79 protein-coding genes (1 of these 79 only partly in view) are annotated in these 48,942 nt (G+C 67.4%); 24 read left to right on the top strand and 55 right to left on the bottom strand.

What is annotated here, in order from left to right:
* From JWQ81_RS43515 to JWQ81_RS43445, 15 genes are all read right to left on the bottom strand, one after another.
* Nucleotides 1-842 carry the 5' portion of a DUF6745 domain-containing protein gene (locus tag JWQ81_RS43515; RefSeq protein WP_297551493.1) on the bottom strand. Its footprint begins 508 nt before the window's first position, so the window shows 842 of its 1,350 coding nt (coding positions 1-842); it begins with the start codon at nucleotides 840-842; the stop codon falls past the left edge of the window.
* 101 nt (nucleotides 843-943) lie between these two features.
* A complete protein-coding gene (locus tag JWQ81_RS43510; protein WP_297551492.1) occupies nucleotides 944-1,462 on the bottom strand; it encodes a hypothetical protein in 519 nt (172 codons plus the stop codon).
* Entirely contained in the window at nucleotides 1,459-1,674 is a 216-nt protein-coding gene (locus JWQ81_RS43505; RefSeq protein WP_297551491.1) for a sigma factor-like helix-turn-helix DNA-binding protein, read from the bottom strand. Before JWQ81_RS43505 ends, JWQ81_RS43510 begins: the two co-directional genes overlap by 4 nt.
* Nucleotides 1,675-1,843: 169 nt before the next feature.
* Nucleotides 1,844-2,179, bottom strand: a complete 336-nt coding sequence (locus JWQ81_RS43500; protein ID WP_297551490.1) for a hypothetical protein — start codon at nucleotides 2,177-2,179, stop codon at nucleotides 1,844-1,846.
* Nucleotides 2,176-2,331 carry a hypothetical protein gene (locus JWQ81_RS43495; protein WP_297551489.1) on the bottom strand — a complete coding sequence of 52 codons (156 nt, stop codon included), beginning with the start codon at nucleotides 2,329-2,331 and terminating at the stop codon, nucleotides 2,176-2,178. Before JWQ81_RS43495 ends, JWQ81_RS43500 begins: the two co-directional genes overlap by 4 nt.
* On the bottom strand, nucleotides 2,324-2,758 hold the full coding sequence (locus JWQ81_RS43490) for a hypothetical protein (protein WP_297551488.1): 435 nt from the start codon (nucleotides 2,756-2,758) through the stop codon (nucleotides 2,324-2,326). The genes JWQ81_RS43495 and JWQ81_RS43490 overlap by 8 nt, the downstream gene beginning before the upstream one ends.
* On the bottom strand, nucleotides 2,755-3,456 hold the full coding sequence (locus tag JWQ81_RS43485; RefSeq protein ID WP_297551487.1) for a hypothetical protein: 702 nt from the start codon (nucleotides 3,454-3,456) through the stop codon (nucleotides 2,755-2,757). The genes JWQ81_RS43490 and JWQ81_RS43485 overlap by 4 nt, the downstream gene beginning before the upstream one ends.
* Nucleotides 3,453-3,680 carry a hypothetical protein gene (locus JWQ81_RS43480; RefSeq protein WP_297551486.1) on the bottom strand — a complete coding sequence of 76 codons (228 nt, stop codon included), beginning with the start codon at nucleotides 3,678-3,680 and terminating at the stop codon, nucleotides 3,453-3,455. Before JWQ81_RS43480 ends, JWQ81_RS43485 begins: the two co-directional genes overlap by 4 nt.
* Entirely contained in the window at nucleotides 3,677-4,399 is a 723-nt protein-coding gene (locus JWQ81_RS43475; RefSeq protein WP_297551485.1) for an exonuclease domain-containing protein, read from the bottom strand. Before JWQ81_RS43475 ends, JWQ81_RS43480 begins: the two co-directional genes overlap by 4 nt.
* Entirely contained in the window at nucleotides 4,396-5,217 is an 822-nt protein-coding gene (locus JWQ81_RS43470; protein WP_297551484.1) for a hypothetical protein, read from the bottom strand. The genes JWQ81_RS43475 and JWQ81_RS43470 overlap by 4 nt, the downstream gene beginning before the upstream one ends.
* The gene (locus tag JWQ81_RS43465; RefSeq protein WP_297551483.1) at nucleotides 5,218-5,898 is read right to left on the bottom strand and encodes a lambda exonuclease family protein; all 681 of its coding nucleotides are present in this window, start codon (nucleotides 5,896-5,898) and stop codon (nucleotides 5,218-5,220) included.
* The gene (locus tag JWQ81_RS43460; RefSeq protein ID WP_297551482.1) at nucleotides 5,895-6,074 is read right to left on the bottom strand and encodes a hypothetical protein; all 180 of its coding nucleotides are present in this window, start codon (nucleotides 6,072-6,074) and stop codon (nucleotides 5,895-5,897) included. The genes JWQ81_RS43465 and JWQ81_RS43460 overlap by 4 nt, the downstream gene beginning before the upstream one ends.
* Before the next feature lie 109 nt (nucleotides 6,075-6,183).
* A complete protein-coding gene (locus tag JWQ81_RS43455) occupies nucleotides 6,184-6,762 on the bottom strand; it encodes a hypothetical protein (protein WP_297551481.1) in 579 nt (192 codons plus the stop codon).
* A 75-nt stretch (nucleotides 6,763-6,837) separates the two neighbouring features.
* On the bottom strand, nucleotides 6,838-7,089 hold the full coding sequence (locus JWQ81_RS43450; protein ID WP_297551480.1) for a hypothetical protein: 252 nt from the start codon (nucleotides 7,087-7,089) through the stop codon (nucleotides 6,838-6,840).
* Entirely contained in the window at nucleotides 7,086-7,319 is a 234-nt protein-coding gene (locus JWQ81_RS43445) for a helix-turn-helix transcriptional regulator (RefSeq protein WP_297551479.1), read from the bottom strand. The genes JWQ81_RS43450 and JWQ81_RS43445 overlap by 4 nt, the downstream gene beginning before the upstream one ends.
* A 147-nt stretch (nucleotides 7,320-7,466) precedes the next feature.
* On the opposite strand from JWQ81_RS43445, the gene JWQ81_RS43440 reads away from it, so the two are divergent.
* The gene (locus tag JWQ81_RS43440; protein WP_297551478.1) at nucleotides 7,467-7,865 is read left to right on the top strand and encodes a helix-turn-helix domain-containing protein; all 399 of its coding nucleotides are present in this window, start codon (nucleotides 7,467-7,469) and stop codon (nucleotides 7,863-7,865) included.
* Nucleotides 7,866-8,032: 167 nt separating this feature from the next.
* On the top strand, nucleotides 8,033-8,368 hold the full coding sequence (locus JWQ81_RS43435; RefSeq protein ID WP_297551477.1) for a hypothetical protein: 336 nt from the start codon (nucleotides 8,033-8,035) through the stop codon (nucleotides 8,366-8,368).
* A gap of 108 nt (nucleotides 8,369-8,476) precedes the next feature.
* Here the strand turns inward: JWQ81_RS43435 and JWQ81_RS43430 are convergent, their stop codons facing one another.
* Both JWQ81_RS43430 and JWQ81_RS43425 read right to left on the bottom strand, forming a co-directional pair.
* Nucleotides 8,477-9,433 carry a tyrosine-type recombinase/integrase gene (locus tag JWQ81_RS43430; protein WP_297551476.1) on the bottom strand — a complete coding sequence of 319 codons (957 nt, stop codon included), beginning with the start codon at nucleotides 9,431-9,433 and terminating at the stop codon, nucleotides 8,477-8,479.
* On the bottom strand, nucleotides 9,430-9,816 hold the full coding sequence (locus tag JWQ81_RS43425) for a GIY-YIG nuclease family protein (protein ID WP_297551475.1): 387 nt from the start codon (nucleotides 9,814-9,816) through the stop codon (nucleotides 9,430-9,432). Before JWQ81_RS43425 ends, JWQ81_RS43430 begins: the two co-directional genes overlap by 4 nt.
* Before the next feature lie 295 nt (nucleotides 9,817-10,111).
* On the opposite strand from JWQ81_RS43425, the gene JWQ81_RS43420 reads away from it, so the two are divergent.
* From JWQ81_RS43420 to JWQ81_RS43400, 5 genes are all read left to right on the top strand, one after another.
* The gene (locus JWQ81_RS43420; RefSeq protein ID WP_297551474.1) at nucleotides 10,112-10,507 is read left to right on the top strand and encodes a hypothetical protein; all 396 of its coding nucleotides are present in this window, start codon (nucleotides 10,112-10,114) and stop codon (nucleotides 10,505-10,507) included.
* Entirely contained in the window at nucleotides 10,504-10,695 is a 192-nt protein-coding gene (locus JWQ81_RS43415; RefSeq protein ID WP_297551473.1) for a hypothetical protein, read from the top strand. Before JWQ81_RS43420 ends, JWQ81_RS43415 begins: the two co-directional genes overlap by 4 nt.
* A complete protein-coding gene (locus JWQ81_RS43410) occupies nucleotides 10,692-10,940 on the top strand; it encodes a hypothetical protein (protein WP_297551472.1) in 249 nt (82 codons plus the stop codon). Before JWQ81_RS43415 ends, JWQ81_RS43410 begins: the two co-directional genes overlap by 4 nt.
* An 11-nt stretch (nucleotides 10,941-10,951) precedes the next feature.
* Nucleotides 10,952-11,074 (top strand): hypothetical protein, encoded by a 123-nt coding sequence (locus JWQ81_RS43405; RefSeq protein WP_297551471.1) that lies wholly within the window; start codon nucleotides 10,952-10,954, stop codon nucleotides 11,072-11,074.
* 69 nt (nucleotides 11,075-11,143) lie between these two features.
* Nucleotides 11,144-11,455 (top strand): hypothetical protein, encoded by a 312-nt coding sequence (locus JWQ81_RS43400; protein ID WP_297551469.1) that lies wholly within the window; start codon nucleotides 11,144-11,146, stop codon nucleotides 11,453-11,455.
* A 58-nt stretch (nucleotides 11,456-11,513) separates the two neighbouring features.
* Here JWQ81_RS43400 and JWQ81_RS43395 read toward each other — a convergent pair whose 3' ends face one another.
* Complete coding sequence (locus JWQ81_RS43395) at nucleotides 11,514-11,708, bottom strand: DUF397 domain-containing protein (RefSeq protein WP_297551467.1); 195 nt, start codon at nucleotides 11,706-11,708, stop codon at nucleotides 11,514-11,516.
* The gene (locus JWQ81_RS43390) at nucleotides 11,692-12,564 is read right to left on the bottom strand and encodes a helix-turn-helix transcriptional regulator (protein WP_297551465.1); all 873 of its coding nucleotides are present in this window, start codon (nucleotides 12,562-12,564) and stop codon (nucleotides 11,692-11,694) included. Before JWQ81_RS43390 ends, JWQ81_RS43395 begins: the two co-directional genes overlap by 17 nt.
* A 148-nt stretch (nucleotides 12,565-12,712) precedes the next feature.
* Here JWQ81_RS43390 and JWQ81_RS43385 point away from each other — a divergent pair, with 148 nt between their 5' ends.
* From JWQ81_RS43385 to JWQ81_RS43330, 12 genes are all read left to right on the top strand, one after another.
* Nucleotides 12,713-12,955, top strand: coding sequence for a hypothetical protein (locus tag JWQ81_RS43385; protein ID WP_297551463.1), 243 nt, complete (start codon nucleotides 12,713-12,715; stop codon nucleotides 12,953-12,955).
* Nucleotides 12,952-13,182 (top strand): hypothetical protein, encoded by a 231-nt coding sequence (locus JWQ81_RS43380; RefSeq protein WP_297551461.1) that lies wholly within the window; start codon nucleotides 12,952-12,954, stop codon nucleotides 13,180-13,182. The genes JWQ81_RS43385 and JWQ81_RS43380 overlap by 4 nt, the downstream gene beginning before the upstream one ends.
* On the top strand, nucleotides 13,182-13,313 hold the full coding sequence (locus JWQ81_RS43375; protein ID WP_297551459.1) for a hypothetical protein: 132 nt from the start codon (nucleotides 13,182-13,184) through the stop codon (nucleotides 13,311-13,313). Before JWQ81_RS43380 ends, JWQ81_RS43375 begins: the two co-directional genes overlap by 1 nt.
* Nucleotides 13,310-13,609 (top strand): hypothetical protein, encoded by a 300-nt coding sequence (locus JWQ81_RS43370; RefSeq protein WP_297551457.1) that lies wholly within the window; start codon nucleotides 13,310-13,312, stop codon nucleotides 13,607-13,609. The genes JWQ81_RS43375 and JWQ81_RS43370 overlap by 4 nt, the downstream gene beginning before the upstream one ends.
* Entirely contained in the window at nucleotides 13,606-13,821 is a 216-nt protein-coding gene (locus JWQ81_RS43365) for a hypothetical protein (protein WP_297551456.1), read from the top strand. Before JWQ81_RS43370 ends, JWQ81_RS43365 begins: the two co-directional genes overlap by 4 nt.
* A gap of 65 nt (nucleotides 13,822-13,886) precedes the next feature.
* Nucleotides 13,887-14,567 (top strand): DUF2637 domain-containing protein, encoded by a 681-nt coding sequence (locus tag JWQ81_RS43360; RefSeq protein WP_297551454.1) that lies wholly within the window; start codon nucleotides 13,887-13,889, stop codon nucleotides 14,565-14,567.
* Nucleotides 14,567-16,150, top strand: coding sequence for a hypothetical protein (locus JWQ81_RS43355; protein ID WP_297551452.1), 1,584 nt, complete (start codon nucleotides 14,567-14,569; stop codon nucleotides 16,148-16,150). The genes JWQ81_RS43360 and JWQ81_RS43355 overlap by 1 nt, the downstream gene beginning before the upstream one ends.
* 44 nt (nucleotides 16,151-16,194) lie before the next feature.
* Nucleotides 16,195-18,300, top strand: a complete 2,106-nt coding sequence (locus tag JWQ81_RS43350) for a hypothetical protein (protein WP_297551450.1) — start codon at nucleotides 16,195-16,197, stop codon at nucleotides 18,298-18,300.
* A gap of 123 nt (nucleotides 18,301-18,423) precedes the next feature.
* Nucleotides 18,424-18,924, top strand: a complete 501-nt coding sequence (locus tag JWQ81_RS43345) for a hypothetical protein (RefSeq protein WP_297551448.1) — start codon at nucleotides 18,424-18,426, stop codon at nucleotides 18,922-18,924.
* Nucleotides 18,924-19,748, top strand: a complete 825-nt coding sequence (locus JWQ81_RS43340) for a metal-dependent hydrolase (RefSeq protein WP_366942386.1) — start codon at nucleotides 18,924-18,926, stop codon at nucleotides 19,746-19,748. The genes JWQ81_RS43345 and JWQ81_RS43340 overlap by 1 nt, the downstream gene beginning before the upstream one ends.
* A gap of 114 nt (nucleotides 19,749-19,862) precedes the next feature.
* A complete protein-coding gene (locus JWQ81_RS43335; RefSeq protein WP_297551444.1) occupies nucleotides 19,863-20,093 on the top strand; it encodes a hypothetical protein in 231 nt (76 codons plus the stop codon).
* Nucleotides 20,090-20,350, top strand: a complete 261-nt coding sequence (locus JWQ81_RS43330; protein WP_297551442.1) for a hypothetical protein — start codon at nucleotides 20,090-20,092, stop codon at nucleotides 20,348-20,350. Before JWQ81_RS43335 ends, JWQ81_RS43330 begins: the two co-directional genes overlap by 4 nt.
* Before the next feature lie 69 nt (nucleotides 20,351-20,419).
* On the opposite strand, the gene JWQ81_RS43325 is transcribed toward JWQ81_RS43330, so the two are convergent.
* The 27 genes from JWQ81_RS43325 to JWQ81_RS43195 all read right to left on the bottom strand — a co-directional run bounded on the left by JWQ81_RS43325 (nucleotide 20,420) and on the right by JWQ81_RS43195 (nucleotide 42,417).
* Nucleotides 20,420-20,725, bottom strand: a complete 306-nt coding sequence (locus JWQ81_RS43325; RefSeq protein WP_297551440.1) for a hypothetical protein — start codon at nucleotides 20,723-20,725, stop codon at nucleotides 20,420-20,422.
* Nucleotides 20,726-20,765: 40 nt separating this feature from the next.
* Nucleotides 20,766-21,626, bottom strand: coding sequence for a glycoside hydrolase domain-containing protein (locus JWQ81_RS43320; protein ID WP_297551438.1), 861 nt, complete (start codon nucleotides 21,624-21,626; stop codon nucleotides 20,766-20,768).
* 1 nt (nucleotide 21,627) lies between these two features.
* Nucleotides 21,628-21,918 (bottom strand): hypothetical protein, encoded by a 291-nt coding sequence (locus JWQ81_RS43315; protein ID WP_297551436.1) that lies wholly within the window; start codon nucleotides 21,916-21,918, stop codon nucleotides 21,628-21,630.
* The gene (locus tag JWQ81_RS43310) at nucleotides 21,918-22,880 is read right to left on the bottom strand and encodes a hypothetical protein (protein WP_297551434.1); all 963 of its coding nucleotides are present in this window, start codon (nucleotides 22,878-22,880) and stop codon (nucleotides 21,918-21,920) included. Before JWQ81_RS43310 ends, JWQ81_RS43315 begins: the two co-directional genes overlap by 1 nt.
* Nucleotides 22,881-22,887: 7 nt before the next feature.
* Complete coding sequence (locus JWQ81_RS43305; protein ID WP_297551433.1) at nucleotides 22,888-23,691, bottom strand: hypothetical protein; 804 nt, start codon at nucleotides 23,689-23,691, stop codon at nucleotides 22,888-22,890.
* Complete coding sequence (locus tag JWQ81_RS43300) at nucleotides 23,663-23,947, bottom strand: hypothetical protein (RefSeq protein WP_297551431.1); 285 nt, start codon at nucleotides 23,945-23,947, stop codon at nucleotides 23,663-23,665. Before JWQ81_RS43300 ends, JWQ81_RS43305 begins: the two co-directional genes overlap by 29 nt.
* Nucleotides 23,948-23,991: 44 nt before the next feature.
* Nucleotides 23,992-24,285: a hypothetical protein gene (locus tag JWQ81_RS43295; RefSeq protein ID WP_297551429.1), complete on the bottom strand. Its 294-nt coding sequence runs from the start codon at nucleotides 24,283-24,285 to the stop codon at nucleotides 23,992-23,994.
* Nucleotides 24,286-24,304: 19 nt separating this feature from the next.
* Nucleotides 24,305-24,739 carry a hypothetical protein gene (locus tag JWQ81_RS43290; RefSeq protein ID WP_297551427.1) on the bottom strand — a complete coding sequence of 145 codons (435 nt, stop codon included), beginning with the start codon at nucleotides 24,737-24,739 and terminating at the stop codon, nucleotides 24,305-24,307.
* A 13-nt stretch (nucleotides 24,740-24,752) separates the two neighbouring features.
* Complete coding sequence (locus JWQ81_RS43285; RefSeq protein ID WP_297551425.1) at nucleotides 24,753-28,151, bottom strand: hypothetical protein; 3,399 nt, start codon at nucleotides 28,149-28,151, stop codon at nucleotides 24,753-24,755.
* Nucleotides 28,148-31,129 (bottom strand): hypothetical protein, encoded by a 2,982-nt coding sequence (locus JWQ81_RS43280; protein ID WP_297551423.1) that lies wholly within the window; start codon nucleotides 31,127-31,129, stop codon nucleotides 28,148-28,150. Before JWQ81_RS43280 ends, JWQ81_RS43285 begins: the two co-directional genes overlap by 4 nt.
* 143 nt (nucleotides 31,130-31,272) lie before the next feature.
* Complete coding sequence (locus JWQ81_RS43275; protein ID WP_297551421.1) at nucleotides 31,273-31,656, bottom strand: hypothetical protein; 384 nt, start codon at nucleotides 31,654-31,656, stop codon at nucleotides 31,273-31,275.
* A gap of 36 nt (nucleotides 31,657-31,692) precedes the next feature.
* On the bottom strand, nucleotides 31,693-32,100 hold the full coding sequence (locus tag JWQ81_RS43270; RefSeq protein WP_297551419.1) for a hypothetical protein: 408 nt from the start codon (nucleotides 32,098-32,100) through the stop codon (nucleotides 31,693-31,695).
* A gap of 5 nt (nucleotides 32,101-32,105) precedes the next feature.
* Nucleotides 32,106-32,546, bottom strand: a complete 441-nt coding sequence (locus JWQ81_RS43265; RefSeq protein ID WP_297551417.1) for a hypothetical protein — start codon at nucleotides 32,544-32,546, stop codon at nucleotides 32,106-32,108.
* Nucleotides 32,546-33,319: a hypothetical protein gene (locus JWQ81_RS43260; RefSeq protein ID WP_297551415.1), complete on the bottom strand. Its 774-nt coding sequence runs from the start codon at nucleotides 33,317-33,319 to the stop codon at nucleotides 32,546-32,548. Before JWQ81_RS43260 ends, JWQ81_RS43265 begins: the two co-directional genes overlap by 1 nt.
* 24 nt (nucleotides 33,320-33,343) lie before the next feature.
* Nucleotides 33,344-33,802, bottom strand: a complete 459-nt coding sequence (locus JWQ81_RS43255; protein ID WP_297551413.1) for a hypothetical protein — start codon at nucleotides 33,800-33,802, stop codon at nucleotides 33,344-33,346.
* On the bottom strand, nucleotides 33,799-34,185 hold the full coding sequence (locus JWQ81_RS43250) for a hypothetical protein (RefSeq protein ID WP_297551411.1): 387 nt from the start codon (nucleotides 34,183-34,185) through the stop codon (nucleotides 33,799-33,801). Before JWQ81_RS43250 ends, JWQ81_RS43255 begins: the two co-directional genes overlap by 4 nt.
* Before the next feature lie 3 nt (nucleotides 34,186-34,188).
* Complete coding sequence (locus tag JWQ81_RS43245; RefSeq protein WP_297551409.1) at nucleotides 34,189-35,247, bottom strand: hypothetical protein; 1,059 nt, start codon at nucleotides 35,245-35,247, stop codon at nucleotides 34,189-34,191.
* The gene (locus JWQ81_RS43240; protein WP_297551407.1) at nucleotides 35,244-35,630 is read right to left on the bottom strand and encodes a hypothetical protein; all 387 of its coding nucleotides are present in this window, start codon (nucleotides 35,628-35,630) and stop codon (nucleotides 35,244-35,246) included. Before JWQ81_RS43240 ends, JWQ81_RS43245 begins: the two co-directional genes overlap by 4 nt.
* A gap of 58 nt (nucleotides 35,631-35,688) precedes the next feature.
* Nucleotides 35,689-35,883 carry a hypothetical protein gene (locus JWQ81_RS43235; RefSeq protein WP_297551405.1) on the bottom strand — a complete coding sequence of 65 codons (195 nt, stop codon included), beginning with the start codon at nucleotides 35,881-35,883 and terminating at the stop codon, nucleotides 35,689-35,691.
* A 3-nt stretch (nucleotides 35,884-35,886) separates the two neighbouring features.
* Nucleotides 35,887-36,144 carry an SAP domain-containing protein gene (locus JWQ81_RS43230; RefSeq protein WP_297551403.1) on the bottom strand — a complete coding sequence of 86 codons (258 nt, stop codon included), beginning with the start codon at nucleotides 36,142-36,144 and terminating at the stop codon, nucleotides 35,887-35,889.
* 103 nt (nucleotides 36,145-36,247) lie between these two features.
* The gene (locus JWQ81_RS43225) at nucleotides 36,248-36,715 is read right to left on the bottom strand and encodes a hypothetical protein (RefSeq protein WP_297551401.1); all 468 of its coding nucleotides are present in this window, start codon (nucleotides 36,713-36,715) and stop codon (nucleotides 36,248-36,250) included.
* A gap of 3 nt (nucleotides 36,716-36,718) precedes the next feature.
* A complete protein-coding gene (locus JWQ81_RS43220) occupies nucleotides 36,719-37,156 on the bottom strand; it encodes a hypothetical protein (RefSeq protein ID WP_297551399.1) in 438 nt (145 codons plus the stop codon).
* Nucleotides 37,157-37,247: 91 nt separating this feature from the next.
* Entirely contained in the window at nucleotides 37,248-37,475 is a 228-nt protein-coding gene (locus JWQ81_RS43215) for a hypothetical protein (protein ID WP_297551397.1), read from the bottom strand.
* A gap of 17 nt (nucleotides 37,476-37,492) precedes the next feature.
* Nucleotides 37,493-38,953, bottom strand: coding sequence for a phage major capsid protein (locus JWQ81_RS43210; RefSeq protein WP_297551395.1), 1,461 nt, complete (start codon nucleotides 38,951-38,953; stop codon nucleotides 37,493-37,495).
* On the bottom strand, nucleotides 38,950-40,086 hold the full coding sequence (locus JWQ81_RS43205) for a head maturation protease, ClpP-related (protein ID WP_297551393.1): 1,137 nt from the start codon (nucleotides 40,084-40,086) through the stop codon (nucleotides 38,950-38,952). Before JWQ81_RS43205 ends, JWQ81_RS43210 begins: the two co-directional genes overlap by 4 nt.
* Nucleotides 40,083-42,230, bottom strand: coding sequence for a phage portal protein (locus JWQ81_RS43200; protein WP_297551391.1), 2,148 nt, complete (start codon nucleotides 42,228-42,230; stop codon nucleotides 40,083-40,085). Before JWQ81_RS43200 ends, JWQ81_RS43205 begins: the two co-directional genes overlap by 4 nt.
* Nucleotides 42,223-42,417, bottom strand: coding sequence for a hypothetical protein (locus JWQ81_RS43195; protein WP_297551389.1), 195 nt, complete (start codon nucleotides 42,415-42,417; stop codon nucleotides 42,223-42,225). The genes JWQ81_RS43200 and JWQ81_RS43195 overlap by 8 nt, the downstream gene beginning before the upstream one ends.
* Nucleotides 42,418-42,600: 183 nt before the next feature.
* Here JWQ81_RS43195 and JWQ81_RS43190 point away from each other — a divergent pair, with 183 nt between their 5' ends.
* On the top strand, nucleotides 42,601-42,954 hold the full coding sequence (locus tag JWQ81_RS43190) for a hypothetical protein (RefSeq protein WP_297551387.1): 354 nt from the start codon (nucleotides 42,601-42,603) through the stop codon (nucleotides 42,952-42,954).
* Here the strand turns inward: JWQ81_RS43190 and JWQ81_RS43185 are convergent, their stop codons facing one another.
* The 9 genes from JWQ81_RS43185 to JWQ81_RS43145 form a co-directional block, all read right to left on the bottom strand.
* Nucleotides 42,955-44,349 (bottom strand): phage terminase large subunit, encoded by a 1,395-nt coding sequence (locus JWQ81_RS43185; protein ID WP_297551385.1) that lies wholly within the window; start codon nucleotides 44,347-44,349, stop codon nucleotides 42,955-42,957. It lies immediately after the preceding gene.
* Nucleotides 44,346-44,570 carry a hypothetical protein gene (locus tag JWQ81_RS43180; protein WP_297551383.1) on the bottom strand — a complete coding sequence of 75 codons (225 nt, stop codon included), beginning with the start codon at nucleotides 44,568-44,570 and terminating at the stop codon, nucleotides 44,346-44,348. The genes JWQ81_RS43185 and JWQ81_RS43180 overlap by 4 nt, the downstream gene beginning before the upstream one ends.
* Nucleotides 44,567-44,773: a hypothetical protein gene (locus JWQ81_RS43175; protein WP_297551380.1), complete on the bottom strand. Its 207-nt coding sequence runs from the start codon at nucleotides 44,771-44,773 to the stop codon at nucleotides 44,567-44,569. The genes JWQ81_RS43180 and JWQ81_RS43175 overlap by 4 nt, the downstream gene beginning before the upstream one ends.
* Complete coding sequence (locus tag JWQ81_RS43170) at nucleotides 44,770-45,120, bottom strand: hypothetical protein (RefSeq protein WP_297551378.1); 351 nt, start codon at nucleotides 45,118-45,120, stop codon at nucleotides 44,770-44,772. The genes JWQ81_RS43175 and JWQ81_RS43170 overlap by 4 nt, the downstream gene beginning before the upstream one ends.
* Before the next feature lie 85 nt (nucleotides 45,121-45,205).
* Nucleotides 45,206-45,598, bottom strand: a complete 393-nt coding sequence (locus tag JWQ81_RS43165) for a DUF6221 family protein (RefSeq protein WP_297551376.1) — start codon at nucleotides 45,596-45,598, stop codon at nucleotides 45,206-45,208.
* A complete protein-coding gene (locus JWQ81_RS43160) occupies nucleotides 45,591-45,977 on the bottom strand; it encodes a hypothetical protein (protein WP_297551375.1) in 387 nt (128 codons plus the stop codon). The genes JWQ81_RS43165 and JWQ81_RS43160 overlap by 8 nt, the downstream gene beginning before the upstream one ends.
* Complete coding sequence (locus JWQ81_RS43155; RefSeq protein ID WP_297551373.1) at nucleotides 45,970-46,287, bottom strand: hypothetical protein; 318 nt, start codon at nucleotides 46,285-46,287, stop codon at nucleotides 45,970-45,972. The genes JWQ81_RS43160 and JWQ81_RS43155 overlap by 8 nt, the downstream gene beginning before the upstream one ends.
* Entirely contained in the window at nucleotides 46,280-46,573 is a 294-nt protein-coding gene (locus tag JWQ81_RS43150; RefSeq protein WP_297551371.1) for an endonuclease domain-containing protein, read from the bottom strand. Before JWQ81_RS43150 ends, JWQ81_RS43155 begins: the two co-directional genes overlap by 8 nt.
* A 29-nt stretch (nucleotides 46,574-46,602) precedes the next feature.
* On the bottom strand, nucleotides 46,603-46,830 hold the full coding sequence (locus JWQ81_RS43145) for a hypothetical protein (RefSeq protein WP_297551369.1): 228 nt from the start codon (nucleotides 46,828-46,830) through the stop codon (nucleotides 46,603-46,605).
* A 79-nt stretch (nucleotides 46,831-46,909) separates the two neighbouring features.
* On the opposite strand from JWQ81_RS43145, the gene JWQ81_RS43140 reads away from it, so the two are divergent.
* The 4 genes from JWQ81_RS43140 (at nucleotide 46,910) to JWQ81_RS43125 (ending at nucleotide 48,874) form a co-directional block, all read left to right on the top strand.
* On the top strand, nucleotides 46,910-47,239 hold the full coding sequence (locus JWQ81_RS43140; protein WP_297551367.1) for a DUF6011 domain-containing protein: 330 nt from the start codon (nucleotides 46,910-46,912) through the stop codon (nucleotides 47,237-47,239).
* A gap of 320 nt (nucleotides 47,240-47,559) precedes the next feature.
* Nucleotides 47,560-48,015 (top strand): hypothetical protein, encoded by a 456-nt coding sequence (locus JWQ81_RS43135; protein WP_297551365.1) that lies wholly within the window; start codon nucleotides 47,560-47,562, stop codon nucleotides 48,013-48,015.
* 33 nt (nucleotides 48,016-48,048) lie between these two features.
* Nucleotides 48,049-48,180 carry a hypothetical protein gene (locus JWQ81_RS43130; protein WP_297551363.1) on the top strand — a complete coding sequence of 44 codons (132 nt, stop codon included), beginning with the start codon at nucleotides 48,049-48,051 and terminating at the stop codon, nucleotides 48,178-48,180.
* Nucleotides 48,181-48,247: 67 nt separating this feature from the next.
* A complete protein-coding gene (locus JWQ81_RS43125; protein ID WP_297551361.1) occupies nucleotides 48,248-48,874 on the top strand; it encodes a hypothetical protein in 627 nt (208 codons plus the stop codon).
* Nucleotides 48,875-48,942: the final 68 nt, after the last annotated feature.

Below are 48,942 nucleotides of genomic sequence, written 5' to 3'. Positions count from 1 at the left end.
GCGTCCTTAAGCGGGAACCACCATCCGGCGTTCTTGGCGACCTGGACGAGGCCGGCCATCTTCTCGGCGCCGGGGACGCCGAGCTGCCGGAAGGTGTCGTAGAAGCAGGTCCACCAGAGGTCGTAGCGGTACCCGTTCATCGAGTTGTACATGTGATCCCGGACCTGAGCCCAGACCTGATCCCCGACCTGAGCCCAGACCTGATCCCCGACCTGAGCCCCGACCTGAGCCCGGACCTGAGCCCCGACCTGAGCCCAGACCTGATCCCCGACCTGAGCCCCGACCTGAGCCCCGACCTGAGCCCAGACCTGAGCCCCGACCTGATCCCGGACCTGAGCCCCGACCTGAGCCCGGACCTGATCCCCGACCTGATCCCGGACCTGAGCCCCGACCTGAGCCCGGACCTGAGCCCGGACCTGAGCCCGGACCTGAGCCCCGACCTGAGCCCGGACCTGATCCCCGACCTGAGCCCGGACCTGAGCCCGGACCTGAGCCCCGACCTGATCCCGGACCTGAGCCCCGACCTGATCCCGGACCTGATCCCCGACCTGAGCCCAGACCTGATCCCCGACCTGAGCCCGGACCTGAGCCCCGACCTGAGCCTTGGAGAGGCCCTTGAGGAGCTGCTCGACGTGCCAGGCTCCGTAGGTGCCGGCGAGCGGGGAGTCGAGCCACACGACGATCTTGGGGGGCTGGAGGCCGGCGGACTGGTAGGCCATGTTGACACCTTGGACGGCGAGTTCCCGGTTCGCCGAGGTGCACGACAGACCAGCAGCGATCCACTCGTCGCGGATCTTGGCGAGTTCGACTTCCTGGTCGGGGCTGAGTTTGTCGAGTCTCATGGCGGGTTACTTCTCCTCTTCGGTGGCGAGAGCAGGGACAGGGGCCTGGTCGGTCACGGGGTAGTCCTTTCTGGGGGTGGAAATCTGGGGGCCGGGGCGGGTCAGCTGGCGTCGAGGTTCGGGAAGGTGATGGGTTGTCCGGCGGCGAGGGCCTGGCGCCACTCGTGGACGAGTTCCCCGCATCCGCCGCCGTCCTCGGCGGTCTCCTCAAGCCAGGTGGCGAACAGGTCGGCGTCGAACTCGTCGTGCTCACGGAGCCGGGCGAGCAGCGCGGCGTAGGCGAAGAAGTAGATGCAGTACTGGATGGACGCGTCGCGGTCCGTCCGGCTGGTCTCCGGCGCGAGCATGCGGGTGAAGTTGGTCTGGTACTGCTCGAGTGCTTCGGCGATGCGCTCGGCGGCGGTCTGGTCGGTCACGGCGGGTGTCCTTTCGGTCGGGAAGTCGGGGAACGGCCGGTCTTCGGGGAGCCGCTTCCGCCGCATTGGCCGTCGCAGTTTGGGGCTGATGTGGGTGTCGCCTTCGAAGATTTCCTGGCAGTACCGTCCGCGTTGCCGGGCGATGCTGGCCGGGTCTTTCAGCGGCCGGTGACAGTCGAGGCACGGCACCGGATCGGCTGTCATCGGGCACCTGCCATGACGGTGCGGAGTTTCGCGAGTGCGCGGTGGTGGGCGATGCGGACGTAGCCGGGGGTGACGCCGAGCATTTCGGCGACTTCGGTGGCGCGGAGGTTCTCTGCGCGCAGGGTGACGATGTCCCGCTGTGAGGCGTCGAGGACGGTCAGGAGCCGGGCGATGCGGGCCTTGAGGTCGGCGGCGAGGGCCAGGCGCTTCATGACTTGGGTCTCCGATTGGCGGCGCGGATCATCTTCGGGAGTGGCGGGAGTTCGCGGGTGTGGCCGCACGGCCAGCGCAGTGCGACCTCGAACACGTCCATATGGCCAGGCACGCGGCATGTCGGACACATGGACGACTCGACGCGGTGAAGGTGCTCGCCAAGTTCGGTCACAGCGGGCACCCCCTGCGGTACCAGTCGGCCAGCTGTTCGCGAGTTGTCGGCGGCGCCTTCGGGGTTTCCGTGCGCCGCGCGGCCGGCCGGATCATGCGCTCCACCTCCGACGATGCGCCGTACTTGGCTCGGTACAGCTCACGGCGGCGAGCGTCCCGCTGGGCGCGTTTCTCGGGATCGGCCCACCGGGCGCGCTCGTCCTCGGCTTCGCAGGGCTTGCACACCGAGCGGGGTGCGGTCACGCCGCGCTGCTTGCGCCAGCGGAACTCCTCGACTGGCTTCACCGTGCCGCACTTCGTGCACGACTTGACGCGCGCAATCGTCGACGTCACTGTTCACCGTCCCGTTCCGCGCGGGCTTTCGCGGCCTGCTCTTGTGCTTTGCGGGAGAGTTCGGCGTTGTTGAACGGCTCGGACTTGACGTCCTTGGACCAGTTCTTGAGCTCGTCGTCGAGTGCTTTGCGGTGGTCGCTGGCTTTACTCACCGGGCACCTCGGCGATCTGCGCGTCTCGGGCCTTCACGAGCTTGAGCAGGGTTTCATTGCTACTGCTGGCCGAGTCGAGGTCGGCCGCGAGCGTCTCGACGTGGCGGGACAGCAGCTCGGCGGCCTCCCGCATGTACCGGGCGCGGGCGAGCAGCTCGTCGACGACGGGCATCACGGCCTTGTCGACCACCTCGAACGCTTCGGACTGGTCGACATCGGTGGCCCAGTCCAGGCCGATGGCCGCGGCGATGGCCTGCACAATGTCGAGTCGCAGCTGAGCGTTGGCCGGGTCGGGCGTCACGATCTCGAAGAACGACTGTGCGCCGATCGGCTGCTCGCTGACGGCGTGCTGCGCCATCGCGCGGTTGAGCCGCGCGGTGAAGTCCCCATCGGATAGTGGCGGGTTTTCGCGGATGTTGTCGGTCATCGGCCCTTCTCCTCAATGTTCGCGCGGAGACGGTCGATCTCCCGCTGTTCGACGGAGCGGGCGCGCTCGAGGTACTGCGTCACGGCCTGGCGGTATATCTCCGCTTTGGGGACATTGGCTTTGCGCGCGATCTCCGAGATGGCATCCGCTTCCCTGCGGACAAGGTGAAACGATTCGCTCACCATCTCGTCGGGGCCTACACCGCTCCGACGAACATGGGATCGGGCCCTGGTTCCATAGCTATCGATGGCTTTTCTCGCGGGGTTTCCACCAGTGCTGACTACGTGCTTAGCGGGCACCCCAGCTGCCAATTGGGAGCGCATGGAGGTCACCTGGGTACTGGACTCGTTCCCTTTCGAATTGGTGTGAAAAGGGAGACCGACCGCCTTAGCGACATCCGCAGATCGGTGCCCTTGCCTGCGTACATCCCCGCCAGGGGACAACATCCCCTCCTCTTCATAAACCTCCACGGCTAGTGCTTTGGCGTATGTCGGGCACTTGAACCCGTTCTCCGCCTCCCACATCATTGCCAAGTCCTTGTACCCCAGCAGAACCCACGCGCGCATGGTGACGAGTTCCCGAATCGCGTCCTCGAACTGATCGACCGCCTTGGCTGCCGAGGCGAGCAGCTGGCGCGCGCGAATGACCCGGATCGGGTCGTCGATGGCGAGACCACCGACCTCTCTTTCGTCGCTCATGACGCCTCTTCCTGCACAGGAACGGGTGTGGTGGCGGCGAGCCGGAACGCGGCGGCGACGAGCACACCAACGACACCGAGGATCGCGACGAACAGCAGCGCGCGGACGGCCAGCGGGACACCAGCCGGGGCGAGCGCGCCACACGTCGCGAGGATCAACGTGGACGTGATGCCGCCAAGGACGATCACGCACGGCGAACCACCAGCAGGAGTCGGAATGGTCATGCCGGCACCCCGACGATCGTGTCGGTGCGGATCGGCCAGTCAGGGCACACGTCGTGCGCGATGCCCTTGGAGTCGAAGTGCTTCGCGAGGGACTCGGCGCGGTCGCGGTACCAGCTGATCTGGTCGTCGAACAGCTCGGGCAGCGTGCGCGCCATGATCGTCGGGTACTTCTTAGCGATCTGCCACAGGATCTTCGCCGAGGCGAACGCGTCAGCCGTCGCGCCGTGCGCGTCCTCTTCGGACAGTGCGACGCCGTAGTGCGCGGCCGTTGTCGTCAGCGTCCGCTTGCCCTTGCGGTAGGACACGTGCCCGTCGATGACGAACGTGTCCAGCACAGGGCCGAGGGAGCCGAGCCCTTCGCCCTGCGGCCAGAACCGCAGGTTCTCGAACTCCATGAGGGACAGGTCGTAGCCGACGTTGTGCCCGACGACGGGTATGCCGAGCTTCCACGCCTCACGGATGGTCTGCGTGACCTGCTCGACGACCTGGTGCAGCGGCTGCCCGTGCTCCCGGGCGTGTTCGGTGGTGATGCCGTGGATCCCGATGGCCTCGGCCGGGATCTCCTCTCCGTCGACGTCGGAGAGCCACTCAGCGGGCAGCGTCTCCCCCGTCGTGCCGTCCATCATGATCGCGGCCGCGGAGACGATCCGCGCAGTGCGCGGGTTCTTGCCGGTGGACTCCAGGTCAAACGCGAGCAACTTGCCGTTGAGCCAGTTCACGCGTTCACCGCCGCACGGGCCCGGGCGATGGTGTCGGGGAAGGTTCCCGCGGCGACCAGTTCCGGGATGCGCTTGGCCAGGTAGCGGCCCTCTCGGACGCGCAGGTCCTGCAGCATCGACACGGGCTCACCGAGCAGCAGCGATACGACGGCGACCTGCTCGGCGCGCTGGTCGACGTCGTTGTCCGCCAACAGAGTCGTGAGCGCCGCGATCTGCGCCTTGGACAGCTTCTCCTCGTCGTCCGGCTCGGCGGGCGGCTCGTCGACGGGCGGGGGCTCCTGCTCGGCATCGTCGACGGGCGGCTCCTGCGTAACGGCGGGCTCGGCCTTCTTCGGGTTGGTCAAGGCGGCGACCTCGGCCTCGATGACCTTGCGTCGCTCGGGGGTGGCGTTCTTCCACTCGCGCTTGAACTCGGCCACGCGGTCCTCGGCCGACTCGACGAGTGGCCGAGCGGTGAAGATCGCGGACTTGCCTCGCGTCACGAGCAGCGGAATCTGCTTCGGCTTGTCGAGGTGGCTGAGGTGGCTGATGCGGGTGCCGCCGACAGCCTGCCCACCGAACCGAACTTCTGTGTCGCAGTACAGGGTGACGCGCCGGCCGGTGTACGTGGACGCGTCGGGCCCCCAGCAGGACACAAGCACACGCCGCATGCTCTTCCCGGGACGCCAGACCCGGGGGAACTCGGCGAGCTTGATCTCGACGGGCTGCTCACCGGAGCCGGGGCTGACCTTCTCGATCGTGAACGTGCGCGGGCCGCCCAGCAGGTCGACCGCGTCGAGCTGATCGCTCGTGGGTGCAATGGAGTCGGTGAGGTCCATCTAGATCACCATTTCGTGGTAGTCGGGTGTCCGCTCGGTGGCGGGAAGTCCTGCGGTTTTGGTCGCGTAGTCGGCGACCATCTCTGCGGCAGTGGTCTCGAACTGCTCGGCGGCGGCGATGATCGCTTCGTGCCAAGCGGGGTCCGGGTAGAGGCGCTTGTGCCACATCGGCATGCCGCCCGAATAGCTGATGAAGTCGAGCCAGGCGCGGCCGGACACGAGCAACCCGGCCTGGCACTGCGCCATGAATTCGGCGGGCACCTCGTCATCGAGGATCGTGCGCAAGTGGAGCTTGGAGCGACGCGACTTCACCTCGATCAGCCCGTCGTCGCCGACGAGACCGTCGGGCGAGTAGCCCAGCTGCCAGGTGTCTTCCTTGCGGAGGAGGAACCCGATCTCGCGGACGGGGCGCTTGTAGAACTCGGCGTACAGGTCGCGTGCCCTCAGCTCGTCGTCGATGCCGCGCAGCATGTCGTCCCCGATGTAGGTGGGGTCGGTGTAGCCGGTGACGCGCTCGGCGACGAGCTGCGCGACGATGCTCCGGCTCTTGTCGGAGGCTGCGATCTTGAGGGTCTTCGGCGTGACGAGCTGCCCAACGACGGACGCGGTGACGATCCCCCGGCGCTGCTCGTGCCACGAGTCTGAGCCCTGGATCACGTCTGGGAATTCGATGAGGGTCACGAGTTCACCACCGAGACGGACTTCGCGACTTCAAGGCCCATGGTGCGGTCGATCGCGGCGACGATGATTCCCTCGGCCTCGTACATCGGCAGGTCGAACCCGAACGCCACCGGGTCCACGGCGACCGTGATGGTGAGGGTGACCCGCATCGGCGTGGCGCCGGACATGTTGCTCATGAGCGCCTGCCTTTCGGTTTCGGTGCGGGCTGCGGCAGCTGGGGCATGGACTCGTCGAGCGCCGCGATGGCTTCCTTGATCGCGGCCGCGATCGTCTTGAGCGGGTTCTTCACAGCTCCCCCTCACCGCGGCACTGCGGGCACGTGCGGCCGTCCGGCAGCGAGCCGGAGGAGCGGCACATCGCGCAGGAAAGCTTGCCGTCACTGGCCTTCGGGGCCTGCTCGGCGAACTCGACGTGGATATCGGCGTCGTTGCGCTCGGCCTGCTCGGCGCGGGCCTGCGCGATCACCTTCGGGGCGCAGCACAGGCACGAATCCGGGAACTCGTCGCGGGCATCCGGGTTCGCCGGGTCCGGGTCGGCCTGCACTCGGACCGTGGTCACATGCCCGTCGAGCTGGCACCAGGTGCACGGCACCGGCTCGAACCGGGGGTCAGCTGCGGCGACCACGCCGATCGTGCCGATGCGCGGCAGAACGACGGTGTCACCGAACTGGTCGACTCGGTGCCGGGCGACGTAGTTCCGGCGGTGGCCGAGGTCGAGGGGAAGCCGCTCCGGGGTGAGTGGCGGCAGGCCCGCCTGGACGCGGGTTGCTGAGCAGCGGGCCCAGAAGTAGGCCGCGTTGCGCTTCATGAACTCGACGTCACGATCGGGCTTCGAGTGGTGCGGTATCTTCAGGTGGCTGGTCATGAGGTGGAGCTCCTCTTGATTGGTGGTTGTGCCCGTCCTGCGTGTCCGCGCGGGGCGGGCTTCTTACTTGGTGGGTCAGGCGGCCTTGCGCTTAGCGCGGGCCTTCGCGGACTTCGCGGCGAGGTTGAGGAAGTAGGCCGTCTTCGCGGACTCGGCGCGGCGGGCTCGGTCGGCCGGGTCAAGCACGCCTTCCGGGTCGATCTGGCGCTCGAAGCGGTCCATAAACGCCTTGGTGCCGGGCGCGGTTCGTGCGGTCCGGTCCTCGGTGTTTGCCCAGCTCGTGTGCACGGCAACGCGAGCCTGCAACGAACGCTGCTCGGGGGTCATGCCGCGGCCTTGGCGAGCAGTTCGCGACGGTCGGTGATCCCGAGCGCGTCGCAGATCCGGGCGAAAACCTCCGGGCTCACCGACTCCCGGTCGCCGCGTTCGATCTGGCTGAGGTACTGGAACGAGATGCCGGCGAGGTCGGCGAAGGGGACGAGGCTGTAACCGGCGAGCTTGCGTGACTGTCGCAGCAGCCCACCGGCGATGTGGACTCCAGGGGGTTCGGTTGCCATGCGGAAAAACCTACAAGGTTCCACCAGGTTCCGCAACTACCCTCGGCCACCATGTTCCGCCATAAGCGTCTATTTGTGACCTCAGCCCCCAAGATCCGTGTCGATTCCGCTACATTCAGCCGAGTTGCACCAACGGGGAGGATGGCGATGAATGCCGAGGAGACGGCTCAACAGCGCCTAGCGCGACGAGTCAGGCAGCGACGGATGGAGCTCGGGCTCAGCGTCCGAGCAGCAGCGAAGGCTGCTGGCATCGACCGCGACACCTGGTCCAAGCTCGAGGACAGCACCCGCGCCACCCAGGACCGGAACTACAACGCCATCGAGCGCACCCTGGAGTGGCCGCAGGGCGAGATCGACAGCATCCTCAAGCAGCAGAACATCACGAAAATCAGAAGGCCGACCGACGACGAGGTCCGGTCGATGTCGATGGCGCAGCTCGGCGCGATCGCCGCACAGATCGAAGCCAAAGAGGGCTACGAGAAAGCGCGAATCTTTTTCAATGAAGCGGCCGAGGTGCTACGCATGGGGTCCCCGCGGCCAAGTTAGAGCGATATTGGATCCGTGTCGCCCATGGTGATCAAAATGAAACGTCACAATGGGCCATCCGGGCTAATGATCACAATAGATTAATCGGCGATGGCCTTACTGTGGTCTGCTACCCCGACAACTCGGGCAACTAAATCGCTTGTCCGAGTTCAGCGATCGGAGGAGTGATGACCCAGCAGGTGGAGAAGTTCAAGCAGGCCGAGAAGCTCGTTTCCCATGGTCAGGGCTGGAACGTCGCCGCGCTGACCATGCTTGCAGTGATCACGACGGCCCTCGGGTGGATCACGATGTACCTGCGCTGGCCGTCGCCCCCGTTCAACGCGCTGCTATTTGCGGACGGGGTCGTCATTTTCTTTCAAGCCCAACGGCGCAACGGGAAAAATACCCGCAGCGTCGTCGAAAAGGAGATTACCCACCTCCGCAAGATTATCCATCAAGACCTCCGCGCCCACGAATGGGCAGCCGAGTTCGAGGAAATACAGCGGAACTACAGACACGACTAAGCCTTTCCTAACCCGCCCTCCCGCACGAACGTGCAAAACCCTGAAACTGCGGGGGGGGGGGGGGGGCTTCTTCAAAAGCTGCTTTTCCCGGTACCGACTCTCCGGTAGCTAACGAAGTCGATCGACCAAATTCGCCTTCCTGTGCGCGCCGCGAGCGCGCTCGTCCGCCGCTGACGCTCCGTAGCGGCCGACCATCTCCCGCGAACGCCATCCCGCCAACCGCATCAGGTCCTGCTCCTGACCACCCGCGGAGAGCCAGCGGTGCGCGAATGTATGCCGGAACCGGTGCGGGTACACGTGCGGCACCTTTGCATCCTCCGCGCGGCGGTTGAACACCTGCCGGATCCCCCACTCTGTGAGCGTGCCCTTCTTGCCGAGCCACGCCGAATCGAGAGCAGCCTGCGGGTGCTTCGCGCGGGCACGGAAGTACCGCCGCAGCGCCTCGCCGGTCGTAGCCCCGAACGGCACCGCACGAGCGCGCCGGCCCTTCCCCATCACGTTGACCTGGTCGGCATCGAAGTCGAAGTCCATAACCTTCAGCGGCGCGAGCTCGCCGCACCGCGCACCAGTGTCGATGAACAGAAACATCAACGCCCGGTCACGCAAATTCTCGAACGTCTTTCCCTTGCAGGTAGCCAGAAGCGCCTTCAGCTGCGCCTCGGTGAGCACGTCGACAGGCTGTTCGGGAACCGACGGCGGGGACATCTTGACGAACGGCGACGCGTCGATCTCACCCTCGACCTCGTCGAGCCACCGGAACAACTGCTGCAGAGACCGGTAGTGCTTTGCGACGTAGGCGGCCGACAGCGGCTTCCCGGTTCGTTTGTTCGGCCGGTCCTGCAGGTGCACGAAGTAGTGCTCGAGGTGCTCGCGTCCGACCGCGGCCGCGCCGGTCGGCATGCCGGCGCCGAGGAGGAACGCGACGAGTTCGTCAGCTATGCGGAGGTAGGAGTCGATGGTGGTTGGCGCTGTGTTTGTGGCCCTCAGATGGCGTCTCCAGTCCGGGAGAAGCTCCCGGAGGTCATCGAGTGCGGGTGCGGCTTTCGTGGCACGTCCATCCGTCATGCTGCTACTCCCGCTTCAGTGAACACCCAGTCCAGGTAGGAAACCCCGCGGTATGAAGCCCTCGCGCACCCGTCCAACTCATCCTCAGTGAAGGCACGCGGACTGGGCAGCGAAATGGGGCGCGGCTGGCGCACGGCGTTGGTGATGTTGCAGAGCGGGCCGAGGGTGCCGATCAGGCGGCGCTCGACACGCAGCGCTTCTGGGCGCGTCTGGTAGATGTCGTATTCCAGTCGAACCATCTTCATCTCCCATGCCGAATGCGCGCGCCTATGCCCGGCGAGGCGGCTGAAGATGTCGTTGGTGACGCCGACGTAGAGCAGGTCACCGCATCGGCAGTACCCGCGATAGACGTAGGTGCCTCCCTGGCTCGATGGAATGTCCACCGAGCCAGTGACTACCGCCTTGGGGAGAGATCGGGGCTTACGCATGAACCGGGACGTTACCAGAAATTTCCAGTCCCTTGCTCTACAAGCGGCGTTCGGGATAACCTACGGGCAAATCACCTGGTGGTGGGGCGGGTCGGGCTCGAACCGACGGCCAAGGGATTATGAGTGCACAGGGCTTTAGCGGCATTCTGACCAGCGAATATGCAGGTCACGCAAGAGCGTAGCGCGCCTAATCCCTTGGTCATCGATCCACCACCAGGAATCGCTTCTACGAGCGTTCCTGGAGACCAGTATGACCACCACCATTCAGCCGGCCACCGAGCACGAGCCCGACACCTGGCAGCCGATCGATACCGCGCCCGAAGACGGCACCGTGATCCTCGGCCGCTACGACGAGGGCGAGGCCGAGATCCGGTGGGCAACCCACCGGGCCGCGCTCGGCGGCCTGTCCCGCACCGCGCTCGGCGCCGGCTGGGTCTCGACGGATGACGGTTTCTACATCGACCCGCCCCAGTGCTGGCAGCCCGTTGTAACGCTGCACGTACGTCGCGACGACTGCCAGTGTGAGCCGCTCATCGGCGACGCCGGCACGCGCTGGCACCGTGGCGCCCCGGCTACTCGCGTGTTCGTGCCGGTCGACGGCGACGACATCGACGCCGACGGTTTCCCCTCGAGGGACCACCGATGAGCACTCTCCTGATCTGGACTGCACGCGCCTCGGTGGCGCTTTCGACCATCGTCTGTCTCCTGGTCGTCGGGACCATCGGCACCGACTTCTTCACCGCGTCACCCGTGACCGTCGCCGCTGACGTCACGGCGGCCACCTGGTTCTACGCGTCGTACGTGGCGCTGGTCTTCACCCTCCGGGCCGCATGATGAACGCCCGCGAGTTGACCCGGTACCGCGCGGCGCTGGCGCTGCTCGTCGCGCTCACCGTTCCCCTGCTCGTCGTCGCGGTCCCGATCGTCATCCAGCTCGCCGAGTCCAACTGGCGTCCCCGCGTCGAGCAGGCGCTTGTCGCGGTCTCGATCATCCTTGGCTGGTGGGCCTCGTTCGTCGCCGTGTGGCTCACCGAAGTTCGGCTCCACGAGAGCCGGCAACGCGCCACGCTCAAGCACTAGAACGGACCGACATGCCTAGCCTGCACCACTGGCTGTACCACCACCACCGCGGCCGCGAGCCGCGGACCTTCAGCGCGTGGTGGCTCGTGCTCATCTTCGCGCTCGTCGCGTTCCTGATCGTCACCCAGCACTGACCACCCACCAGGTCCGTAACGCCGGGCGTGATCAACACGACCACACAACAACCCGGCGAAGGAGCCAGCATGATCCCGTTCTACCTCACGCCCCGCCGCTTCATCGGACTCGTCGCCGGTGTGCTGCTGGCCATCGGCGTGCTCGGCCTGGTGGTCGGGGTGTCCGCGGACTCGCTCTACGGCTCCCAGCCGTGCGGGAACGGGCTCGCAGCGTTCGCGAACAACTCGCAGGCCTGCACCAGCGCGGTGATGGGGCGCCGATTGTGGGCGTGGCCGCTGGCCGGCGTCGGCGCGATCGGGCTCATCGGCGCGGTGCTGATCGTCGTACCGCAGCGCCGTCGCGACGACGAGCTCGACGAGGCGGAACCGACCGACGTGTGACCTCGTGCAGCAGAAAGCCCCGGCGCAACTGTTACGCGCCGGGGCTTCTGTCGTGCTGCTACTGCTCGGTCTTGACCGCGGCAGTCAATGCCGCCCAGCTGGCTCCGGTGACGGCCAGCTGGCCGCCCGGCCGATCCTTGGTGTCCCGCACACCGACGACGTGACCGAGGTTCACCTCGACGCAGTCCTCGCCGTCCTTGCTTCGGGCCGTCTTGAACCAACCCGCTTTGGCGGGATCACGCGGTATTGTCATCCTGTGTCTCCAGTTCCATGAGCACTCTCGCGATGAGCTCGGCAGTGTCGGCCGGGCTCATCGCCTCTTCTCGCACCGCATCGGCGTCGCGCCGATAGCTGGCGATGTCTTGGGGATCCTCGAAGCGCAAGCCGCTGCGGTGTTGCTCCGAACTCACGATCGATGGTGCTTCGTCGGAGTCGATCAGCATGAACGACCCCGTCAGCAGAGGGGTCCAGTTCGCCGAGAACGGGACGGCCAGCAGTTCGACGTTCGGCATTTCGGCCAGCTCGAGTAGGTAGCGCAGTTGGTCGGCCATGATCTCTCGGCCGCCGATGCACTGACGGATCGCAGCTTCGCCCAACAGGACTGTCAGCTGAGCAGGGTTGCGGCGGGTGATGAGATGGCGGCGCCCGATGCGGTCGTTGACGCGCTCGCCGATCTCATCGTCGGAGACGCCGCCGATGCTCATGATGGTGCGGATGACGTCGTAGGTCTGCAAGACGCCGGGGATGAGCAGCGGCGCGACGTGCGTGACCTTTGTGGCGGTGCCCTCGGCGCGGATGACCGCGTTCATGTGCTCGCGGCGCTCGGGCAACGTAGTCGAGAGACGCCGGCTGCGAGCCGGGCTTTCGGCCGAAGCGATTAATTGGATCGCCTCGTCAGCATCGAAGCCCAGCACCCCGGAAATCTTGATGACCTCGTCCGGCTTCGGGTGGCGCTCGCCGGTTTCCCAACGCGAGATGAGCCCCGAGTCGGATGGTTTCCGGCCGATGAGCTCGGCGAGCTTGCGCAGGGAAATGCCTCGGTCCTCGCGTGCCGTGCGCAGCACGGTGCCGAAAGTGGGCGAGGGGGACGTTGGAGCGCTACCAGCCATGCAGCACATGTTAGTGCAGGCCCACCTAGTCGCAAGCGTAACCCGGTCGGGCTCTTGCACCCTAGTGCTACCGTTGCTAACAATTAGAGTTGGTAGCACTTCGCGACCCGGTAGCGCAGGCGCTGCCTCGATCTTATCTGGAGGGCGCATGGCCGAGGACGTTTGGATCGCCTCAAAAATCGCGGCAGCGCGTGACCTGTCCGGAGCCCCGACGCAAGTAGTCGTGGGGCTGATCAGGATGCAGCGTGGCGACCTGGTGTTCAGCATCAGAATCGGCGAAGGCGGAGAGCCTGCTGTCTTGCCGTCGCAGTCGGCGTACGAGCTGATCGCGAACGCTCACCTGACGATGGCCGAGAAGCTGCAGCTCGAGAACATCGGCGGTGGCCGATGACCTCCAAGGAGCCGCGGGGGCATCTTCAGACGTCGATCGTGCAGGCCGTCGATCTCGCCGGTCGCCCGCTCCCGGTCACGGTGGCGGTCCTCGACACGGCTGGTGGCCTGCAGATCGCTCTGCGCGTCGACGAGGGCGTCGAGGTGATCCTGCCTGACCACGCGTCGATCGAACTCTCGGTGCAACTGCAGCAGGCGTTCGCGGCGAAGCTCAAGGGCGGCAAGTGATGGGCAGCTTCAGCAACAGCGGCGCGGGCGACGCGTTCGACTCGTCCGAGAACGCGAAACGTCAGGCGGAAGAGGCTGCGGAGCGCGCGAAGGAAGCCGCCGAGAAGGCCGCCGCCGAGGGCGACAAGTGACCGCGCTCACCGAGCTGACCACCGTGGAATACACACACCGGTGGTCCGCGGAGACCGGCCTCATCCACTCCTACCCGCGCGCCGACCTCTCCAACACGCAGATCTTGTACCTGGTGCCGAGGTGCAGCACCGACGTGATGTACCCGGTCCGGCACGCCCGTGTCGAACTCAGCTGCGCGGCCGCGTCGACGAGCGACCGGTTCACCTGGTGCGCCGGGTGCGCAGTCGCCGCACGACGCGCACGGCGCACCCAGCTGGAGCAGCAGGTGCCTCAGCAGCGCAAGGCCATCGCATGATGCAACCCGACATCGAACTTCTGAGCCGCATCCCGAAGGTCAACGCGGCCTCCGGAGAAATCATGCTCCGAGTGCTGTCCGGCATCGCCGACGATGACGCCGCGTCAGCGGACTTCGCCGCCATCGGCGCCCTGTACACCCAGCTCGGTGCCGCGTTCACCCAGCGCGCTGAGCAGCTCGCCGCCGACCAGGCGGACAAGCTCGACCCCTAATCCCCCGGTCGCCGCGCTGCCCCGACGGCGCGGCGGCTGGGCCTCACCAACAGGAGATACTCGCCATGCCGTCCACCGCTCGCCAGTCGACCATTCGCCGGGAGCTGGGCGGTGCCGCGTCTATCGGCCTCGCCATCATCGCCTTCGCCGGGATCATCTTCTCCTTCGTGGGGCTGCGTCAGCTCGCGATCGACACCGGCATCGGCGCCGGCTACGCGTGGCTGCTGCCCATCACCATCGACGCCGCGACCCTCGTCGCCGCCCGCATCTGGCTGCTGCCCACCATCCCCGAAGACGTGAGAGCCTGGGCCCGGCAGTGGATGCTCGCCGCGATCGGCCTGTCCATCGGCGGCAACGTCGTCGAGCGCGCCATCCACGCGGGCCTGCTGGTGCTGCCCTGGTGGGCGGTGGTGGTGGTTGGTGCCGTCCCGCCAGCCATGCTGGCGTCCGTCGTGCACCTGGCGTCGCTGGTGATCTCCGGCCGCTACGACAACGCCGACCACCAGGCCCCGGCGTGGCGACCAGTCACCACCAACCACCAGGTCACCAGCCACCAACCAGCAACCCACCTGCCGCCAGTCATCGCTGAGGCCGCCCCCACCTCCGACCTCGACGACCTCATCGAGCATGCCCGTGCGCTGCGTGCGGCTGACCCTGCGATTGGCCGTAGCCGCATCGCCGCCGAGCTCCGCATCAGCGACCACACCGCGCGCCGTGTCATCGCGCAGCTGGGTAACGCGGCCTAATGACCGCCGAGAAGGCCGCGCCGCCGCTGTTCGCGGACGCTCCAGCCCCCGCACCGACCAGTGCGGGGGCTGACGCCACGCCGAAGGATGCCGCCGAGAAGAAGACCGCGGCGACGAAGGCCGAAGGCGTGCCCGCCACCAAGCTCGCTGGGTGGGCTGGTGCCCCCCTGGTGGCGCTTGGTGGTGCGGTGGCGTACATGGTGGGCGGCCCGGTGGTGGCGGCGGTTCTGCTCGGTGGTGGGACCGCCGCCACCGGTGCCGGGGTCATGGCCCACAAGGCGATGAAACGGCGGCGGGCCAAGGAAACCGTCGCGTCGATCCTCGGTGGTGGCCGCCCCGCCACCACCAGGCGGCGGCCAACCGGTGGTGGCCGGGCAACCACCGCCACCGGCACCAAGTCCACCGCCAAGCGCCCCGCCGCCGGATCGGGTGCGCGCCGCGCCGCTGCCGCTCGCCCCGCCGGCGGGCGACGTCCCGCCTCGGCGAAGCCCGCCGGGTCCGGCCGGAAGCCCGCGGCGACAACTCGCCCGTCTGCCCGGCAGCGCGCTGCGGCGAAAGCATCCCGGATCGGTGTCGGCAACAAGGCCGCCAGGAAGCCGACAGCGGGTCGTCCGGCCGCTGGTCGCGCGAAGGCTGCCGCTCGTCGGGCTGCGGCCGGGTCGCGGCGCTCGAGCACCGGGCGCGCCAACGCCGGTCGCGGGCCCACGCGGCGAGCGGCAGGACGCGCCACCCCAGCGCGCAAGACGCCCACGGGAAGCAAAACGGCGCCCTCGACCGCCCGCGCCGCGGCCAGCCGAGCCGGGCGGGCCGCACGCAAGACCGCGTCCGGAACCGGACGGGCTGCCCGCGCCGTCAAGACAGCGGGGAACCGGGCACGTGCTCGGCGCACCGACGCCACCCTGAGTTGCCGCCGAGCGCCCCGGCCCCTGCTCGCGCGGAAGACCGGCGACGACAAGGCCAGCCCGGCCACGGGCCCGTCCCGGCTCAAGCGCATCGCGGGTGCGGTCCGCCGCAAGTCCACTAAGTCCCCCACCGCCCCGACGACGGCACCTCTCGCCGCGGGTACCCGGCCGCCACTGCGCACGCGGCCGAAGCGGCTACCGGCACCGCGGGCGATGAAGGCCATCGCTGGCCGCCTGCGGACGCCGACCAAGACCGGCAGTCATCCGGCAACGCAGATCGCCGGACCACGCCGAATGGGTCTCCGGCCAGCGCAACCACCAGCACCAACCACCACCAGCCAACCAACCGCCAGCCAACCAGCCACCACCACCGCGTCACCGAAAGGACCCGACATGACCACCACGGACCTCACCACCGGCTACGCCCACATGGTCGACTCCGCCACCCCCGCGACGCTGCGCTCCACTCTCTCCGGCGTCGCCGAATCGGCCCGGATCTCCGCCGCCGACCTGCGGAAAAAGGCGGAGGACCTCCGCACCGAGGCGGCCGGGCTGATGGAGAAGGACGACATGTCCACCTCCGGCGAGGAATTCCTCGCCGAGGCCGCGCGGCTCGAGGAAACCGCCGAGGCCCGGCTCGGTGTTGCCGCTGCCTACGAAGACCGGGCGTCCGCCGCCTGATCTTCGCTCAGGTCCCCACCCGCACCACCAGTCAGGAGCCCGCCGTGATCCCGTGGAAAGTGTTCTGGTCGACCCTCGCCGCCGTCACGACCTTCGCCGGGGCCGGGATCGCCGCGCTGTACGCGGTGACCCTGTGGTTGGCGCTGCCCGCCACCGTGGTGGTGGCGGTGGTGGTGACGCGGGTGGCGCGCCTGGTGATCTACCGGGCGGCCGTCATGGACGGCGTCCCGCTGCGCTCGCGGGTCATGATGCTGGGCTGGATCACCGCGGCGATCTACGTGCACGCCGGCGTCGCCGCGGCGTTCCTGCTGCGGCCGGATCTGTGGGCGCTCTGGGCGGTCGTCACCGCTGCTGTGGGTGCGGCGACCTACGGCGTCGCGCGGGCCCACGAATACCTCCTCGCCCGCCCCAGCGCCGCACCGGCCCGGCAAGTCACCTCCGCCATAACCACCACGATCAGCGGTGCCGTCATCGACGAGGGCGACCCAGTCCGAGCGAAAGTCCTGGCCGGCCTGCGGCTCGCCGGGTTCGACTGGCTCGACGTCGGCGACTGGATCCCCATGGGCGGCGACCCTGAGCTCGACAAGCCCGCCGACGGGATCATCATCGACGTGCAGGTGCCCTCGGCCCACGCGCTCGCCGAAAAGGGCCACAAGGGCAAGGCCGGCAGCACCCTCGGCATCACCGAAGCCAAGCAGATCGCCATCGGCCTACGCGAAGCCCTCCAAGCGCCGACGCTGGCCTCGGACTGGGTGTCCCTCGAGGAGCAGCCGGAAGCCGGCGCACACCTGCTGACCATCGCCACCCGCGACGTCATGGCCGACGTTTTCCCCTACGAGGACGACTGCACGTGGACGTCGATCCGCGAGCCCTCCATTTGCGGCCGCCAGCTGAACGGGCTGCGCTACGGGCTGCGGCTCGACCAGCACGGGCAGGTCGTCGGGGGTACCCGGTGGGGCAAGAGCTCCCTGATCGACAGCAACATCGGCCACGTCACGCGCTGCCGGGACGCGAAGCAGTGGATCGGCGGCACCACCAAGGTCTACGACCTGGTCGCCGGGTGGCTCATGCCGTACATGGACACCGATCTGGACCTCCCGATCGACTACGTCGCGAACGGCGCGCACGACACGCTGGCGATGATGATCGCCGGGCTGAACATCGCCCAGTGGCGGCAATCGCAGCCGATGGACCAGCGCGGCAACTGGCCCACGATCATCATCGACATCGACGAGGCCAGCGACGCCCTGGGCGACAACAGCGTCAAACTGCCCTACCGCGGCGTGCTGATCACCATGAGCCAGGCCGCCGCCAAGATCTACAAGGGCGCTGGGTCCGGTGACGTCTGGCTGCACCTGGCGTCGCAGCGCGACACCATGGACCAGTGGGGCGACAAGGGCGGCGACGTCATGGCCAACGTGCAGTGGGCCGCCGGTTTCCACACCGCCGATCAGGGCAGCCTCGGCCGCCTCCTGGGCTCTTACAAACTCCCCAACCCGCGGCACAAGGGCGAGTACTACCTCAACCCCGGCAACGGTGACGGCCTCGTGCGGCTCAAAGCGCCGTACGTCCAGACGATCGACAAGTCGAAACCGCGGCTGCACGACGGCCCGACCGTGTCCGATGTCGCGTGGTCCCGCCGGAACTTCCACACGGCCATGGACCCCGGATCTGCCCACGCAGGCGGCGCGGCATACGCCAACCGCCACCGCCGCATGAACGCGGCGATGCTGGCGTACATCACCACCGGCGAGGCGGGGGGCCAGGCGCAGATCGAGTTCAGTCCGGCCGTCACGACGCCACCGCCAGCCGCCGCGCAGCTGGCCGTGGCGGGCCCGAAGCAGGCCGGGTACGAGCTGGCTACCCGGGAGTTGGATGCGCTCCTCGGCGTGCCGGAGCCGCGGGCCGTGCCGGTCGCTGCGGAGGCGCCGGGGGTGGCGTCGATGGTGGGCCGACAGTCCCTCGCGGACCGCATCGTCGACGTCGTCCGGGCCGCGCCGGGGCCGATGAGTCGCGTCGAGATCGGGGCGGCGATGCACCCGGCTGGCGAGCAGGTCGTGACGAACGCGCTGTCGAAACTGGTCGCTTCGGGGGTGCTGTCGCGCCCGGAGCGTCGGCTGTACACCGCCGCGCTGTGTGACGCACCGTGAACAAACATCCAAACAAACACACAACCCGATGGGGGGTTTGTTGCGCAGATACGTGCAGGTAGAGGCCCACCCCGGTTGTGTGTTTGTGTGTTTGTTTGGTTCACCGAAAGTGACGGTTGCGTGATGGCTGAGATGGACGAGTACGCCGAGAAGATCGCCGACATCGAGAAGCGGATCGTGCGCCTGAAGATCCTCAGGGATGCCCAAACACCGGACTCCCTCAACGCCGGGCACTTCCAGCGGCAGATCGACGACCTCACCAACAGCCTCATCTCCTGGGAGGACAACGCCCCCAGGCTCCGCGAGGTCGACGCCGGCCAGGACAAAGCCCTGACCGCGCTGATGACCGCGGAGCAGTACGTCAGGTACGCCGGCACGGGCTGGAACCAGGGCGCCCGGTGGTTCGCGTTCGTCGGCGGGATCGCGGTCCTCGCCAGCCTCGTCGCGTCGCTCGCCGCGTGGGTCCCTGTGCTCGGTGGCGTCCTGGTCCTCGCGGCCGGCGGTTGCGTGTACGGCGGCATCCGCGCACACATCAACGCCGAGGATGTGCGTGATGCGCGCGAGACGGATCTCGCCGACTACAACCGGATGAAGACGCAACTGCTGCCGGGTGAAGCGCCGTGATGGGACGTTCGCACGCGGCGTCCGGCTGGTGCATCGGGCTCGTCGCCGCGCCGCTGCTCGGCCTCGTGCATGCCCCCGCCGTGCTCCTGTTCGCCGTCACGACGGCCGGGTTTGCTCTGCTGCCGGACCTCGACTGCGACGGCAGCAGAGCATCCCGGAGCCTCGGGTGGTTCACCGGCGGCATCTCGACCGGGCTTCAGTGGCTGTCCGCGCGGGTGTACCGGTGGACGAGGACACCCCACGACAGCCACCGGCAGGGCACTCACCGGCACCTGTCGCACACCGTGGTGTTCGCGCTCGTGCTCGGCGGGACGGTCACGGTCGGCGCGGCGACGATCGGCCGGTGGTTCGTGCTCGCCGTCCTGATCTTCGGTGTCCTCCTCGCGGAGGATGCGCTGGGGAAGTGGAAGGTGCCCGTCCCGTTCGTGAGGGCGGACGTGTCGCTGGTGGCGCTGGCTGCGATTGGCTCGGCGGTGGTCCTGGTGGCCACCACCAGCCTCGCCACCACGCTGGTGGCGGTTGGTTGGTGGATCGGCCCGGCTGTCGCGATCGGGTGCGTCACCCACTGCCTCGGCGACTCCCCCACCCGCTCGGGGTGCCCGTTCCTGTGGCCCATCCCGATCCGCGGCCGAGCTTGGTACGAGATCAGCCTGCCGCGCCGGTTCCGGTTCACCACCGGCCGGGAGGGCGGCTTCGAGCTGAGGGTCGCGTATCCGGCGTTCCTGGTGGCGGGGGTCCTGCTGGTGCCGGGGGTGTGGTCGGTGCTGGTGGCGGTGGTTGACCACCTGGTGGTGGCCACCGCCACCGCATCCACCACCAGGTGAGCACGAACGCTGGGTCGGCTGGGAAAGCCGCCCCCGCACCTAATTTTCCGGCCGGTCAACTCCCGCATTGGCCTGCAGGTCACCGGCCGGGATTCAACATAACGAGGAGACGTGATGCCCAACTGGTACTGGTGGATGGTGGTCGTGATCAATGCCGGCTTCCTGGCTTACAGCGTCCGGCACACGCTCGTAGCCCACAAGCGGATGCGGCGGGACGTCGAGGCCGTCGTCGCGAAGTTCGATGCGACGGTCGACCGCTTCAACGCAGCCGGGTGGGCCGACCTCGCAGCACTCCGCGCGGCGGACGACGACGATGACGAGCCGAAGGAGGCCGAACGCCCGTGACCAGCCCTGAGCAGATCCGTACCAACCTGACCGTCGCCATAGCAGAACTCACAGCAGTGCGCGGCCAGCTGACGAGCGCCGTCGAAACGATCGGAGGAGCCCTCGCCCGGGTCCGAGAATCCTTCGAAGGATCAACCCAACGCGAGTATGTGTGGGCACACGAGTGCTTGGTTCAGGGCCACGACGAGATCCTGATGGCCAATGACAACCTCGCCGGTTCCATCAACGGCATCGAAACCCTGATGGCGCGGCTCTAGACGCGCACGAAACCCCCTGCCCATTCGGGTTCGTCCCGGTCAGGCAGGGGGTTTCGTGCTGCTAGAGGTCTAGCCAGCCGCCGGCGCGGGTCCGGAATCGCCGGTCGGCGCCGGAGGGACCGGGATCACGCGCGGGGTGTGCTTGGCGATGTAGCCCGCGGCGAACGTCAGGCCGCCGGTGACGATCGAGCCGACGGCGGCGATGACCCAGTCCGGGACGTCGCCGTGGAAGACGTACAGGCCGAGCAGGGACACCACGATCGCGACCAGGGTCGCCGCGGTGCCGGCTGCCGTCACCTTCCTCTCGACGACGTCGACGAGCTCGGCCTCGACCTTGACGATCTCGTCGTGGAAGTTGAAGTCGTGCGATGACATGCGGATGTCCTCTCTGGATTGGTTGATGGGGAAGCGTCGCTTACGTGGTCGGTGTGACGTCGATGCTGACCTTGACGTGCGCAGCGACGGCCGCGTTGATCGCGTCGGTGACCATCTGCGGAGTGATCGCCGGGTTGGTGGTCGCCGCCGCTACGGCGGCCGCCATGGCGGTCTGCCCCGCGAGGATCTGCTGAACGCGGATGTCGGTTCCGGCAAGGATGTCGTTCACGGTTTTGGTGGTCGCCGGGGTGTCCACGCCTGCCCAGTTCGGCAGTCTGATGGGGGTGCTCGGTTCCATATCGGGTGCTCCAATCGGGATGTACTGCTCGTTGATGTCGCATTGGATGCCGGCCACGGTGAGGACGTTGGGCGCGACGTTGCGCTGCCAGAAGTGCACCCACGATTCGGTGGGTTCGGTTCCGCAGCGCCAGTACCAGGACGCCACCCCGGCCGCGTGAACGGTGATCTGCGAGTCGCTGAACCCGTAGTGCCCGGCGAATGCCAGGCCGAAGACGTCGCGGTACGCGGTGACGTATTTGACGGTGTCGGTCACCTGCCACTGCGCGGCTGTGTGCGAGTCCGAGGCCGCTGCGACGAACATCTTGTCGGCCGGCACCTTCGCGGCACGGAGATCCGCGAGGGTGGCCAGCGCGTTGGCCTTACCCCGGGCGTAGTCGTCGTCGGTACTGGTGCCCCACGAGTCGTTGGTTCCGAGCTCGGAGACGAACAGCACTGCGATACCCGCCGCGGTGAGGTCGGCGTACTCGGCGGCCGTGATGCGCTTCCCGGCCGCGCCGAGGCCCGCGTAGCGGAGGGTTCCGGTGGCACCGGCCTTTTTCAGTGCGGCACCGGTCGGTCGGCCGCCGGAGTAGTCGAACCACCGGCCGATGGAGGTGGGCATGTCAGACCCTCTCCGGCCAGTGCCAGGTGCCGCCGCTGTGGTCGCGGTCGTCCTGGCAGACGCACTCGTGGAAGAACATTCCTGTCGGGTTCAGCACGGCGAGACCGACCCACGCAGCGCCGTCCGCGCCGGTGGCGCATTCCGAGTCAGGTGGCGGGTTGTTCTCGTCGTAGACAGCAGTGATGACGGCCGCGCGGCACTGTGAGGTGTACGCCTGAGTGCCGTCCGCGCGGACGGGGCTGCCGTAGCTGACGTAGTGCACCCTCCGGCCGACGCTGGGCTGCTGGTCCATCACAGCCCCTTCGCGGCGAGCCACGTCTTGGCCGCGGTCGCGAGGGCGTGGTTCTGGCCGACGTGGCGTTCGATCACCCACGGGTGAAGAACCGCCGCCAGAACGCTGTCAGCGTCGCCGACAGGCGCCGGAGGAGTAACCGGAGGCGCGGGAACCGGGGCGGGCGCTGGGGGCTGGACAGGGACGGGAAACGTCCGGCCAGTGAGGGCGAAGTAGTCACCGGCGAGAGCCGCCACGTCCACCCCGGCCTGAAACTCCGCGGTGCCGACGTTGTAGTCCCAGATCACCACCCACGCCTCGTCGACCTGGTGGGCCCAAAACGCGTCGGTGGTGCCGACGATCTCGCCCCACGTGATCACCGCGAGGTCATCGCCGGTCTTCGCCGAGGTGTACCGGCCGGCCAGCACAGCGTGCCCGCCCCACACGGCCGACTTGGCGTAGTCCCAGAGACCGCGATCGGTCTGCGCCTGCTGCGCGGTCTCGAGGGTGACGCCGAGCAGCAGCGACCCGAAGACCGCGACCGCCGCGCGCACCTCGTCGAGGTTCGACGTGTCGACCTTCGCGAAGCCGAGCGCCTTGTGACCGCCGATGCCATTGCGGACGAGCTCCTCGAGCATCGTCTGCAGGTCGACGCCGCCGTCGCCCGGACCACCCGGGTCGTTGGGATCGAAGTCGGGGTTACCGGACCGCTTGTAGAAGTCGAGGACGTCCGCGATCGACGGGACGATCTCAGCCGCGGACAGGTACTTGCTGTCGAGCATCAGCTGGTGCCCGGTCGCGGCCGGTCCGCAGTCGCCGTACTTGTCGTTGTCCAGCATCAGCCAGTCGGTGATCTCGGAGAAGTGGTCGACCGAGGCCGGGTGTGCGGGGACGGCGCCGGTGAGGAACCGGGCCGCGCGCAGGGCCGGCGCGTCCTTGGGTGGCCGCTTGCCGAGCTTGCGGGTGGGGTGGGCGAAGGTCATCGGAGCCTCAATTCGTCGGTATAGGCGGGTTGACGGTGGTGCTGGGTGGTGTCGCCGGTGGGCACGCGGCGGGGCCGGCGGGGGTGTCGTCGACGCGGGTGGTGCCGGTGGCGGGGTCGTTGTAGGTGACGCGGGAGACGCAGTCGCCGCTGTCGTTGAGCACGAAGCGCTGGTCTGCGACGCCGACGCCCTGCGAACCCGGTTTGCCGTCGTTGCCGGGTTTCCCGTCGGCGCCCTGGCACTGCGCTGGAAGCGACATGCACGGCGGCGTGACGCCGTCAGCGCCGTTGTGGCCGTCGGTGCCGTTCGCACCGCAGAACGGGCCGAGGGTGGAGGTGGCGCCGTCGGTGAAGGTGATGTCGACGTTGCAGCCGTCCTTCGCCGTCGCCGCGATCCCCCGCGCTAGTGGCGCGTCCTTCCCTGCGACCCCGGCCGCGCCGCACAGGTTCGACAGCGTCGACACGCGGCCGTCAGTGAGGGCGATCCGCACGGAGCAGTCACCCGGGATGACGGACGCGATGCCGACACCGGGCGGGCCGGGCGCAGGGGCCGCCTCGATCGGGGCCTGCTGGATCTCGGCGGCTTTCTGGCAGTTCGCGGGGCCGACCCGGGCCGCGACCGAGGGATCACTGGCGCACAGTGCGGCGAGCGGATCGGCGAGGCTCTTCGAATCGGACTGCGCTTGCTGAGCCGCGGTGTGCGCGAACGATCCGGACACGATCCCCCAGCCCGCGAGGACCAGCGAGATGATCGCGATGCCCAGAGCGATGACGGCGACGCGGTTACGAATCGCGAACCTCAGCGGTGCCATCTAGATCACCGCCCTTCCGACGGCGGGCTTTCGCGGCGGCGTCCTCGGCGCGCCACCGCTTCTCCCGTTCGCCGTCGGCCTCGCCGATGAATTTCCGCCGGGTCGTATCGAGCGCCTCGGTGAGTTTCTCCGCTCGGGCTTCCGAGCGTCCAGCGCGCTTCTCCGCGCGTAGCCACAGCACCATGAGCACGATGATGAGGAGCAGGAACCCTGCGTAGGGACCCGCCGTCGGTAGCAATTGAATGAGGTCATTCACACGTCACATCCCTTCCTCTGAGGATCTACATCCGCCGCGGTTAACTACGGGGTGGCGACGTACCCGGTTCCAGGCTGATAGCCCGCGGTGAACGCCTCGTCGTCCATGACCGCAGCACCTTCGTAGCCACCGCGGAGGACCCACTGTCCGATCGCGACAGGCCGCAGCTCTTCCGAATAAGCCTGGACGAAACCGTTGCCTTCTCCGTCGACACTGAACTGGGTTCCCCAGTACTCGGGGGCGGTGACAGTGTCGACGGCGGTGTGCATCTCGGCTTCGTTGTCACCGGTCCACTTCGCAGCGGTGAGGACACCTGGCCTTGGTACGTACGATCCCATCGGTTTTCCTCTCGGTTGGTCACAGCGCGAACTGCGCGACGGTGATGGTTGTGTTGCCAGCAGTGATGTTCGTGTCGACGCCGCCCGTGACCGCCATGCGCAGTTTCATCGTGTGCGAGCCCGGAGTGGCAAGAGTCGCGATCCACATCTGCCCGCAGGTGGCGCGGCCGGCGACGTTGATATCGCACTGGGGGGTCTGCGAGACGCCGTCGATCATGCAAGTGCCGACGAAAATGTCACCGGCGGCAGTCTGGGTGACATCGAAGAACCCGACGATCGCGACTTGCACGTTCGGGTTGATCGTCGTGATGGTGATACTGCAACCCGGGACGTCCGCGACAGCGGCCACGGTTGGGCTCGACGTCGCCGGGGCTTGGGTCAGCTTGATGGTGTTGTTCGCAAGCGCGCCGAGCATCGCGGCGGTGTTTGTCTGCCCTGCGAGGGGAACGGCCATGGTGTCTGTCCTCCTAGAGAGCGATGTACGGGGTGCGGGTGAGGTGGACTGATTCGCCCGCTGCGTGGGCTTTCACGACGCCGTTGACGGACCTCGTGACGGTGAATGTTTGGCCGCCCCCGGCGAGCGCGATCATCGATCCGGATGACGAGGCTGAGCTGCCGCCGGTGACGGTGAACGACCCGGCCGGGATGTTCGCCGCGGTGCTCTGGATGAGGTAGTCCCACACGAGACCGGCCGTGCTGCCCAGCGCACTGGATGTCGCGCCGATGAGGTTGGCTCCGGCGATGGTGGCGACGCTCGTCCAGCTGGACTGTTTCCACCCGAGGTAGAGGATCAGGGCGTTCGGGCCGGTGATCGGCAACGCGGGGGAGGCGATGTTCTGCGCTGGCGTGAAGTTCGGCTGGAACACGGGGCCGTTGAGGATCTGTAGCCCGATGCCGCGGAACGCTGCCATCTGCGCGATGGTGGTGTCGCCCGCTGAGCCATTGGTGAAGGCGATGGTGGGAGCGGACTCGCTGCCGGAGTGGATTTTCCCGAACAGTCGGCCGTTGGACCCGTCGAACAGCATGGTGTACCCGCCGGGCGGGATGGGGCTGCCGACGCCGAGACTGCGGATGGACGCCCACACGAGCAGCAGGTCCCCGCCTGTCGCACCGGCCGGGAGTCCCGGCACCACGGAAGCGTTGTTGCCGGCGGCCGCGGTGCCTGCGGCGACGAAGGTGGGCGCGGTGATGGCGCCAATGGCGGTGGCGCTCATCGCCTCGCCGCCGACCGTGATGGGGATCGGCATGTCACCACCGGCGGTTGTCCAGCCAGGGCCGCCGGTGTCGACGACGGCGAGTGTTGTTGCTGTGCTGGTGGTGGGTGCGGTGAGGACAGAGGCGGCTGCGTCGATGCGTCCAAGGACGGTGTCGTCGAGCTTCGCGACCTGGAAAAGCGCGGCGGGACTGGTGTTGAACTTCATGTCCCACTGGTACTGGGACAGGGTTTCCGTCCAGCCCTGCACGAGAACATCGACGAGCTCTGGCGCGAGCCACACGGGCGGATTGGCGACGGTGATGCGGTCGCCGAGCTGGAGCGTGGACACGTTGGGGATGAGTTCGGGGTTGCGGGCGAGGTTGATCCCGAGGACAGGGAACCTCGACTTGTCGAGGGTGCCGAGGCCGAGGCGCCACCCAGCCTGGTTGGCGAGCTGGCCGTCGGCGGCGACGTTGATAGTCAACGACGTGTCGTACTGGCCGACTCCATTGGGTGCAGCCTGTGTGGACAGTGGCCCGGTTGTTTGGACGAGTCGGACGTTGGTGCCGCCGGTGCGCGCGACGGTGATGTCGTTCTTGATGTGCTGATCGTCATCGGTCGGCTCGACCGGCTGCGCGAGGTGGCCCAGGGTGTAGTCGAGCGCGAGCACGGGGGTGGTGTTGTACATGCTGGAGCGGGCGCGGTAGTTGATGGTGTTCGAATCACGGCGCTCCGCGAGGATCCCAAGGTCTGTGGTCTGCACGTCGTTGAGGAGGTCCAGGAACCGCATCGGCAGCTGCGCGCCCATTTGCTCACTACCGGCGTCGCCGACCATGTAGCCAACGGGCACGCTCTGCTCGCTGCCGAGACGCGCCACTCGATCCGTCGCCGCCTCAGGTGACCAGGCATTCATAAACGGGAGAATCGAGAAGAAATCGGCGCTGTTCATTACGACGACGTGGCCGACACTGAGGCCGCTCACGTCGAAGTTCTGCCCGATAATCATGTTGATGCAGGTGCCGAACGTATTCCCGCTCAGCGTTGACGTGAATACGCCAGCCCCTGGCGCTCCGACCGCCGCGAACCCGACCTGCCAAGTGATGTCCGGCCCGACTTGCTGCAAGAATAGCCACAGCATTCCGGACTGGCCGTTGATGCTGGCGCCGACAGTCGAATCCACAAGAGTAGCGCCTCCGAACGCAAACGCGCGGAGCCGGAACGCCCCAGTCGCGGTGACGTCGAGGAACCAAGACTCTGTGTTACCACCAGTTGTCTGCATGCGGATGACCGTGGTCGCCGTTCCAGGTCCTGCGGCGGGAACGTTGACGAACGCCATGCCGCGCAGATTGGCCGACGGTGTGTACGGCGGCACTGGTCCATCGAGACGCCCACCTGGAGCGAACGTCGGGATCGGTGCGGATGCCGCGACTCCGGTAAACGACGCGGGTTTGACGCCTGTCCCGAGACTGGTGATCGTCATCGGCGCCTGGTTGAACGCGGACGCCAGTGACGTTGCCCCCGCGGCGTCTTCACACGGCCAGTACGCGACTGGCCGTGTGATAGCGCTGCTGGTGATCCCCCGGTACAACGCGCTGCGGAGTACAGCCGAGCCTTGCCCAATGCGGCGGCGAATCCCACTCGCGACGATCGGGGACCGGACTTCCTTACCAGTCACATCCCAGCGGGGCGGCCACTCCGATACCTCGCCGGTAAAGCGGACTGAGTTGTCCTGGTACGAGATGAAGTCCGACCCTAGGAGCGTCCACCGTTTGCTGGTTGCATCAACAAAGGATGTTGTCGCCGGTCCCTGCACGGTGAAGTCCGGGTCGGCGACGACGGTTCCAGCTATCCCGTTGCGAAGCTCTAAGCCGAATACCTGGCCGCTGTAGTTAACCCCGTCCGTTGTGAACACAAAGCCAGTGAAGTCGAGGTCGCGTGCACCGATAATCAACTGAGCGGACCCTGCGAATACTGTCGTCACGCCTGCTGTCACAACAGCGGATCCGAGTTGCGTGTAGGTACCGCCGAGCGTCGGAGCGGTGTAGAAGGTGACAGTGTTCCCGGCCGCACCGTTGTTCACCTTCAAGGTGGCGCGCACGGACAGCCTGGTACTCGCCGACGGAATGGCCACTGTGGACACCACTCTCGTGATGGTGGCGTTAGTACCGTCTGTCCCCCAGCCGAACTCCAGCGTTCCGTTGGCCAAGAGGCGCAACCCCCATGACCGCTGTTCCGGAGTGCTCAGATACTTCGAGGCCAGCACCGTCGGGGCCGTTGGGCGCCAACTGGTCGGCGCTATATCCATGCGCAGGTCGAGGTCGCCGACGATGTCCAGTGCCGCAGTGTCGGGTGTCGCTACGCAGCTGCCCACCGAACCTCCGCCGACAAGCCACGACGTGGGAGATGACGTTCCGACGCGCACTCGTAATGGCGTGTTGCGCCCGATCTTCCCGTACAGCGGCGAAGTCGGGTTCCGGGGCGAGTATTTCCCGTCCCTGTTGTCCAGCGCGAGGTTGCACGTACACGGGTAGGTCTGCGACGTCTCGTCGGCCGCACCGTGCTTGATGACGATCCTGTCCGGGCTGCGCACATCACCCGTAATGTCGTTCCACGCACCCGAGTAGAACAGCTCCGTGTGGATGTCCAGTGGGACCTGAGGGAACGTGCTCACGACGAACCCCCCAGCACGACCTGCACGTTGCCGCCCTTCGAACGGACCGACTTCGCGATGTCGGTGATGATCGCGTCCACGTAGTCCACCCCTGACAAGCCAAAGCTGATCTGCACGTTCGCGCTGCCACCCCCACCACCGCCGCCGGCACCGCCCGACGAGCCACCCAGCGCCGCCGACGAGGGCGCCATCATCCGGTTCGCCGACGCCAGCAGATCCATCGACCGCGACGAGTGGTCCAGCGGGATGTAAGCCTCCGGGACCTTCGCGTCACCAGCCCACTTCAGAGTGCCCGGGTGCACAATCTGCGCGACGCCGGACATGCTGTTCGCGCCGTTCGGCGTCGGCAACCCACCGCCAGCGAACATCATGTTGGCGCCCTGGATCGAGCCCTTCGCCTGCATCGAATGCGCCATACCGGAGTTGATACCGACGTTCTGGTACCCGTTGATCGTGGTGATGTGAACAGTCGCCGTCCGGCCGTCGAGCCCGCGCAGCAGTGACACCGTGGAGTTGAACGCCGCGACCACACTGGAGTTATCCCCGTGGAACGACGTCGACACGTCCTTCGGGATCAACCCGTATTTGTTCGCGAGGTCGATGGCCGCCTGCCCGTTGATCCCCATCTGGTGAGCGGCCGTGATGAACCGATCCCGCTGCACCTGCAAGCTTGCGGCCACAGTGTCCTGTGCCTGCTTGAGCGGCATGCCCTTATCGGTCAACTGCTGCACCCCAGACGCAGCCGTCGTGAACGACGTTTCGAGAGACTCAGCAAGGCCCTGCAACGAAGAACCGTTTGCAGTGAAGGTGTTGATGGTGCCATCGGCGTTGAGCAGAGCGGCACCGAAACCCTTGGCCTTATCGGCGCCCTTGCCGATGGTGTCGGTGAAGTTCCGCAGCGCGTCGTTACCCGACTTGATCGCATCCTCAAACACCGGTGCGCGGCCGTCGAGGATGTCCAGCGCCGTCTTCAACGCCGAAGCCTTCGTTGCCGCGCTCCCGGTGTTATCCGACAGCGTCTTCATCGCCGTGGCCAGCGTCGACATCGGCGGGCCCGCGTTACTCGTCGCGTCGCCGGTCTTCCCCATCGCCTCGTTGTAGAGCTTCGCGTCGCCCGTCGACTGGTTGTAGATCCCGCCGAGATGCCCGACCGCGTCCTTGAACTCGTCGGTGACCTGCACCGACTCGCCAGTCTTCTTCACGTGCGTATCCAGCTGCGCGTTGACCTTGTCCATCGCACCCGGGACGCCCATCAGGGCGTCGGTCAGGTCCGACTGGGAGATCTCCAAACTCTTCGCGGTCTGCTGCAGCGTCGACATCCCGTCGGACAGCTTGGTGTTCGCTTCGGCGTTCACGACCGCCGCGCGGGTCGACGCATCCACCACACCGTTCGACTGCCGCAACGCGTCCGTGAGCGACTGCTGGTTACGGGAGTCCTCCTGTGCCGCAGCCGCCGCCTTCTCCTGCGCCTGCCCCAGGATCATCAAGCCGATACCGAGCGCACCAGCGGCCATCGTGGCCGGGTTGAACGCCGCCGTCGCGAGGCCACCGACCACCGCCGAGAACTTCCCCGAAGCGCCCTCGGCGTCGGACACCGACTTACCGAACCCCTTGAACCCCGCAGTCGCATCGACACCGAACTTCGCGAGCACCGCCGAGGCCGCCGTCACCGACCCGGCCAGCTGCGTCACCTGCGGCGGGAGGATTCCGATCACGCCGGCCAGCGCGTTGACGACGCTGAGGACGCCTGTGCCTGCCGTGCCGAACCCCTGCAGGAACCCGATAGCTCCGGAGCCCGACGCGGTGAGCCGAAGGATCGCCTGCTCCACGAGACCGAGATCGGCCTGCAGCGTCGTCATCGGACCCGTGCCCTGAGCGAGGTTCGCGAACAAGCGGCCGGCGAACTGCTCGAGCTGCTGGATGGTGACGCCGAGGATCTGCATGCCGGTGCCGGCTGCGTTCGACTGCGACGCCATCGCGGTCAGCATCTGCGACAGCCCGGTACCGACCGAGCCGGTGAGGCTCCGCAGTCCATCCAGCGCACCCGAAGATTGCTCGGTGGCGGTGACGAGGCCGGGCATGGCGTTCTCGGCCAGGTCCGTGACCGCACCCGTCAGCTTCGGGAGGACCGCGGCAGAGCCGTTGATGGCTTCCTGGATCTGTGGCTTCATCCGGTTGAAGCTCTGGTCAACCTGGTCGATTGACGACGTCAGCGGGCCCGCCATGGACGAAGCCATCGTCTGCGTGCTGTTGAGGACGTTCTTCTTCAGGTCCGCGAAGGAGTCCGTGACCAGGCCGTTGTGCTTGAGCGCCGCGGCCGAGATCCCCACGAACAACGCCGGTACCGCGGACAACGCCAAACCGGCACCGGCCGCGCCGATCACCGCGGCCGCCGGTAGCCCGAAGGCGAGCCCGGCGAACATGAGCGGCCCGAACGCGCCGGAGATCGACTGGGCAGACTTCTCCAGCTCCTTCGTCGCCGCGGAACCGGCTTTGTCCGCTGCCTGCTGCGCCTCCTCTTCGAGCTTCTTGGCGTCGTCGTCGGCGAACTCGATGTCCACCATCGCCTTGGTGCCCTTGGACACCGCGTAGGCGAGGAGCTGTACCTCTTCCTTGAACTTCGCGGCGTCGGCGACGCCCACCGGGATCTCGGCCTTGAGGCCCTGGCGGACGACGTCGATGGTCCCCGCGAGGTCCCGCCGGAACTGCTCGCTTTCTGGAGTGATCGGGATCTTCAGCGAGTCCTTCGCGGCGGTCTTGAGCGACGACTCGATCTGTGCGCGCCACTCAGCGTCGATCGGGTTGTCGGCCTTGATCTTCGCCGGAGTGAACTGTGTCCGCTTGACACCGTCGTCGATCGCCTTACCGGTGGACGTACCGATATCACGACCAGCTGCGGTGTAGGTGGCCTTCGTTTTGTCGAGAGACGCCTTGCCGTTATCGGAGACTTTGACGTGGATTTCGATCTCATTCGGCATCTACGCCACCTCCGATTTCTTCTCGTTGTATCCGGCAAGATGGACAATTTGCAGGTACTGCATCATGTTCGGGTCTTCGGCGAGGATTTCCGATGGGAGCTTGTGCCACCTGTCGCACAGCTTGATCACCGTTTCCGCCTGCACTAGCTCGCGAGGCTTGGTGACGACACTTCCATCGGAATTGATTCCTCCAGGAGCTGCTCGCCATCGCGCGATGGCTTCGCTAAAGGGGCGGCCACCCGGATACCCGCGAGCTGCCACGCGTCGACGATCTTCGCGAGGAACGGTGTTTCGCAGGTGTCGAGTCCTTCGCGCGTGGCCTCGACGGGGTTGCCGTCGTCGTCGGTGAGATTCCACTCGACGAGGTACGGCGCGAAGTAGTCCGCGATCTGGCGGTTGTACTTGAGTGTGGCGTACTCCTCCTGCTCACCGAGGGTCATTGCCCGCGCGCGGACGACGAGGCCTTCCATCTCGTCGTCTTCGAACACCAGCTTGTACACGGTGCGGGGTGCCTTGAAGCCGCCCATGAGTCGGACCTTTCCGTTGCTGTTGAGGGGTTCCCGTCAGGCCCAGGCGGGCACGGTGCCGTCGGCGAGCACGCCGGGCACCTTGAAGGTGAACGCGCCGCCGTTGTCGCGGGTCAGCGGGTAGTCGGTGAGCAGGCACTCGTTCGCGAGGCTCTTGCCAGCGATGCCCAGCGTCACCGTGCGGAGCACACTGGTCGACGACACGGTCTTGAACACGTCGTGGGACATGTTCGCCGCGACGTTGTAGACGCCCGACATCGTGATGGAGAAGTCGGCGAGGAGCAGGATCCGCTCCATCGCGGACTTGTCCACACCGGTGACGTCCTGCACCGCGCGCGGTGTCGCGAAGTCGAACTGTGTGATGTCGTTCTTGATGGCCTGCGCCGATCCTGCTGCGTCGTCGACGCTCAGGGTCGTCCAGCCGAGACCGCTCTGCTTCGCCATGATCGTTAGCCTTTCTCTTGCGCTGTCTTGATGGTGTCGAGGTTTTCGGCGAGGTCTTCCACCCAGTGCTCCGGCTTCGTGTGCTCCCGGATCACGCCGAGATCGCGCCGCCAGTCCCCGCCGTGCACCACGTACAACTCCGGCCGTTCGAGCGACACCTGGTGCGCGGTGAAGCACTGCTCGCCGGGCGGGAACGTGAACGCCGTCCCCGTCGCGGTGCGTTCCTCGGTGAAGTGCCGGCCAGCAGCAGTGCGGATGTAGTGGGCTTGGCGCTGGCCGAGGTCGGTGGACTCGTCGACGACGGTGCGCCAGCCGAGCTCGTGCGCCTCGCAACCAGCCTCTTCGCAGCTGCCTCGCCGGAAGTGCGTCGAGAGCGGTGACTTCACGCTGTAGGTCTGCATCGCCTGCACCGGCGCGGCCGGGTCCACTCGGAATGGTTCGGGCATCAGAACGTCACCCCCGCGATCGGGTTCGCGATGACGGCGACCGCGAACTTGGCGCTGGTGAAGCCGCCGACGGTGGTCGTCACGACTCGCACGTAGCGCCGGATGGTGGCCGTGTTCACCGACTGGATCCGCTGCGTCAGCGGCGCACCCGCGCCCGGGAGCGCGGTGAATGCGCCACCCGCGAGGTCAGTGAAGGTGACGTTGTCCGCGGAGTCCTGCAACTTGATCGTCGCGTCCGTGCCGGTGAATGCAGCCACCTGCAGATACGCCTGCCAGCCGAACGCGGTGGCGGCGAGGTTGTCGATCGCCGCGCCGAGCGTCGCCGCGGTGTCGGCCCGGATCCCTGCGGTAAGCATGTTGCCCCACTCGGCACCGAACCCGTTGGCTTGCGCGGACACCTTGACGGTGAGCGAGCCGGAGTTGTCCCGGGTGGGGTCGTAGTTGATCTGCTTCCCGATCATGCAGAACGACTGCGCCCCCACGGCAGGAGCTTGCAGGAACATCGCGCCGACGTCCGCGGTCGGCAGTGCCGAGAGGACTTTGTGTGCACCGTCGCGGGATCCGCCACCGGCGATGGTCTCGGGGTTGAAGAACGCCATGAAGTCGATGGATCCGTCGCGCTCGCCGCCGATGCGCTCGTTCGCGGACTTGTCGATGCCGGTGACGTCGATGGTTTTCTGTGGTGCGCCGATGTTGCTGAACGAGCCGGTGTCGCCGGACAGGTTGTAACCGCCGACGTAGAAGTTCTGCCCCAAGCCGCTGGTTTTAGACATCGCTGGCCTCCTTGGTGATCGTGGTCATTCGCTTTGCTCCCACACGTCGTTGATCACCAGCGGCAGCGTGATATCCATGATCCGAAAGATCTTCCCGTCCTGGTTGAGGTAGCCCGCCAACGCGTTCATGGGGACGCCGCAGAGGCCGAGCAGGTCGACGTTGCGTATCAGGCCGTCGAGGTCAAAGTCTCCGGAGTACGCGGACATCAGCGCGTCCACCGCGTTCATCACGTTCGGGTCGATCAGGTCTTCGGGCTGCATCCGGAAGCTCGTGTAGACGCGGACGTTGAGAGTGAGCAACGCGGACGTCTCCGACAGCCCGGACTGGCCGCGCGCGGGCCCGATCGACTTCACCCACACTGCGGCCGTCAAGCCGTTGGTAGGTGCGGACTTCGGCTCGTGCTGGGGGACGCGCTCGAAGAACCCGGACGTGGCGGCGTGGGAAGCGACAGCGTCGACGATGCCCGCGGTGTCCAGGGTCACGTGTTCCACCTACCCACGTGCGGCTCCAGGACGGCCTCGGCGATGCCTTCCGCTTGCCCGTCGAGGGTTTGCTTGGCGCGCCGGAACGAGGCGTAGCCGGGGAACCTGGTGACGGGGCTGTTGCGGGAGCCGTCACCTTCGAGCCAGTGCCCGTAGATCACGCCGCGGTCGTTGACGGACCGCTCCGTCGCCCCGATGCGCTCGGAGTGGATCTGGGTCTCGTAGTACGGCGTCGGATGCCGGATCGAGCTGTCGAGGTTCGCCATGACGTTGGAGAGGGCCTGGCCGCCGAGGCGCTCGGCGATGTCCTCCATCGCGCCCGGCCACTCGGCCGCCATGGTGCCGTCGAAAAACGGTCCGGAGAAGGTGACGTCGTCGCTCATCGTCTACACCGCCCTCATCCGCGTGTGCCGGCCGTAGGCGTCCTGCACTTGCGACCGCAGCGTCATGAGCGCGGTCTGCGACATGGACCTGGTGCCGAACCCTGAGGTGCCTTCGCCGAGCGCGGACTGGGTGCGGGCGTAGGCGCTCAGCTCGGCCTGCCCGGTGTTGAGCGCCTCGGCGACCGCGAGGGTGCGGACGTTGCCCGGCGACTGCCACTTCACGATCGACGCGCCACCGGTGTGCGCAGCCGCGGTGGTCCCGAGGACACCGCGGGACACGGTGAGCTGGCGACTGGCGTAGATGGTGGCGCCGGTGTGCGCGGCCAGCACGGTGCCGTCCCAGGCGCGGATGACGACGAGGTTGTTGCCGGTGATGTCGACGATCAGCATCCGCTCGCCGTCGAGTGTGATGACCTCGTCGATGGCGAACGCGGTGCCATCGGACACCGGGAGCAGGGTGTTGTTCATGTGCGCGGTCAGGTCACCCTGTTGGGTCTGGCCGGTGGTGACCGATCGGCGGCCGGTGACGATGAGCCGCTCGGCGTCGATGCGCAGCAGCTGCCCGACACCGATCAGGGAGGCGTCCGTAACCGTGACCGTCGCGGCTCCTGCCGTGACGTTGGCAGCGAGCGTGCCGGCGGGAGCTTCGGTGTTGCGGTGCCCGTACAGCCCGACGATGGTGATCGACCGCTGAGGGGAGAGCAGGACCCCGAAGGACGAGTTCGTGCCGAGGTCCAGCTCGATGCGGGTGAACGGGGGCCCGTCGTCCGGGCGCAGCAGCACGTTCTCGACGGGGATGTCGACGCCACCGGACGACACGGACTCGATGCTGATCAGCTCGTTCGCGTCGAGCCACAGACGCCACGAGCGGGCCGTCTGCTGGTTCGGCCAGTCCCACGTCATCGAGCGGCGCTCGGGATAGAAGGTGCGGTTGCACAGGGCCGTGATGGAGTCGGTCGACGAGTCGAGGGCGCGGTCGATCGCCGCGTTCGCGCGCGCAGTCTCCTTGGTGTCGAGGGCGCGTTTCACGTCCTCGCGAGTCGCGAGCCAAATGCTGCTCATCGCCCACCGCCGCAGTTCTTGCACACGCAGCCCGCGCGGTGGTTGCTGTTCTGCTCCTTGCGGGTGGCCCATCGGCAGTTGCCCGGCTCGTAGTTGCCGTCCGAGTCGATGCGGTCGATCGACGTGCCGTCCGGGCGCGTCCCCATGTCGTCGAGGAAGTTGGCGAAGTCCGTCCAGCGCTGGCAGACAGAGATGCCGCGGCCGCCGTAGTTCGGGTAGGACGGAACGTTCGGGTTGCGGCACCGGGCGTGCATGTTCTGCCACGAGTAGTAGGTCGGAGTGCGGCCACCAGATGCGGCCACAGAGTGGCCGTGCACGGTCGCGACTGCGCGGGCCCGCGCGCGCTGGCGTGCGGACCTCGAATACGAGGTACCTGTTGGCACTGCGTCTCCTCGGTTGCTTTCTACGGGATAACGAACTGCCTTCATGAAGTTGTGGGGTCTAGCGGACGCGCCGAGGACCTGCCTCCCACACCGATCCGTCGAACTTGCAGAACAGCTCGCCGTGTGGGCCGGACTGGAGCGGCTCGCCGCAGTCGCCGCACGCAGTCGGTGGCCGCTCCTGCTCGTCACGGCGCAGCTGCGCGGCCTCCTGACAGATGGCCAGGAGGCCGTACCAGCTGCCGACGTCGGCCATGACCTACTCCGCGTCCTTCGCAGCACCCTCAGCGTCTGCGGCGACGAGCCGGTCAACGAGCTCCGGCTTGTGGCCCTTCGTCTCTTTGCCCCGGGCCTCAAGCTCGGCGCGGAGGTCGGCCACGGTGAGCGCCTCGTAGAACTCCCGGCTGTCGACCTGCTCGGCGCCGGTGTCCGGGGTCGGCTCGACGACGTCGCCGCCGGTCGGCGTCACCTCGTCGTGCTCGTCGGACGGTCCGCCGTGGACGGTGATCTTCGGCATGATCTCGTGCTCCTCCACGTACTCGGTTGACCCGCATTGCGGGCACCGGGGTGCACCGACGCTGTACGCGGCGGTGCACCCCTCACAAACCCACAGGGACATGTCAGGCCGCCACGACCGACGCGCCGTCATCCAGCGGGATGTACGTCAACGTCCACTTCATCGAGCCCGTGTCGGACGCGTCGGTCGTGATGGAGATCGCGCCGATGGGGATGATGTACGGCTGGTGCGTCGGGAACTGCCCGCCGGCGCCGCCGTTCTTCACGATCCCCGCTGAGCCGGAAGCCGCGGGCAACGTGTACTGCGACCCGACTTCCTTCGACGTGACCAGCGTGTTCGCCGTCAGGTCCACCGCGGTGCCCGTGGTGGGCGCGGTGGAGATCTTCAGGTTGGTCGCGACGGCGCCGGTCGCGACGGTGACTTCTCCGACGAGGCCGGTGACGAGGATCCGGCCGCCCGCGACGGTGTAGATGTTGCCGGTCGCGGTCTGCGGCAGGGCCGCCGTCGCCCGTTCCACTTTGGAACCGAGGAGGATCTGCCGGATCTGTGAGCCCTGGATGATGACCGACATGGGTCAGACCCCCATCGCGGGCAGGTTCGCGGCGGCGCGGCCGGCCATCAGGTTCGTGATGACCGCGTTGACGGCACCCGCACCCGTCGACGTCAGTTTCACGAACTTGAAGCCATCGTCGAGGCTGGTGCCCATGATCTCGACAACCATGGCGTTCTGCGCCGCGGTTGCGGTCGTGACGACCGTCGACGCGGCCGCCTGCGTCTGCTCGGTCCACGCGTCCGACCCGTCACCGGTGTTGGTGTGGTAGCGGGTGATGACCGCAAGGGCCTTCGCGCCGGTACCGGCCGCGTCCTTCGCTTCCTGCAGCGTGTAGGTGTCACCCGCCGCACCGGCGAGGTAGCAGAGGAACGCGATGCCCCCGGCTGCCTTGAGGTTGATCCACTTGCCGTCGGCGGCAGGGCTGGTGTTGAACACGGCGCCGAGCACTTTCTGAGACATGGTGCTGTCCTGCTTTCTCGTGGCGGGGTTTCAATGCCGCCACGGTGGTGACCCGCGCAGGGGGTTCAGTGCCTGCGCGGGCCGGTGGTCCTCAGTCCGTGTAGTCGACGAACTGCAGGAGATAGGGCTTGCCTGCTTCGAAATGGTCCGCGACGGCACCGATGACGGTCATGTTCATCTGCAGGTGCGGGGTGTACTTGGCCCATTCCTTGTTGCTGCCGTCGGCGTCGGTGACGGCCTGGAACGACAGGAGTACCTGCCGGTCTGCGTCCGTTCCCGACTCGACCTTCTGCGTGCAGTTGACCTTCGCGGTGACCATCGGTTCCTCCGACGTAGTTACGGGCGGGTCGCGATCTCGACGAACGGGCTGAGTGCCGGGCCGCCGTTCTGGGGGGTGATGGGGTTCTGCAGCCACGGGCGGCCGTCGACGCGCTGGATGATGCGGTAGGTCGTCTGGTCGTTGCCGAACTTGTAGTCGGTCGACGAGGCGGCCGTCATCAGCTGCCGGTCCCCCACCAGGTAGTAGGAGAGGTCGACCAGGGAGACGTCGGAGCGGGTACCGAGCCGCGCGGCCTTCTCCGTCACGACGATCGGGAGGCCGAGCATCGTGGCCGGGCCGGGGCCCGCCGCGTTGACCAGCATCACCGGGGCACCACCGGTACCCACGGAGATCGCCATCGTGTACAGCTCCGGAATGGTCTCCGGGGAGACGAGCCACACCGCGGTGCGCAGCGACGCGGGGAGCATCCGCGAGTACATCTTGATGATGTTCTCGATGACGATCGTGGCGGTCGCCTGGCCGATCTCGGCGGGGACGGCGACGCTGGCGGGGTTGGCCGCGCCGAGGAACCCGAGCGGCTCACCGACACCGGAGCCGGCCATGAACGCGACGTCCTCGAAGAACGCGATGGCCTGGGGCCACAGGCGTTCGATGAGGGCGGCGAAGGAAATCAGGCTGTCCGAGAGCAGCTCGTTGGGGACGACCGCGAGGCCGGTGAGCTTCTTCGTGTCCAGCATGGTGCGGCCGAACTTGGGGCTGGACTCGACCAGCGCGGCCGACTCCTCACCCCAGTAGGCGATCATGCCGCCGAACACTGACCCGGCGTTGGTGGTGGAGTCGATCATCGGGAACGGCACACGAGCCGTCTCCATCGGCACCACCGTGGCGCGCGGCCGCACGACCGCCATCTCGAGGGCGACCTCGAGCAGCTGCGACCGCAGGGTCTCCGGCACCAGGAACCCGCCGTCGGCCGGGACAACGCTGGAGTAGGAGTTCCGGATCGTCTCCATCTTCGCGCGGGCTTCGGACGACGGGTTGAGGTGCCACGCGTTGTGGAAGTAGTCCGCGGCCGACGTGAAGCTGGTGTCGAGGGCGACACCGACGGCCTTGGGGTTGTACGCGGTGGCCTGCTTGTGCGAGGACAGCATGCCCGCCGGGCGGGTCTGGGGGTCGAGGTTGAGGCGCTTGACGGCGCCTGCGACGTCGTCGACCTCGTTGTCGCGCAGGTAGTTCGCGAGCTGCTTCTGCGTCTCGTCGGCGACGAGGCGGTGCAGGTCGGTGCCGTCGCCCTGCGCCTCTTTGGCGTAGTCCAGCACGAACTGCTTGAACGCGTCCTTGTTGGCGAGGACCGGCTTGAGCTTCGCCGAGTCGTGGATCATCTCCTCGAGCTCGACCGCGTTCTTCGGGATCGGGGGCGCGGCGGCGGTGTTGACGACGCGGCGCAAGCGGATGGGGTCGATGCCGTTGCGGACGAGGCGGTCGCGCTGCCCCGGGGAGAGAGCGAGTGTGGCGGTCATGCCGGTAAACCTTCCTTCAGGGCTGCGAACAGTTCGTCCACGGTGGACGGTGCTGCGTTGGTGAGCAGGCCGCCGGTGAGAGCGGCCCACGAGTCGGGAACGTCGTCACCCAGCACCAGCGCTTCGGACGCTGGCGCTGGGGGTTCGGGCTCGTCGCCGAGTTCGAGCGCGGGTTCTGGTTCCTGGTCGGGCTCGGTGGCGACGACCGGTGCGTCCGGCTCGGCCGCGGCCTCGACCGGCTCAGTGCTCGGTTCCACGGCTGCGGCGGCCACTTCTTCGGTGACCGGCTCGGTGTCGTCGACGACTGGCGCTTCCGTTGCGGCGGCCGGTTCAACTACCGGGGCGGTGCCGTCAACTGCCGCGTCTGCGGCGTCAACAGGCAGGGTTGGCGTAGGGGCCTTCTCGCGGCCGCCGTACTTGAACGCGAACACCGACAGGTCCCACGCGGTGTCCATCAGGCCATCCGTGTCGTCGTCCTCGCCGGGCACGACCGCGGTGTCCTCGTTGGTCTCGTCGTCCGCACCGGCGACCTCGTCGCACAGTCCGGCGGCGAGCGCTTCGGCTGCGGTGTACCAGGTCTCGGCCTGCATCGCGGTGCGCCACAGCTCGACGGTTCCGCCGGCCTGCTGGACGTAGATGTCGGCGATGTTGTCGGAGCACATGTCGAGTAGGTCGGCCATGGTGCGCATGTCCTGCGCGTTGCCGATCTCGATTCCGCTGGCGTCGTGGATCATCATTTGTGCGTTGCGCTGCATGATGACCGTGTCTCCGGCCATCGCGATGAAGCTCGCGGCGGATGCGGCGAGACCGTCGACGCGGACCTCGATCGTCGCCGGGTGGTCGCGGAGCGCGTGGTAGATGGCGAGGCCGTCGAACACCTCGCCGCCCGGGGAGTTGATGTGCACGACGATCGTGGATACGCGCAGCGACATGAGGTCCCGCACGAAGTCTTGCGCCTCGACGCCCCAGTAGCCGATCTCGCCGTAGAGGTAGATCGCGGCGACGTCGGGCTGGTCGACGAAGTTCTTGACCTGGTACCACGTCTTGGGCTGCTCGCCCTGCTTGACCTGCGCGCCGGAGCGGAGGTTCTGCAGCCGCTTCTGCTGCGCGCGCGATCGTGATCGACGGCTCATGCTGCGTTCTCCTTGCTGGTGTCGGAGCGCCACACGCCGACGAACGTGCCGCGGCAGCGGTCGCGGCCGAGACAGTCGATGTAGCCGCCGGCCGGGTACAGCGCGTACACCGCGGCCTGGTCGTCGGTGAGGGCGAGGAACCGGCCGTCGATCTCGCGGCAGGGCGCGCATGTCGCGGAGTCCATCTGCTCGGAGGCGTAGATCGCGCCGACAGGGCCGCCGCTGAGGGTTTGGAGGCGGGCGGTGTTCTGCGCGTCGGTGAGTGCCCCGCCGAGCGCCGCGGTGCTCGGCGAGTCGGACAGCTCGCCGAGGAACGCGGCGATGTGCTCGGCGATCGTGTCGGCGTCGGCGTCGGGCCCTGTGACACGGGCGGCTTCCCGCCCTGCGGTGAGCGCGTACCGCTGACCTTCGAACGTGGCGATATTGGATGCGGCGGCCTGTAGGTCGGCGGCAGTGGGCCACACCGGTGCGAGGGTGACGGCCTGCTCGGCGGCTTCGGCGACGGCCTGCCCTGCGGCGGTGTGCGCGAACGCGGCCATCGCGTCGGCGAGGATCTCGCTGCCGGGCCGAGTGTCGACGGTCAGCGCGGTGAACCCCTCACCGGCGCCGACGGCGGTGCGGATCGCGTTGACGAGCTGCTGGACCCACCCGGCGACGACGCTGTTCTGCCAGTGCTTCAGGAGCCCAGCGAGGGCGGCTTCCCACGCGGCTTGGACGGGTCCGAGGTCGACGGCGGCGACGGCAGCGACGTCGCGTTCCGGCCAGCCGTCGGGCGGCGGGGCGAGCGGCGGGGCGTTGCGCAGGGTGCCGGCGAACTTGGCGAGCAGCTGCTGCGTGGTGGCCGCGGCCGGCGGGGCGGTCGGGTCGGGTGTTGCGCTCGGGTTGTCGTCGGGCTGGGTGTCGTCGGGTGCGGCCGGGACGATGACGGGCGGCGGTGGCGGCTCCGCGGGCTTCTCCCACACGAGTCCGGCAGGGAGGTCGAGGGCGACTGCGACGGAGTCACCGTCGTAGCCGGCGGCGACGTACTGCTGCGCGGCCTGCGCCTTGCTGTTCCGCTCGGCGTTCTCCTCGTCGGCGTCGGCCGGGACGGGGCTGTCGTAGTCGAACTCGAGGTCGACTGCGTTGGGGCCGTACATCGGCAGCAGCCGGTTGTTGAGGGCGCCCTTGATGCGTTCGAGCCGCGGTTCGATGAGGTCCTCGGCGAACAGGGACTTGGCGGTCATGGCGACGGCGCGGTTGACGCCGTCGGAGATGCCGAGGGCGGTCTTGGAGATCCCGAAGGCCTCCATGATCGTGTCGCGGCCGACGACCCTGAGTTCCGCGAACTGCATGTCCTTCATGGAGAAGGTGGCGGTGACCCACTTGGCGCGCTCGATGATCGCGACACGGTGGGCATTGGCGACACCCTTGTGCTGCTCGTTCCACCGCATCGACATCTCGTCGAACTCGGGGTCCGACAGCCGGTCCTCGACCTCGATGATGCCGCCCGGCTCGGCGCTGTTCTTGAAGAAGTTCCGGTTCCACTCGGCCGAGTACCGGACGGCGTCGAGGTCGGTGAGCAGCGCCTGCACCGGCCCCATCCCGCGGTAGGGGTCGAGGGGGTTGGGCATCTTCAGCTGGATGACTTCGTTCAGGCCGAGTGGGACCTGCTCGCCGTCGGGGCTGCTGTACACGTAGCCGGTGAGGAACTTGGTGGGGTGCTGCACCGGCAGGATCCGGTCGGGGCGCACTGGCCACAGCTCGAGCGGCAGGTTGAACCGCTCGTTGCGGGAGACGACCCAATCGGTTTCGCCGGTGAGGTCGACGTGCTGCTGGAACGTCTCGATGAACGCCTGCTGCGGCATGAACGGGTTGGGTTTGTTCCACAGGTCGAGCGCGGCGTGTGAGGTGACCTCGACGCGGTCTTCCTTTTTGCCGGTCTTGGCTTTGCGGTAGAGGTGCCAGTCGGCCTTGGCGGTCGAGTTGGATGTGCGGTTGACGATGGCGAACAGGGTGCCGACGGACCCCATGGCGCCGAGTTCGGAGACGGCGTTGCTGCGTGAGCCGAAGAATCCGCCGACGCCGGCTGCGTGTCGGCTGGTGAGCGGCACGGGGGCGTCGTTGCGGATGCGGGGCGCGGTGAGGGTTCCGATGAGGCTACGCATCGTGGGTCAGCCACTCGGCGACGAACGCGAGGATGCCGGTAGCTGCGAGGCCGAGGGTGATGTTGAGGGGCTCGGCGGTGATGGTGAACGCGGATGCGGAGAGGCAGCCGAGGCCGCCGAACTGGAGGAATCCGCGCGCGATCTTAGCTCGGATGGGCTTGAGCCACGTCCCGAGCTTGGTCAACATGAGCACAATGTACATACGAGTTAGCCGAAGTTGACACATTGTGCACTTCGTGCGAGCCAACCGTTGGACAACTTGCGCCATATGGCTGACCAGGCGATACAACGTGTCCAGTGATGATCACTGGCCGTGGGCGACTGTGCTCACCTGTAGACTCCCCTACAGGTAATGTGTAGAGTGCTCTACATGCAACGACACGAACTAGACGCCTACCTCGGCGACTTCGCCAACGACCTCACGGCCGACCAGAAGGCCGAACTGCTCTCCGCCTCCGACGACATCGACGCCCTGTACCCAGAGGACGACGACCTCGACGAACGCCAGGCCGCGTTCTCCGCAGCCGTGCAGTACGTCATGGGCGACCTCGACGCCCCCAGCGCTGGCGACAACCTGCTGATCGCTCGCAACGCGACAGCGTCCGCGATGGCAGCAGCTCGGCAGATCGCGGTGATGGCCACCGCCAGCGGCGCGAAGGAAGCACCCCTGGCGCGGGAGCTCGGCGTAGACCGGATGACCGTACGGAGCTGGCTCGGGAAGTAGTCAGCCCCCGAGGAACCGCAACCGCGGCCGACCACCGAGGTCGAGCTGCGCGACCATGTACCGCATCGCGTCGTCAGCGTCATCACGCTCCTTGAGCGGCTGGTCCTTCGCCTTCCGGCCATCGGCGGTGTCCCACACGTACCCGGTGATCTCCTCCTCCAGACACGTCGGCTGCTCGGCGTCGGCGAGCGCCTGATCCCGCTCGAGCAGGACGTCGCGCATCAGCACCAGCCGCGGCTTCCCATCGCCCGCCGGCTTGAGCCGCGCGGCCACCGCCTGGATACCGTCGGACACGGTCTTGCGGGCCCCGACCGTGGACATCCCGAGATGCTTCTCCAGCGTCGCCCGGTCCTCCGCGTCGTGGTCGCAGATCACCGACCGCGGCTTCGGTTCGGTCCACACGCGACGGCCGTCACGCAGCGACGCGACGAGGTCGTCGCCGGTGTCGCGCTGCTTCGGCAGCAGCTTCGTCGACGCGCGGAGCATGGTGCGGGCGTGGTCCTCGACGAGCCGCTTCGTCTTGAGGATCTCGCGGTAGAGGATGAGCCGGCCGTCTGGGTCTTCGGCCCACCACTGCGCGGCGAAGGGGTGGACGAACCCGAAGTCGACGACCCAATACCTGGTCCACGATTCCGGTACCTCGAACTTGTCGACGACGTGGATGGCGCGGTCGAATCCCTCGTAGATGACACCTTCGGCGCTGACCCACTTGCCGTGCCGGAGCCGCAGTTTGCGGACGCCGGTGAGCTTGTCGAGGATCCCCTCGATGTAGGCGCGGCCGCGTGCGGTCATGGTGCCGTCGTCGGCGAAGTACACCGGGTTGTCCTCGTGCCGGGATTCGAGGACGGTGGTCTGCCCGGACTGGCAGCGTTTGTTGAGCCAGTGCTCGGCGCGGTCGGGGTTGGTGTCGGCGATGAGCTGCTGAAAGCTGATCTTGCCGTTTCGGAGTCGGGTGGTGAGGGCTTCCCAGTCGTTCTTGGTCAGCTCGATCGCTTCCTGCACATAGATCAGGTCGTACTCCGACGACATGTGCTTGGCAGGCTTGTCCATACCGCCGACCACCAGCGTGCTGCCGTTGGCGTAGCGGTACGCGGCGGGTTCTTCGCGGTTACCGCCGAACCACTTCACGTGGCCGGCGGTGATGGACTCCTTCGCAACGTGCTCGCGGTAGGTGACGAGGCCCGTGCTGGACATCGACACGAGCGTTTTCCGGACCATGAGCGCGCGGACGCCGGGGGTGAGCATGCACACCATGTGGACTTTTTCCAGGCACGCCCGGCTCTTGCCGGTCCCGGCTGGCCCGGAGATGAGGACTTCGGGGTCGCGGCATTCGAGGAGCTGCGTTGCGGTGCCGCGCGGGCTGTAGACGTGCTCGACGACGGTGGACGCGGTCATGTCGGTGGTTCGCTGCTCTTGCCGTTGAGCGCGGCGAGGACTTCGGGCCCGTAGTGCTCGACGACGCCCGGCGGGAGATAGGCGCAGCCGGTCGAGATGAACGCGAGCACGGTGTCGTCGTCCGGGTCGCGCGGACGGCTGACGATGCCGCCGGTGGCGTAGATCGCTGGCCGGCGGATGCCGAGCCGCCGGGCGGTGCCGGGCTGGATGGGGAGCGTCATCGCGGCACCGTCTTTCCGGGGCCGAGTATCCCCGTGGGCTTCCAGTTGTCGATGTCGCCGATGAGGGCGTCCATCTGCCGGTTGTGGCTGTCGATGTACGCCGTGATCAGGTCGTCGGCTACCGCGTGCTGCACCGGGCCGCCGTTGAGCATCTCGGCCACCTCGGGTATCGCCTCGATCGCTTCACGGAGTGGGTCGGTCATCGGTTCCTCCTGTGCCACCAGCGGCGGCGGGGCGGTCGAGGTGGTTGGCGGATGCCGGGGTCGCCTTGCACGGTGCCGAGGTGCTCGCCCGTGACGGGGTCGTACACCTCGACGGGTACCGGGTGCTCACCGAACCGGAACCGCGCATCCCAGTCGGGCGACACCGGCGGCACGGGTGAGTGGCGCCAGCCTTCCTTCGCGAACCACACACCGGCGGCAGCCTTGAGCTCGCGCAGCTGCTTGTCGGTGAGTTTGCGCGGGGTGTTGATCAGTCCGGTCGGCATCGGGCGCGCCGGAGGTTTGAGGCCGAGGCGGGCCGCGGTGCCCGGCCGGATCGGGGCGGTCACGAGTGCCTCGTAGACAACCAGTAGCCCAGGACGAGCAGGCAGCAGGCGAGGGCGACTCCGGCGACCTGGAACCACACGAGTTCGTTCATGGTCTCCAGCTTCCCTGATAGTCCGGGTGGTCGGCGTACGGCAGGGCGAGGATTTTCACCGTGCGGTACAAAGCGAAGGATGCGCCCTGCGCGAACGCCGAGTCCTTCGCCTGGAACTGCCGTGTCGCCGCAATGCTGAGCGCGATGATCTGCCGCTTCGCCTCGACGTCGTCGAGCACGTACGCCGGGTCGTTGACGGCGATGTGCCGCCCGTAGTCCTCGTCGATATCGCAGCCGTACGGGCCGACCGCGACGTACCCGCCGTCGACGAGCATCACGGCGCCGCCGCCTTCCGAATACCGCCAGCGCCGTTCGTTCTCCTTCGCGGCCAGCGCCAGCGCTTCCCGCTCGTCGAGCCGGGCGTTCAGGAACGCGACCAAGTCATCCACGGCCGCCACGCTCCTCCTTCGGCACCTCTGCCCAGTCGTCGACGACGACGACGATCCGCCGCCGGTACACCTTGGTGCGGTCGACGCTGTAGCGGTGCCCGATCCACTCGGCCAGCGGCGCGACTTCCTCGAGCTCCGGGTAGTCGGCGCGGACGTTCATGCCACCGCCGGACATCTGCACGGCGTGCTCAATGGCCGGCTCGGCCGGCGGTGTCCACCCGGCCTTGATCAGCGCGGCGACCATCCGCTCGGCGTCGCCGCGGAGCTTCGGCGGCCCGCCGATGTACGACGAGATCATCGCTTTGTGCGCAACCTCGATCGCCTCGGCGCGCTCTGCCTCGTACTGGGCCACGCGAGGATCCTCGATCAGGTCATCCACGGTCGTCACCTTCGGGCACGGGCACCAGGCGCACCGAGCGTAGGTAGTCGCCGATCGGTTGGAGAGCAGCGCCGGCAGCCTCACCGGCCTTGCTGAATCCCTTGGCCATCTCGTTCATGGTTTGACCGAGCCCAACCATCGCCTCCCTGAACTGGCGCGTATCGCCGAGCAGGACGACCCGAGGAGACGGCACAGGGTGGCGGCGCTGCCTGCGTCGCTTGAGCCGGGCGATGTGGAGTGCGCGGGCGTGCTCGGCGCGGGTTGTGGGGTAGCGGCGCCGGCCGGTTCGGATCGGTGCGATATCAGGCATCGGGGGTCTCCTTGGTCTTGGGGCCGGGCCGTGCGTACCAGGGGTCGGCCAGGTATGCGCGAGTTTGGTCTGCGGGCAGGCGGTCGTAGGAGATCTGGAGGTTGCACCTGTTGCACAACAGCCCCCGGACAGCGCCCCAGCCGACCATCGGGTCATGGTCGACGACCAGGTAGCCATGGCCGGTTTCCGGACCAGACCGGCGGCAGATCTGGCAGCGCGCGCCCGCGTATTCGACGAGGGCGTCGTAGGCAGCGCAGTCGAGGCGGTATCGCCGGTGGCTGCACACGCGCCCCTTCGGTCTGGTGTGGGCCGCCACTACTTCACCGCCTTCCCGTCTCGGATCTGCGCGACGTACTCGCGGGAGAACTTGGCTCGGCGGGCGACTTCGGCGAGGACTCCGCGCTTCGCTGGTTCGCCGGCCGATTCGGGGAACGCGGCGAGGACGGCAGCGTGTAGTCGCTCGCGGGCCTGTTCGAGTTGGCCGGCTGCCTCGTCCAGCTGGGCGCGGGCTTGTTCGATGTCGGCGTAATGGTCTTCGTCCACGGGCTGAGGGTACGGCATTGCCAACTATGTTGGCTAACCCTCTTGCCATATGCCAACCGAGTTGGCTAAGCTAGTTGGCATGACAACGAGCCGCCCCACCTGCACCCGCTGCGGACGCACCCTCACCGCGACCGCCTCGGTTGCACGCGGGTACGGCCGTGGCTGCCAGGCGAAGATCCGCGCCGCCGCGCTGGTTGCCGACCACAAGCCCGCCCAGGTCGCGAAGGCCATGGAGCTGGTCGCTGACGGCGGCATCGTCTCCATCCGCGGCCGCCGCGTGTTCGCCGTTGTCTCCACCTCTGGCACCGGCCGCTACCTGACCGCTCCGCAGGCCTGCAACTGCGCTGCGGGCCGGAAGGGCCACACGGTTTGTTACCACCGAGTAGCAGCGCAGCTCTTGGCCGCCTGACCGTCCACACCGAACACGAGGAGCCCAAATGTCCGACACACGCCACGACCTGACGAGCGTCCCCACCAGCTCCATGAGGTACCTCTACGAGATCTCCGCAATCGTCGTTCCCGAGGTGGGACTGCCCACCCCCACCGAGGTCATCGACGAACTGCACGCCCGAGCCTTGGAACTGGTGGAGGTTGAGACGGCGATCGCCAATACGCCGAGCCTTGGTGCCACTCGGACCGCCCTGGTGCGGCGGGCAGGCGAACTGTGGGGGGGATATCGATCGCCGCCGCTGAGCCATCTGACCGTCCACACCAGACAGGAGCCACACCATGTCCGAGCCCACTGGCCGCCCGTTCGACTACCTCACCGACCGCAGCCTGTTCGACACCATCAAGCGCGTCCTCCAGAACCCGAACCCGGTGGCCGCCGAGTACCGGACTGCCCTGATTGACGAGTGCCACACCCGGGCGCTGGTCCTCCATGACCGCGCAATGGCCGTCACCTACCAGTGCCTTGAGTGCGGCCAGGACGTCGCGATCCTCGACCAGCCGACCCACGATGACGCGCACATCGGCTCCTCACTGGAGGACACGGATGAGGCGGAAGCCCGCTGGTCCGATGACAACCCCGAGACCGTTGCCGAGCAGGTCGAACTGTGCGGCCAGATTTTACGGGACGGCGACTGTGGACGGGAGGAAGACCACGACGGTTTCTGCCGCCCGGTGATCAAAGTGCTCGACCAGCCGACCCACGAGGACACCGCGCACGCGGACGATCTGGTCTAGGACATCCACAACAACGTCGGCCGCTACTGCTCGGTGCGCGGCGACGCTTCCGGCCGTGACTGGCGCGTCCAGAACGCGATCAAGGGCAACCGCTACATCGTCAACAACATCCTGACCCTGGAGAACCGTGTCGTCGCCCACGCGGAGCTGACCAACCTCTACTAGCAGACACCCGCTGAGCCGAAACGCCTGTTCGTCGGCTAAACCGTCCACTTCAGACAGGATCCACACTATGACTGAGCTCGATGCGACGGACCTCGGCCGCGAGGACTCGCCTTATGTCCAGGCCGCGTTCGAGGCGGGAGCGTGGCTCTGCCATCTGCAGCTGCCCGACGTGCCGGTAGAGGACGTGCGCGCGGCCCTGCTGCACCTGACGCGGTCCACTGGCTGGCCGGTGGCGGCGTTTCTCTACGGCGAGGACGGCCCTGTGTCGGAGTTGACGCTCTACCGGGATCCCAGCAGGAGCCACGGGACGCCCGCGCTCAGCGAGTGCGTCGCTGGGCTCCGCGCACTGGTGGAGGACACCGGCTGGTCCCTGGCACCTGTCCGGGAGCCTGACGACTGGGTCGTTGTCGGGCTCGGCTTGCGGGAGGGCTACGAGCCGGGTGCCGTTGAGCACGATCCGGACTACGTCACGGCGCGCTTGGGGCCGGGCGCGGAGTGCCGGATGGCGCGGCTGGTGTCGGCGCGGGTCGTTGACGGTGTTGTGCGGTGGTATTCGGAGGTTGGTGTGGTTGTGCGCGCCGAGCGGGATCTGTTGCCGACGATCGGTGCTGTTGCGGCTGTGATGGCGCAGGACCGGTTTGTGGTCACCGATCCGGGCGGGCTGCGCACGGTCGCGTTCAAGCTGCACCGCTGAGCCGAAACGCTGTGTCCGTGCGGCGTCCGGGGAATTGTGACCCCGCTGATGATGGCTCCTAGGAGGAT

The sequence above is a fragment of the Amycolatopsis sp. genome (assembly GCF_025464955.1).
Taxonomy (GTDB): domain Bacteria; phylum Actinomycetota; class Actinomycetes; order Mycobacteriales; family Pseudonocardiaceae; genus Amycolatopsis.
The sequence above is the reverse complement of the archived record's forward strand: the minus strand, read 5'-3'. Positions and strand labels throughout refer to the sequence as shown.

Excerpts from the sequence above, each read along its gene's own strand:
- JWQ81_RS43510 (WP_297551492.1), bottom strand. The coding sequence starts at position 1,462 with ATGACAGCCGATCCGGTGCCGTGCCTCGACTGTCACCGGCCGCTGAAA.
- JWQ81_RS43505 (WP_297551491.1), bottom strand. The coding sequence starts at position 1,674 with ATGAAGCGCCTGGCCCTCGCCGCCGACCTCAAGGCCCGCATCGCCCGG.
- JWQ81_RS43490 (WP_297551488.1), bottom strand. The coding sequence starts at position 2,758 with ATGACCGACAACATCCGCGAAAACCCGCCACTATCCGATGGGGACTTC.
- JWQ81_RS43485 (WP_297551487.1), bottom strand. The coding sequence starts at position 3,456 with ATGAGCGACGAAAGAGAGGTCGGTGGTCTCGCCATCGACGACCCGATC.
- JWQ81_RS43480 (WP_297551486.1), bottom strand. The coding sequence starts at position 3,680 with ATGACCATTCCGACTCCTGCTGGTGGTTCGCCGTGCGTGATCGTCCTT.
- JWQ81_RS43470 (WP_297551484.1), bottom strand. The coding sequence starts at position 5,217 with ATGGACCTCACCGACTCCATTGCACCCACGAGCGATCAGCTCGACGCG.
- JWQ81_RS43460 (WP_297551482.1), bottom strand. The coding sequence starts at position 6,074 with ATGAGCAACATGTCCGGCGCCACGCCGATGCGGGTCACCCTCACCATC.
- JWQ81_RS43455 (WP_297551481.1), bottom strand. The coding sequence starts at position 6,762 with ATGACCAGCCACCTGAAGATACCGCACCACTCGAAGCCCGATCGTGAC.
- JWQ81_RS43450 (WP_297551480.1), bottom strand. The coding sequence starts at position 7,089 with ATGACCCCCGAGCAGCGTTCGTTGCAGGCTCGCGTTGCCGTGCACACG.
- JWQ81_RS43445 (WP_297551479.1), bottom strand. The coding sequence starts at position 7,319 with ATGGCAACCGAACCCCCTGGAGTCCACATCGCCGGTGGGCTGCTGCGA.
- JWQ81_RS43440 (WP_297551478.1), top strand. The coding sequence starts at position 7,467 with ATGAATGCCGAGGAGACGGCTCAACAGCGCCTAGCGCGACGAGTCAGG.
- JWQ81_RS43435 (WP_297551477.1), top strand. The coding sequence starts at position 8,033 with ATGACCCAGCAGGTGGAGAAGTTCAAGCAGGCCGAGAAGCTCGTTTCC.
- JWQ81_RS43430 (WP_297551476.1), bottom strand. The coding sequence starts at position 9,433 with ATGACGGATGGACGTGCCACGAAAGCCGCACCCGCACTCGATGACCTC.
- JWQ81_RS43420 (WP_297551474.1), top strand. The coding sequence starts at position 10,112 with ATGACCACCACCATTCAGCCGGCCACCGAGCACGAGCCCGACACCTGG.
- JWQ81_RS43415 (WP_297551473.1), top strand. The coding sequence starts at position 10,504 with ATGAGCACTCTCCTGATCTGGACTGCACGCGCCTCGGTGGCGCTTTCG.
- JWQ81_RS43410 (WP_297551472.1), top strand. The coding sequence starts at position 10,692 with ATGATGAACGCCCGCGAGTTGACCCGGTACCGCGCGGCGCTGGCGCTG.
- JWQ81_RS43405 (WP_297551471.1), top strand. The coding sequence starts at position 10,952 with ATGCCTAGCCTGCACCACTGGCTGTACCACCACCACCGCGGCCGCGAG.
- JWQ81_RS43400 (WP_297551469.1), top strand. The coding sequence starts at position 11,144 with ATGATCCCGTTCTACCTCACGCCCCGCCGCTTCATCGGACTCGTCGCC.
- JWQ81_RS43395 (WP_297551467.1), bottom strand. The coding sequence starts at position 11,708 with ATGACAATACCGCGTGATCCCGCCAAAGCGGGTTGGTTCAAGACGGCC.
- JWQ81_RS43390 (WP_297551465.1), bottom strand. The coding sequence starts at position 12,564 with ATGGCTGGTAGCGCTCCAACGTCCCCCTCGCCCACTTTCGGCACCGTG.
- JWQ81_RS43385 (WP_297551463.1), top strand. The coding sequence starts at position 12,713 with ATGGCCGAGGACGTTTGGATCGCCTCAAAAATCGCGGCAGCGCGTGAC.
- JWQ81_RS43380 (WP_297551461.1), top strand. The coding sequence starts at position 12,952 with ATGACCTCCAAGGAGCCGCGGGGGCATCTTCAGACGTCGATCGTGCAG.
- JWQ81_RS43375 (WP_297551459.1), top strand. The coding sequence starts at position 13,182 with ATGGGCAGCTTCAGCAACAGCGGCGCGGGCGACGCGTTCGACTCGTCC.
- JWQ81_RS43365 (WP_297551456.1), top strand. The coding sequence starts at position 13,606 with ATGATGCAACCCGACATCGAACTTCTGAGCCGCATCCCGAAGGTCAAC.
- JWQ81_RS43360 (WP_297551454.1), top strand. The coding sequence starts at position 13,887 with ATGCCGTCCACCGCTCGCCAGTCGACCATTCGCCGGGAGCTGGGCGGT.
- JWQ81_RS43355 (WP_297551452.1), top strand. The coding sequence starts at position 14,567 with ATGACCGCCGAGAAGGCCGCGCCGCCGCTGTTCGCGGACGCTCCAGCC.
- JWQ81_RS43345 (WP_297551448.1), top strand. The coding sequence starts at position 18,424 with ATGGCTGAGATGGACGAGTACGCCGAGAAGATCGCCGACATCGAGAAG.
- JWQ81_RS43340 (WP_366942386.1), top strand. The coding sequence starts at position 18,924 with ATGGGACGTTCGCACGCGGCGTCCGGCTGGTGCATCGGGCTCGTCGCC.
- JWQ81_RS43335 (WP_297551444.1), top strand. The coding sequence starts at position 19,863 with ATGCCCAACTGGTACTGGTGGATGGTGGTCGTGATCAATGCCGGCTTC.
- JWQ81_RS43325 (WP_297551440.1), bottom strand. The coding sequence starts at position 20,725 with ATGTCATCGCACGACTTCAACTTCCACGACGAGATCGTCAAGGTCGAG.
- JWQ81_RS43320 (WP_297551438.1), bottom strand. The coding sequence starts at position 21,626 with ATGCCCACCTCCATCGGCCGGTGGTTCGACTACTCCGGCGGCCGACCG.
- JWQ81_RS43315 (WP_297551436.1), bottom strand. The coding sequence starts at position 21,918 with ATGGACCAGCAGCCCAGCGTCGGCCGGAGGGTGCACTACGTCAGCTAC.
- JWQ81_RS43310 (WP_297551434.1), bottom strand. The coding sequence starts at position 22,880 with ATGACCTTCGCCCACCCCACCCGCAAGCTCGGCAAGCGGCCACCCAAG.
- JWQ81_RS43305 (WP_297551433.1), bottom strand. The coding sequence starts at position 23,691 with ATGGCACCGCTGAGGTTCGCGATTCGTAACCGCGTCGCCGTCATCGCT.
- JWQ81_RS43295 (WP_297551429.1), bottom strand. The coding sequence starts at position 24,285 with ATGGGATCGTACGTACCAAGGCCAGGTGTCCTCACCGCTGCGAAGTGG.
- JWQ81_RS43290 (WP_297551427.1), bottom strand. The coding sequence starts at position 24,739 with ATGGCCGTTCCCCTCGCAGGGCAGACAAACACCGCCGCGATGCTCGGC.
- JWQ81_RS43280 (WP_297551423.1), bottom strand. The coding sequence starts at position 31,129 with ATGCCGAATGAGATCGAAATCCACGTCAAAGTCTCCGATAACGGCAAG.
- JWQ81_RS43275 (WP_297551421.1), bottom strand. The coding sequence starts at position 31,656 with ATGGGCGGCTTCAAGGCACCCCGCACCGTGTACAAGCTGGTGTTCGAA.
- JWQ81_RS43270 (WP_297551419.1), bottom strand. The coding sequence starts at position 32,100 with ATGGCGAAGCAGAGCGGTCTCGGCTGGACGACCCTGAGCGTCGACGAC.
- JWQ81_RS43265 (WP_297551417.1), bottom strand. The coding sequence starts at position 32,546 with ATGCCCGAACCATTCCGAGTGGACCCGGCCGCGCCGGTGCAGGCGATG.
- JWQ81_RS43260 (WP_297551415.1), bottom strand. The coding sequence starts at position 33,319 with ATGTCTAAAACCAGCGGCTTGGGGCAGAACTTCTACGTCGGCGGTTAC.
- JWQ81_RS43250 (WP_297551411.1), bottom strand. The coding sequence starts at position 34,185 with ATGAGCGACGACGTCACCTTCTCCGGACCGTTTTTCGACGGCACCATG.
- JWQ81_RS43245 (WP_297551409.1), bottom strand. The coding sequence starts at position 35,247 with ATGAGCAGCATTTGGCTCGCGACTCGCGAGGACGTGAAACGCGCCCTC.
- JWQ81_RS43235 (WP_297551405.1), bottom strand. The coding sequence starts at position 35,883 with ATGGCCGACGTCGGCAGCTGGTACGGCCTCCTGGCCATCTGTCAGGAG.
- JWQ81_RS43230 (WP_297551403.1), bottom strand. The coding sequence starts at position 36,144 with ATGCCGAAGATCACCGTCCACGGCGGACCGTCCGACGAGCACGACGAG.
- JWQ81_RS43225 (WP_297551401.1), bottom strand. The coding sequence starts at position 36,715 with ATGTCGGTCATCATCCAGGGCTCACAGATCCGGCAGATCCTCCTCGGT.
- JWQ81_RS43220 (WP_297551399.1), bottom strand. The coding sequence starts at position 37,156 with ATGTCTCAGAAAGTGCTCGGCGCCGTGTTCAACACCAGCCCTGCCGCC.
- JWQ81_RS43215 (WP_297551397.1), bottom strand. The coding sequence starts at position 37,475 with ATGGTCACCGCGAAGGTCAACTGCACGCAGAAGGTCGAGTCGGGAACG.
- JWQ81_RS43210 (WP_297551395.1), bottom strand. The coding sequence starts at position 38,953 with ATGACCGCCACACTCGCTCTCTCCCCGGGGCAGCGCGACCGCCTCGTC.
- JWQ81_RS43205 (WP_297551393.1), bottom strand. The coding sequence starts at position 40,086 with ATGAGCCGTCGATCACGATCGCGCGCGCAGCAGAAGCGGCTGCAGAAC.
- JWQ81_RS43200 (WP_297551391.1), bottom strand. The coding sequence starts at position 42,230 with ATGCGTAGCCTCATCGGAACCCTCACCGCGCCCCGCATCCGCAACGAC.
- JWQ81_RS43195 (WP_297551389.1), bottom strand. The coding sequence starts at position 42,417 with ATGTTGACCAAGCTCGGGACGTGGCTCAAGCCCATCCGAGCTAAGATC.
- JWQ81_RS43190 (WP_297551387.1), top strand. The coding sequence starts at position 42,601 with ATGCAACGACACGAACTAGACGCCTACCTCGGCGACTTCGCCAACGAC.
- JWQ81_RS43185 (WP_297551385.1), bottom strand. The coding sequence starts at position 44,349 with ATGACCGCGTCCACCGTCGTCGAGCACGTCTACAGCCCGCGCGGCACC.
- JWQ81_RS43180 (WP_297551383.1), bottom strand. The coding sequence starts at position 44,570 with ATGACGCTCCCCATCCAGCCCGGCACCGCCCGGCGGCTCGGCATCCGC.
- JWQ81_RS43175 (WP_297551380.1), bottom strand. The coding sequence starts at position 44,773 with ATGACCGACCCACTCCGTGAAGCGATCGAGGCGATACCCGAGGTGGCC.
- JWQ81_RS43155 (WP_297551373.1), bottom strand. The coding sequence starts at position 46,287 with ATGCCTGATATCGCACCGATCCGAACCGGCCGGCGCCGCTACCCCACA.
- JWQ81_RS43140 (WP_297551367.1), top strand. The coding sequence starts at position 46,910 with ATGACAACGAGCCGCCCCACCTGCACCCGCTGCGGACGCACCCTCACC.
- JWQ81_RS43135 (WP_297551365.1), top strand. The coding sequence starts at position 47,560 with ATGTCCGAGCCCACTGGCCGCCCGTTCGACTACCTCACCGACCGCAGC.
- JWQ81_RS43125 (WP_297551361.1), top strand. The coding sequence starts at position 48,248 with ATGACTGAGCTCGATGCGACGGACCTCGGCCGCGAGGACTCGCCTTAT.